This window comes from Candidatus Kuenenbacteria bacterium, assembly GCA_012797775.1.
In the GTDB taxonomy this organism is placed as follows: Bacteria; Patescibacteriota; Patescibacteriia; order UBA2196; family GWA2-42-15; genus JAAZMX01.
In genome coordinates this window covers 1-47,001 of sequence record JAAZOM010000003.1, presented here as the reverse complement: position 1 = coordinate 47,001, position 47,001 = coordinate 1, and the positions used below count along the sequence as shown (strand labels likewise).

Annotated in this window: 59 protein-coding genes, 5 tRNA genes, 1 other RNA gene and 1 pseudogene; 62 read left to right on the top strand and 4 right to left on the bottom strand. The window is 39.8% G+C overall.

The genetic code is table 11. The features are described from left to right. The 38 genes and pseudogenes from GYA54_00445 to GYA54_00260 all read left to right on the top strand — a co-directional run. A partial coding sequence (locus GYA54_00445; GenBank protein ID NMC51184.1) for a death-on-curing protein occupies window positions 1-175 on the top strand: 175 nt, incomplete at its 5' end. Window positions 176-232: 57 nt separating this feature from the next. Next, window positions 233-751, top strand: a complete 519-nt coding sequence (locus tag GYA54_00440) for a hypothetical protein (protein ID NMC51183.1) — start codon at window positions 233-235, stop codon at window positions 749-751. Window positions 752-1,204: 453 nt separating this feature from the next. Then, window positions 1,205-1,465, top strand: a complete 261-nt coding sequence (locus tag GYA54_00435) for a hypothetical protein (protein ID NMC51182.1) — start codon at window positions 1,205-1,207, stop codon at window positions 1,463-1,465. 93 nt (window positions 1,466-1,558) lie between these two features. After that, the gene (locus tag GYA54_00430) at window positions 1,559-2,677 is read left to right on the top strand and encodes a FecR domain-containing protein (protein NMC51181.1); all 1,119 of its coding nucleotides are present in this window, start codon (window positions 1,559-1,561) and stop codon (window positions 2,675-2,677) included. Window positions 2,678-2,777: 100 nt separating this feature from the next. After that, a complete protein-coding gene (locus GYA54_00425) occupies window positions 2,778-3,137 on the top strand; it encodes a hypothetical protein (protein NMC51180.1) in 360 nt (119 codons plus the stop codon). Window positions 3,138-3,461: 324 nt separating this feature from the next. Continuing rightward, window positions 3,462-3,878: a DUF2202 domain-containing protein gene (locus GYA54_00420; GenBank protein NMC51179.1), complete on the top strand. Its 417-nt coding sequence runs from the start codon at window positions 3,462-3,464 to the stop codon at window positions 3,876-3,878. 190 nt (window positions 3,879-4,068) lie between these two features. Next, window positions 4,069-5,355 (top strand): ATP-binding protein, encoded by a 1,287-nt coding sequence (locus GYA54_00415; GenBank protein ID NMC51178.1) that lies wholly within the window; start codon window positions 4,069-4,071, stop codon window positions 5,353-5,355. Window positions 5,356-5,612: 257 nt separating this feature from the next. Continuing rightward, window positions 5,613-6,527 carry a transporter gene (locus tag GYA54_00410; GenBank protein NMC51177.1) on the top strand — a complete coding sequence of 305 codons (915 nt, stop codon included), beginning with the start codon at window positions 5,613-5,615 and terminating at the stop codon, window positions 6,525-6,527. A 5-nt stretch (window positions 6,528-6,532) separates the two neighbouring features. Then, a complete protein-coding gene (gene radC / locus GYA54_00405) occupies window positions 6,533-8,341 on the top strand; it encodes a DNA repair protein RadC (GenBank protein ID NMC51176.1) in 1,809 nt (602 codons plus the stop codon). Continuing rightward, window positions 8,338-9,243: a Dam family site-specific DNA-(adenine-N6)-methyltransferase gene (locus GYA54_00400; GenBank protein NMC51175.1), complete on the top strand. Its 906-nt coding sequence runs from the start codon at window positions 8,338-8,340 to the stop codon at window positions 9,241-9,243. The genes radC and GYA54_00400 overlap by 4 nt, the downstream gene beginning before the upstream one ends. 4 nt (window positions 9,244-9,247) lie before the next feature. Continuing rightward, entirely contained in the window at window positions 9,248-10,765 is a 1,518-nt protein-coding gene (locus GYA54_00395; protein ID NMC51174.1) for an AlwI family type II restriction endonuclease, read from the top strand. A gap of 4 nt (window positions 10,766-10,769) precedes the next feature. Continuing rightward, complete coding sequence (locus GYA54_00390) at window positions 10,770-11,132, top strand: methionine-R-sulfoxide reductase (GenBank protein ID NMC51173.1); 363 nt, start codon at window positions 10,770-10,772, stop codon at window positions 11,130-11,132. Between the two features lie 55 nt (window positions 11,133-11,187). After that, on the top strand, window positions 11,188-12,138 hold the full coding sequence (locus GYA54_00385) for a virulence RhuM family protein (protein NMC51172.1): 951 nt from the start codon (window positions 11,188-11,190) through the stop codon (window positions 12,136-12,138). Window positions 12,139-12,160: 22 nt separating this feature from the next. Beyond that, complete coding sequence (locus GYA54_00380; GenBank protein NMC51171.1) at window positions 12,161-13,099, top strand: hypothetical protein; 939 nt, start codon at window positions 12,161-12,163, stop codon at window positions 13,097-13,099. 24 nt (window positions 13,100-13,123) lie between these two features. Next, window positions 13,124-13,297, top strand: coding sequence for a hypothetical protein (locus GYA54_00375; GenBank protein NMC51170.1), 174 nt, complete (start codon window positions 13,124-13,126; stop codon window positions 13,295-13,297). 4 nt (window positions 13,298-13,301) lie between these two features. Continuing rightward, complete coding sequence (locus GYA54_00370) at window positions 13,302-13,520, top strand: hypothetical protein (protein ID NMC51169.1); 219 nt, start codon at window positions 13,302-13,304, stop codon at window positions 13,518-13,520. Between the two features lie 39 nt (window positions 13,521-13,559). Next, complete coding sequence (locus GYA54_00365) at window positions 13,560-14,018, top strand: hypothetical protein (GenBank protein ID NMC51168.1); 459 nt, start codon at window positions 13,560-13,562, stop codon at window positions 14,016-14,018. A gap of 40 nt (window positions 14,019-14,058) precedes the next feature. Further along, entirely contained in the window at window positions 14,059-14,637 is a 579-nt protein-coding gene (locus GYA54_00360) for a hypothetical protein (protein NMC51167.1), read from the top strand. A 114-nt stretch (window positions 14,638-14,751) separates the two neighbouring features. Further along, on the top strand, window positions 14,752-15,231 hold the full coding sequence (locus GYA54_00355) for a DUF333 domain-containing protein (protein NMC51166.1): 480 nt from the start codon (window positions 14,752-14,754) through the stop codon (window positions 15,229-15,231). A 40-nt stretch (window positions 15,232-15,271) separates the two neighbouring features. Further along, window positions 15,272-15,937 (top strand): hypothetical protein, encoded by a 666-nt coding sequence (locus GYA54_00350; protein ID NMC51165.1) that lies wholly within the window; start codon window positions 15,272-15,274, stop codon window positions 15,935-15,937. Window positions 15,938-16,008: 71 nt separating this feature from the next. Then, on the top strand, window positions 16,009-16,494 hold the full coding sequence (locus GYA54_00345) for a hypothetical protein (GenBank protein NMC51164.1): 486 nt from the start codon (window positions 16,009-16,011) through the stop codon (window positions 16,492-16,494). A 39-nt stretch (window positions 16,495-16,533) separates the two neighbouring features. After that, window positions 16,534-17,028 carry a hypothetical protein gene (locus GYA54_00340; GenBank protein NMC51163.1) on the top strand — a complete coding sequence of 165 codons (495 nt, stop codon included), beginning with the start codon at window positions 16,534-16,536 and terminating at the stop codon, window positions 17,026-17,028. Window positions 17,029-17,055: 27 nt separating this feature from the next. Beyond that, window positions 17,056-17,952 carry a hypothetical protein gene (locus GYA54_00335; protein ID NMC51162.1) on the top strand — a complete coding sequence of 299 codons (897 nt, stop codon included), beginning with the start codon at window positions 17,056-17,058 and terminating at the stop codon, window positions 17,950-17,952. Window positions 17,953-17,955: 3 nt separating this feature from the next. After that, window positions 17,956-18,471 carry a hypothetical protein gene (locus GYA54_00330; protein ID NMC51161.1) on the top strand — a complete coding sequence of 172 codons (516 nt, stop codon included), beginning with the start codon at window positions 17,956-17,958 and terminating at the stop codon, window positions 18,469-18,471. Window positions 18,472-18,528: 57 nt separating this feature from the next. After that, a complete protein-coding gene (locus GYA54_00325; protein ID NMC51160.1) occupies window positions 18,529-18,657 on the top strand; it encodes a desulfoferrodoxin FeS4 iron-binding domain-containing protein in 129 nt (42 codons plus the stop codon). Window positions 18,658-18,788: 131 nt separating this feature from the next. After that, on the top strand, window positions 18,789-18,947 hold the full coding sequence (locus GYA54_00320) for a hypothetical protein (protein NMC51159.1): 159 nt from the start codon (window positions 18,789-18,791) through the stop codon (window positions 18,945-18,947). 9 nt (window positions 18,948-18,956) lie between these two features. Beyond that, window positions 18,957-20,360 carry a hypothetical protein gene (locus GYA54_00315; GenBank protein NMC51158.1) on the top strand — a complete coding sequence of 468 codons (1,404 nt, stop codon included), beginning with the start codon at window positions 18,957-18,959 and terminating at the stop codon, window positions 20,358-20,360. 158 nt (window positions 20,361-20,518) lie between these two features. Beyond that, window positions 20,519-21,094, top strand: a complete 576-nt coding sequence (locus tag GYA54_00310) for a hypothetical protein (GenBank protein NMC51157.1) — start codon at window positions 20,519-20,521, stop codon at window positions 21,092-21,094. A gap of 8 nt (window positions 21,095-21,102) precedes the next feature. Then, window positions 21,103-21,366 (top strand): hypothetical protein, encoded by a 264-nt coding sequence (locus GYA54_00305; protein ID NMC51156.1) that lies wholly within the window; start codon window positions 21,103-21,105, stop codon window positions 21,364-21,366. Window positions 21,367-21,468: 102 nt separating this feature from the next. After that, window positions 21,469-21,873: a tryptophan-rich sensory protein gene (locus tag GYA54_00300; protein ID NMC51155.1), complete on the top strand. Its 405-nt coding sequence runs from the start codon at window positions 21,469-21,471 to the stop codon at window positions 21,871-21,873. Window positions 21,874-21,881: 8 nt separating this feature from the next. Beyond that, window positions 21,882-22,454: pseudogene (locus GYA54_00295) on the top strand (hypothetical protein). Window positions 22,455-22,529: 75 nt separating this feature from the next. Next, a complete protein-coding gene (locus GYA54_00290) occupies window positions 22,530-23,021 on the top strand; it encodes a type II secretion system protein (GenBank protein ID NMC51154.1) in 492 nt (163 codons plus the stop codon). Between the two features lie 22 nt (window positions 23,022-23,043). Next, entirely contained in the window at window positions 23,044-24,843 is a 1,800-nt protein-coding gene (locus GYA54_00285; GenBank protein ID NMC51153.1) for a hypothetical protein, read from the top strand. Between the two features lie 5 nt (window positions 24,844-24,848). After that, window positions 24,849-25,757 carry an AmmeMemoRadiSam system protein B gene (amrB, locus tag GYA54_00280; protein NMC51152.1) on the top strand — a complete coding sequence of 303 codons (909 nt, stop codon included), beginning with the start codon at window positions 24,849-24,851 and terminating at the stop codon, window positions 25,755-25,757. Between the two features lie 65 nt (window positions 25,758-25,822). Beyond that, on the top strand, window positions 25,823-26,065 hold the full coding sequence (locus tag GYA54_00275) for a hypothetical protein (protein NMC51151.1): 243 nt from the start codon (window positions 25,823-25,825) through the stop codon (window positions 26,063-26,065). A gap of 12 nt (window positions 26,066-26,077) precedes the next feature. Then, on the top strand, window positions 26,078-27,208 hold the full coding sequence (locus GYA54_00270) for a hypothetical protein (protein NMC51150.1): 1,131 nt from the start codon (window positions 26,078-26,080) through the stop codon (window positions 27,206-27,208). Beyond that, a complete protein-coding gene (locus tag GYA54_00265) occupies window positions 27,205-28,404 on the top strand; it encodes a pyridoxal phosphate-dependent aminotransferase (protein ID NMC51149.1) in 1,200 nt (399 codons plus the stop codon). The genes GYA54_00270 and GYA54_00265 overlap by 4 nt, the downstream gene beginning before the upstream one ends. 81 nt (window positions 28,405-28,485) lie before the next feature. Beyond that, window positions 28,486-28,713 (top strand): hypothetical protein, encoded by a 228-nt coding sequence (locus GYA54_00260; GenBank protein NMC51148.1) that lies wholly within the window; start codon window positions 28,486-28,488, stop codon window positions 28,711-28,713. Window positions 28,714-28,805: 92 nt separating this feature from the next. Here the strand turns inward: GYA54_00260 and GYA54_00255 are convergent, their stop codons facing one another. Then, on the bottom strand, window positions 28,806-29,213 hold the full coding sequence (locus GYA54_00255; protein NMC51147.1) for a hypothetical protein: 408 nt from the start codon (window positions 29,211-29,213) through the stop codon (window positions 28,806-28,808). 113 nt (window positions 29,214-29,326) lie between these two features. Between GYA54_00255 and GYA54_00250 the strand changes: the two genes are divergently transcribed. Continuing rightward, window positions 29,327-29,467, top strand: coding sequence for a hypothetical protein (locus GYA54_00250; protein NMC51146.1), 141 nt, complete (start codon window positions 29,327-29,329; stop codon window positions 29,465-29,467). A 41-nt stretch (window positions 29,468-29,508) separates the two neighbouring features. Next, window positions 29,509-30,132, top strand: a complete 624-nt coding sequence (locus GYA54_00245) for an endonuclease (protein ID NMC51145.1) — start codon at window positions 29,509-29,511, stop codon at window positions 30,130-30,132. 42 nt (window positions 30,133-30,174) lie between these two features. Here the strand turns inward: GYA54_00245 and rnpB are convergent. Next, window positions 30,175-30,656: RNase P RNA component class A (rnpB, locus tag GYA54_00240), an RNA gene on the bottom strand. A gap of 112 nt (window positions 30,657-30,768) precedes the next feature. Here rnpB and GYA54_00235 point away from each other — a divergent pair. Next, the gene (locus GYA54_00235; GenBank protein ID NMC51144.1) at window positions 30,769-32,163 is read left to right on the top strand and encodes a sugar transferase; all 1,395 of its coding nucleotides are present in this window, start codon (window positions 30,769-30,771) and stop codon (window positions 32,161-32,163) included. A 301-nt stretch (window positions 32,164-32,464) separates the two neighbouring features. On the opposite strand, the gene GYA54_00230 is transcribed toward GYA54_00235, so the two are convergent. Next, the gene (locus GYA54_00230) at window positions 32,465-32,785 is read right to left on the bottom strand and encodes a hypothetical protein (GenBank protein NMC51143.1); all 321 of its coding nucleotides are present in this window, start codon (window positions 32,783-32,785) and stop codon (window positions 32,465-32,467) included. A gap of 95 nt (window positions 32,786-32,880) precedes the next feature. Here GYA54_00230 and GYA54_00225 point away from each other — a divergent pair, with 95 nt between their 5' ends. From GYA54_00225 to GYA54_00215, 3 genes are all read left to right on the top strand, one after another. After that, window positions 32,881-34,200, top strand: a complete 1,320-nt coding sequence (locus tag GYA54_00225; protein ID NMC51142.1) for a S41 family peptidase — start codon at window positions 32,881-32,883, stop codon at window positions 34,198-34,200. Between the two features lie 86 nt (window positions 34,201-34,286). Further along, entirely contained in the window at window positions 34,287-34,751 is a 465-nt protein-coding gene (gene rplI, locus GYA54_00220) for a 50S ribosomal protein L9 (protein ID NMC51141.1), read from the top strand. Between the two features lie 5 nt (window positions 34,752-34,756). Then, on the top strand, window positions 34,757-36,379 hold the full coding sequence (locus tag GYA54_00215; GenBank protein NMC51140.1) for a CTP synthase: 1,623 nt from the start codon (window positions 34,757-34,759) through the stop codon (window positions 36,377-36,379). Window positions 36,380-36,517: 138 nt separating this feature from the next. Here the strand turns inward: GYA54_00215 and GYA54_00210 are convergent, their stop codons facing one another. Further along, on the bottom strand, window positions 36,518-36,781 hold the full coding sequence (locus GYA54_00210; GenBank protein NMC51139.1) for a hypothetical protein: 264 nt from the start codon (window positions 36,779-36,781) through the stop codon (window positions 36,518-36,520). A gap of 121 nt (window positions 36,782-36,902) precedes the next feature. Here GYA54_00210 and murJ point away from each other — a divergent pair, with 121 nt between their 5' ends. The 18 genes from murJ to GYA54_00120 all read left to right on the top strand — a co-directional run bounded on the left by murJ (window position 36,903) and on the right by GYA54_00120 (window position 46,735). Further along, the gene (gene murJ, locus GYA54_00205) at window positions 36,903-38,639 is read left to right on the top strand and encodes a murein biosynthesis integral membrane protein MurJ (protein NMC51138.1); all 1,737 of its coding nucleotides are present in this window, start codon (window positions 36,903-36,905) and stop codon (window positions 38,637-38,639) included. A gap of 5 nt (window positions 38,640-38,644) precedes the next feature. Further along, window positions 38,645-40,474, top strand: coding sequence for an elongation factor 4 (lepA, locus tag GYA54_00200; protein NMC51137.1), 1,830 nt, complete (start codon window positions 38,645-38,647; stop codon window positions 40,472-40,474). 103 nt (window positions 40,475-40,577) lie between these two features. After that, window positions 40,578-40,976, top strand: a complete 399-nt coding sequence (locus GYA54_00195) for a septum formation initiator family protein (GenBank protein NMC51136.1) — start codon at window positions 40,578-40,580, stop codon at window positions 40,974-40,976. Between the two features lie 4 nt (window positions 40,977-40,980). After that, window positions 40,981-41,055 (top strand) — tRNA-Gly (locus GYA54_00190). Window positions 41,056-41,087: 32 nt separating this feature from the next. Beyond that, the gene (locus GYA54_00185) at window positions 41,088-41,402 is read left to right on the top strand and encodes a hypothetical protein (protein ID NMC51135.1); all 315 of its coding nucleotides are present in this window, start codon (window positions 41,088-41,090) and stop codon (window positions 41,400-41,402) included. 7 nt (window positions 41,403-41,409) lie between these two features. Beyond that, a tRNA-Thr gene (locus tag GYA54_00180) sits at window positions 41,410-41,485 on the top strand. A 23-nt stretch (window positions 41,486-41,508) separates the two neighbouring features. After that, window positions 41,509-41,841: a hypothetical protein gene (locus GYA54_00175; GenBank protein ID NMC51134.1), complete on the top strand. Its 333-nt coding sequence runs from the start codon at window positions 41,509-41,511 to the stop codon at window positions 41,839-41,841. 79 nt (window positions 41,842-41,920) lie between these two features. After that, window positions 41,921-42,778: a hypothetical protein gene (locus GYA54_00170; GenBank protein ID NMC51133.1), complete on the top strand. Its 858-nt coding sequence runs from the start codon at window positions 41,921-41,923 to the stop codon at window positions 42,776-42,778. Between the two features lie 14 nt (window positions 42,779-42,792). Continuing rightward, on the top strand, window positions 42,793-43,473 hold the full coding sequence (gene ftsE, locus GYA54_00165) for a cell division ATP-binding protein FtsE (GenBank protein NMC51132.1): 681 nt from the start codon (window positions 42,793-42,795) through the stop codon (window positions 43,471-43,473). Window positions 43,474-43,537: 64 nt separating this feature from the next. Continuing rightward, the gene (locus tag GYA54_00160; protein NMC51131.1) at window positions 43,538-44,455 is read left to right on the top strand and encodes an FtsX-like permease family protein; all 918 of its coding nucleotides are present in this window, start codon (window positions 43,538-43,540) and stop codon (window positions 44,453-44,455) included. 68 nt (window positions 44,456-44,523) lie between these two features. Next, window positions 44,524-44,594: transfer RNA gene (locus tag GYA54_00155), tRNA-Gln, on the top strand. A gap of 73 nt (window positions 44,595-44,667) precedes the next feature. After that, window positions 44,668-45,126, top strand: a complete 459-nt coding sequence (locus GYA54_00150; protein ID NMC51130.1) for a hypothetical protein — start codon at window positions 44,668-44,670, stop codon at window positions 45,124-45,126. 124 nt (window positions 45,127-45,250) lie between these two features. Next, window positions 45,251-45,326 (top strand) — tRNA-Thr (locus GYA54_00145). 12 nt (window positions 45,327-45,338) lie between these two features. Next, complete coding sequence (locus GYA54_00140) at window positions 45,339-45,665, top strand: hypothetical protein (protein NMC51129.1); 327 nt, start codon at window positions 45,339-45,341, stop codon at window positions 45,663-45,665. A 42-nt stretch (window positions 45,666-45,707) separates the two neighbouring features. Next, window positions 45,708-45,872: a 50S ribosomal protein L33 gene (gene rpmG / locus GYA54_00135; GenBank protein ID NMC51128.1), complete on the top strand. Its 165-nt coding sequence runs from the start codon at window positions 45,708-45,710 to the stop codon at window positions 45,870-45,872. A gap of 20 nt (window positions 45,873-45,892) precedes the next feature. Then, window positions 45,893-46,243 carry a hypothetical protein gene (locus GYA54_00130; GenBank protein ID NMC51127.1) on the top strand — a complete coding sequence of 117 codons (351 nt, stop codon included), beginning with the start codon at window positions 45,893-45,895 and terminating at the stop codon, window positions 46,241-46,243. A 30-nt stretch (window positions 46,244-46,273) separates the two neighbouring features. Continuing rightward, window positions 46,274-46,609, top strand: a complete 336-nt coding sequence (locus tag GYA54_00125) for a hypothetical protein (GenBank protein ID NMC51126.1) — start codon at window positions 46,274-46,276, stop codon at window positions 46,607-46,609. A 55-nt stretch (window positions 46,610-46,664) separates the two neighbouring features. After that, window positions 46,665-46,735 (top strand) — tRNA-Trp (locus tag GYA54_00120). Window positions 46,736-47,001: the final 266 nt, after the last annotated feature.

Genomic DNA, 47,001 nt, shown 5'->3' with positions numbered 1-47,001 from the left:
TAATAAGCGTTCTGGCGCTTTGGCTTTTGTGTGGTTTTTGAAAAAATATGGTTTATTAAATGCAGATGAATTGACGCCTTCGGCTTTGACTGCCCTGACACTTTTGATTGCTGAAAGTGACCCGCAAGATAAAGATAAAATGATCGGGGTGGTTTTGATGTTATTGAAAAAATAAAATAGAAAGAGGTTAGTAAAGGTGAAATAATTAAAACACTATTAACTAATTAATTTTATGAAAAAAATATTTTTAGTGCTTCTGGCAGTAGTGGTGGTCGCCGGAGTTTTTTATCTGACGCGCTCGAGTGGCGTTGATAATAATATCAATAACAACACTGGGCTGGTTAATAATAATAAAACAGGGGAGAAGGTGTCTGGTAAAACTCTAGATGTGAGCGGCCAAAATCTGACCCGTTTGACCGCGGAATTTTTTAATGACAATCCGGGCGTGGAAATATTGGATGTGTCCAATAATAAATTAACGGGCGCCCTGCCAGCCGAAATCCGCAAGATGACTGGCCTGAAAATTGTCCGAGCCAGCAATAATCAATTGACTGGCATCCCAGCCGAGATCGGCCAGCTCTCAAAATTGCAGGAATTGGATTTTAGTGGCAATCAGATCAATACCTATCCAAATGAAATGGCTAATTTGAAAAATAATTTAAAAGTTTTGAAACTAACTGGCAATACTTTTACGCCGGCGCAGATTGCAGAATTGCAAAAGTTTTTGCCAGAAACAGAGATAGAATTTTAAGGTAAAATAGCGTTTTTTCGGCCTTTTTATCCAGCACCAAATTTGAGTGCTGGATTTTATTTGACAAAAATTACTTTTAGGGGTATTATGAAAAGTCAAAAAAATAAAAAAAGCGTAGAAAGGAGGTGAAGAAAATTGGTAATTTCCAAGATCAAGATAAGGAAACTAAGGGTTGCTCCGCGAAGAGAGTCGTGGAGTTGCGGGGCGTGCCCTCAATGCGGTCGTGGCTGTGTGAAAATATGGTCGCACGATAATTGCGTGTGCTCTGCTGGTCACATATGGTGATATGGCTAGCGGAGCGAAGGCTGGGTTTTTCTCAGCCTTTTTTATTTTGCGGAAAATTTTAGTGCTGGATTTTTATTTGCCAAAATTAAGTAAAAGTGGGAAGATGATAAAAACCAAAAGTTAGTTTTTTATTTAAAAATACCTTGAATCCTAAAAGGAGGAAGATTTATGCAAAAAGTGTTCAGCGATTTCTTCGGGTGGCTGGCAGTTGTGACTGCTGGCCTAGGAGGTTTTTTTATGACATCGGGACAATATGTCTTTGTCGTGTTGTCAATTTACCTCTTGGCCAAGACTTCCGGCCGGATAAACTATGGCCACATGACGGAGACAGAACTCCGTCGATATTGCGTCATTAATAGCAGGGACGATACCAGTTGGCCACCAATCGCCCCGCCGACGCCGGAAAAAATGTTGAGAACCATAAGATAAAAAAGTGAGGACTCGAACGGGCCTTGGATTTTTGCCCAAGGCCTTTTTTATTTGCCAAAATAAAACAAAAGAGCCATAATTAAATTAAATAATATGTCTAAAATATTCAAATTTTTATTACTCTTTATCTTGGTATTTTCTAGCAACACCAATTTTGGTGAGGCCAAAGTAGAAGAGTTCAAAAAAGGCGTGGCCCATGGCACATTTATGATGCAAGGTTATTCTGGTTTGGAAGCGCCGGGTACTTTGCGTTTTTTTGCTGCAGGAGCCCAAGCTGCAGAATCCTCGTTGTCCTATGTGGATGATGCCTATATCTCGCTTGATGATGGCGACCGTGAAGGCAACCCTTATGAACTTAAAGGTACTTTTTCTGGCGGGCCAAATGGCGTGGCCACTTTTGTCAATTATGAAGGACTATCTTTTAGTGTGCCTTTGAAAAACGGACGAACTTTTGATTTGAGTATTCCCGGAGTGCAAGTGCACATGACGGTTAGTGATCCTTCTATTTTTGAAATAGACGAAGAAGACTTACCAGCGGAATATGATCCAGACGCGCCATTGACTGATTCTGGCGTGCGCCCTGCAGATATTTCTGGCCAAGTAGAAATTGCTTGTCCGCCAGATTTTGAAGCTTGGGATGTGCTCAAGATGGGTCGAGTTATCTATAATCACTGCAAATTAAAAACCGGCGAAGACAGCACGCTCAAAATTTCTTTGCAAAGCGGCACCAGTTTTACCATGAAACCAGAAACAGAATTGGTTATCAATGAAACAATAAAAGAAAAAAGTAAAATTAAACTTTTGTTTGGTAATATTTGGGCCAATGTCAAAAAAATGGTCAAAGGTGAAGAAATTTATTTTGAAGGCAGTCAGGCTGTGGCCGGCATCAAAGGCACGACTTTTGAAATGATAGAAACAGGCGAGACAACCACGCTCAAAGTGATTGAAGGCACGGTGGAATTTCGAGATAAAGCCGATGGAAAAACAGAAATGGTCAACACTGGTGAATCACTCGCGGTGGATCTCCGGGGTTTTGGCGAAAAAACAAAATTTGACCCGAGCACGGAAACAGAGAATAAACCAATTGCGCCAACAGAAAATAAAATAGAAGAAAATAAATCAGAAAGTAAAAGTGATGTGGCTCTGCCAGCCATTATCACTTTGGCTATTGTTATTGGTGCGGTGTGGGTGGTGAAAAAGAGAAAGAAATAAAGTTTAAAAATTAGGGGAATAAAAATATAGAGTTACAACTAAGGATACTCTTTGACCTTTAAAGTGAAATAATTCTAATATAAACTAAAAATTCAATATTATGTTAAAGAAAATTCTCAAAGTGTTTTTGATTGTTTTTATCACCATCGTAGTTTTGATTGTTGCTTTGGGTTTGTATATCTGGTTCAAAAATCCGTTGGGGCTAAGAGGGGTGATCCAATACAAAATAGCGCCCCAGAGTGTCCAGATGGACGAGACATATGATCATCCTTTGCTCAATGTCAGTCAGGAAAAACAACTGCGCGATATTGGGATTGATCCGGCTACCTTGCCGACAGAAATCACGCCGGCCCAGCAGGCTTGTTTGCAGGAAAAATTGGGGGCTACTCGGGCCGCCGAGTTATTAAAAGGCGCGGCGCCGACTACGGCTGATGCCTTGAAGGCCGCCACTTGTTTGTAATATTATTTACTGAACTTAAAAGCCCCAAAGAGCAGGGTTTTTTATCCAGCACTAAATTTTAGTGCTGGATTTATTTGCTAAAAATAAGGAAAAGTGGGATAATTTCAGTATAAATATACTAATTAAATAATAAAAAATATGAACAAAAAAATCATCTTAATCATCGTGGCAGTGTTGGTTGTCGGAATTGTTGGCGGTTATGCTTTGGCATTATCCCAAAAAAATAATCTGTCGGGCAAAGTTCAAGATCAAGAAGTAATCGCTCAAAAACAAAATATAAACAAAGCCAATTGTTTGGCTGATGAATGTCTGGCCGTGAATGACCTGGAATATCCCGCTGGTAGTTTATCAAGTGAAGCCAAAGAAGCTTTGGTAGAAGCCATAAATGATGAATACAAAGCTCACGCGCTTTATGAAAAAACCATTGCCAAGCTCGGTTTGGTCAGGCCATTCTCTATGATCATCCGCGCCGAAGAACAACATATTGCTTCTCACAAATCGCTTTTTGATAAATACGGCCTAGAAATTCCAGCTGACAATTGGGCGGGCAAAGTTTCAGCCGAAAGTACATTACAGCAAGCTTGTGGGGCAGGTGTAGAGGCCGAGATTGCCAATGCCAAGCTATATAGAGAAAAGTTATTGCCGATGGCAGAGGGTTATGAAGATATACAGGCTGTGTTTACCAACCTTATGAATGCTTCAGAACAAAAACATCTAGTAGCTTTTGAGAGGTGTAATTAGAAAGAATTTCTTTTAGATTTATGTAAAACAGCGTGAATTTGATCAAAAAAGGAGACAAATTCACGCCTTTCTTAGTAGTTTTTGTGATTTTTAAAAAGTATTTTTAAGCCCTTGCTTTTTCTTATTATATCCATTATACTACTTGTAGTGGACAAAAAAAGCTTATTTTGTCCAATATAAATAAAATAATATGCTTAAAGACATAGTTTCTAACCAAAAAATGCAGAAAGAGCAACTTTTAACCCTTTCGTACATAGGCCGAACTAAAGAGCCATTTGCCAGAAAGTGGCTGGATTCAAACTTAATAAAAGTTGTCTTAGGGCCTCGTCGGGCTGGCAAATCCGTCTTTTCTCTCATGCTCTTGAAGGATCGTCCTTTCATGTACTTTAATTTTGATGACGAAGTATTATCAAGCGCGGGCGGGATAGCTACTGATGAACTGATGAAGGAGTTACATGCCGCGTATGGTCAAGTAAAGACTATTTTATTTGACGAAATACAGAATCTGCCAAACTGGGAACTCTTTGTTAATCGACTGCATCGGGAAGGATATAATATGGTGCTCACCGGCTCTAATGCCCACCTACTTTCAAAAGAGCTGGCCACACACTTGACTGGCAGACATATGCCAATAGAAATACTGCCATTTGATTTCAACGAATTTTTACGTTCAAAGAAATTTCAGATAAGCGAGGAATATAGCGCACTACCGCAACAGCGTGGCGAGCTTTTAAATCTCATGGAAAACTATCTTGTTAATGGTGGCTTTCCAGAGGTGGTGGTCAACAACATTGACGCATCGGATTATCTTGAAGTCTTGTTTGATGCTTTGGTTTTTAAAGATGTGGTCAAAAGGCACAAGGTTAAATTTTCTACTCAAGTGGCAAACTTAGGCGGACATTTGATAAACAATTTTGCTAATCCATATACGATACGTAAAATTCTTGAAATTCTAAATTTGAAGAGCGCATCCACCATAGAAAAATATATAAAATATCTAGAAGAAGCATATCTTATATTTTCTCTACTTCGATATTCACCCAAATCCGTACAGCGGATAAAGTCTCCCCGAAAGGTGTACGCTGTCGATAATGGTTTTATAACTGCAAAAGCAATCCAGCATTCTCCGGATAAAGGCAAACTTATGGAAAATCTTGTTTTTACCGAATTAGTGAAGCATGGAGTCAAGCCAAACAGAGATATGTTTTACTACAAAACTCGGAATGACCGCGAGGTTGATTTTGTTGTCAAAAATGGAGCGGAAGTTACCGAACTCATACAGGTTTGTTATGAGTCTCTAAGTTCAGATGTGGAACAAAGGGAAACAAAGGCGTTGTTTGAAGCAAGTGGTGAACTGAAAGTGAAAAAACTCACTGTGCTCACTTGGGATGAAAAAAAGGAAGTAGAAAAAGACGGGGCAACCATACATTTTAAGCCATTGTGGGAATGGCTTACCGAAGAAACTCAAGCTTCTTAGTCACTATGAAAGTTGTGTTTACCAACCTTATAAACGCTTCAGAACAAAAACATCTAAAAGCTTTTGAGAGGTGTAGGTAAAAAGTTGGTTCAATAATAATATGCCCTTCGAGAATTGCGGGGGTAATAATGGAAAATAATAAAGTGAGATAATTTTAGTATAAATATCATTTCGTCATCGGCGGTGATAATTTAACTGCCCGTCCGCCTTTGGAGGATAGACAAAATAAAGAAAATATGAAGAATTAATAAAAAAATATGGCACTATTTAAAATCAATAATTCAACAGTTAAAAAATTAGTTGCTCGGGATTTGGATTTGGAGCGTAAACTTCAAGAATTATTTGAGGCGAACTTAGACGAAATTTTAAATATTGTTTTTCTTGCTCATGAATACTCGACAAGTTTTGGTGGAAGAATTGATACACTTGGTATAGATAAAAATGGTTCACCTTGCATAATTGAATACAAGAAAAACCAAAACGATAATGTTATCAATCAAGGACTTTCGTATCTGCGTTGGCTACTTGACCATAAGGCTGATTTTGAAATTTTATGTCAAAACAAAAAAATAGATATTGATATTGATTGGGATTCTCCTCGCGTTATCTGTATTGCTGAAAGTTATAATAAATTTGATCTTGACACAGCAGACATATTACCTATAAATATTGAACTTTTACGTTACCGTATTTATGATGAAAACATTTTATATGTTGAACCAGAAAATTATCAGAAAGTTAGAATTTCCACATCAAACATAGTCAAAAAAGCGAAACAGGGGAAAGAAAAAAATAAACAGTTGCAAAAAACATATTCTATAAATTATCATCTTGCGAGAACTCACAGACAAACCGCTCGTCTATTCCAAGCTTTGCGAGAGAAAATAATGTCATTGGACGAAAATATTACTGAAGAAGCAAAGGCAAAATATATTGCCTATAAGACGTCAACAAATTTTACAGATGTTGTATTAATGAAAAATGAATTAAAGATTTTTCTTAATGTAAGAAGTGGACAGCTTGATGATCCTCAAAATTTAGCCAGAGATTTAACTAAGCCCAAACATGTTGGCCATTGGGGTAACGGAGATTATGAAATAAAATTTGAAAGAGAAAGCGAGATTGAAGCAGTTTTTGCACTTATCAAAAAAAGTTATGATTTAAGTAAATAATATCCATGACAAAAATAAAGGATCTTCCAAAAACTGATAGACCCCGTGAAAGATTTTTACAAAAAGGGGCTGATGCACTTTCAAAAAGTGATCTTTTGGCAATTCTTTTGGGTAGTGGCATAAAAGGTAAAAATGTTAAACAACTTTCTGAGAATATTATCAAAAAATTCGGTAAAAACTTTTTGAATATAACCGTTGATGATCTTTTGGAAATTTCAGGAATCGGACAAGCAAAAGCATTGCAAATTGCTTCCGCAATTTCATTAGTAAAAAGATTTTACGACGAAAACAAAACCAACGAGATTGTTATAAAAAATTCTCAAGATGTTTTATCCCTTACTTACGACTTAAGGGATAAGAAAAAAGAACATTTAGTTTGTCTTTATTTAAACGCACGAAATGCTTTGTTAAAAAAAGAAATTGTTAGCGTCGGCCTTTTAGACAAAGCATTGCTACATCCGAGAGAAATTTTTTATCCCGCAACTGAATTACACGCCGCCAGCGTTATTTTGGTTCACAATCACCCTTCGGGCGATTCTTCACCAAGCGAAAAAGACAACCAAATTATTGAAAAAATAGTACAGGCTGGCGAAATAATGGGAATACCTGTTATTGATTTTATTGTCGTTTCCCAAAACGACCATTACAGCTTTTACGAAAAATTAAATAAACAAAAAGCAAGTGTTGATTATGTCGCAGATGGAATACAGGGCACGCTTTTTACTATGTTTGAAACTGAAAGACCATCCTATGAGATAACCGCCGAAAAAATCCAAGAAAATTATTTTTACATTCCACAAGTAAGAGAAAACCATCTCCAGCTACACAATCGCAGGTATATTGGCAATAAACACAAGTTAATTGAATGGATTTTTTCTATAATCAACAAAGAATGTAGCGGAAATTCATTTGCAGATATTTTTGCAGGAACGGGTGTTGTATCCGCTGTTGCAACCAAACACTTTGAAAAAGTTTTATTAAATGATTTTTTACATTCAAACTACGCAATATATCGTGCTTTTTTCGGAAATGAGGAATGGGATAAAAATAAAATAGATAACATCATCAAAAGCTATAATAATATTTATGGCGATGATTTAGAGGAAAACTATTTTTCCAAAAATTTTGGTGGCAAATTTTTCAGCAAAAATTCAGCAAAAATTATCGGCTTTATTCGCGAAAATATAGAAGAAAATAAAAATAATTTAACTGAACGAGAATATTACATGTTAATCGCTTCTTTGCTTTATACCGCCGATAAAATCGCCAACACGGTTGGACATTTTGACGCTTATTTCAAAAAGGAATTTATCAATGATAGTTTTTTCATGAAACCGATTGACCCAATAGACACGCAAGAAATATCAATTTTTCAAGAAGATACGAACGCTTTAGCTAAAAAAATAAATGCTGATGTCGTTTATATTGACCCGCCATACAACTCAAGACAATACAGCAGATTTTATCATGTACTTGAAACCTTGACTAAATGGGACAAACCAAAACTTTTTGGTGTTGCTCTAAAGCCAGAACCGGAAAATATGAGCGATTATTGTCGAAACAGCGCTAAAGATAAATTTGCAGAACTCGTGAGAGACCTTGACGCAAAATATTTAGTCGTTTCGTACAACAATACATACGATTCAAAAAGCAACTCCTCAAAAAATAAAATCACACTCCAAGAGATTGAACAGATTTTACAAAAAAAAGGCCCAACAAAGGTTTTTGAAAAAAATTATAGGCATTTCAACGCAGGCAATACTAATTTTAATAATCACAAAGAATATCTTTTCGTAACAAAGGCAAAAATATGACAACCAAAATAAGAAGATCCCCTTTGTTTTACGTCGGGGACAAATACAAGCTGATGAAACAATTGGTAAATTTATTTCCCAAAGAAATAAATAATTTTTATGAACCTTTTGTCGGCGGAGGCACAGTATTTTTGAATATTGAAGCGAAAAAATATTTTCTTAACGATATAGACAAACACTTAATCAATATTCATAAGCTTTTAATCGCTAGTGCAAAAAATCCAGAAGGGTTTTTTAAGGACGCTGAAAAAATAATCCATAAATATAAACTTTCGCATTCATATAAAAAGGATATTGTCCCTGATTCGCTAAAAAAAGAATTTAAAAAAACTTATTACGCAAGATTTAATAAAGACGGATACGATAAATTGAGATTGTGCGTAAATAATTATCAGAAAAATGACCCTCTGATTTTGTATATTCTGCTTATTTACGGATTCAATAGAATGTTAAGATTTAATGGCGGAGGAAAATTTAATTTACCTGTTGGTAATGTTGATTTTAATAAAAATGTGGTTAACGCCCTGAACGGATACTTTGATTTTGTGCATGATAAAAAAATATCTATAACTTCAAAAGATTTTAAAAAGTTTTTTTCGGACAAAAAATATTCAAAAAATGATTTTATATATTTAGATCCTCCATATTTAATATCCGCAAGTGAATATAATAAATTATGGAATCAAAAATCAGAGGCCGATTTATTAAAAATAATTGATGACTTAGACAAAAAGGGGGTTAAGTTTGCCTTATCAAATGTTACTCACTATAACGGAAGTAAAAACGACCTACTGCTGAAATGGATGAAAAAATATAAAGTACACAAAATTGAAAGCAACTACATTAATTATCATAACAACGGCAAAAAGATAATTAAGGAAGTTTTGATCACTAACTATTAAATTTATGAATAAACGACAATCTGAATACAAGCCATTACTGTTTACAACTACAATGAGAAATCCTGAACGATTGAAGGATTTTTTAACCGTACTTGCGGAATATGACGGCGAAATTTTAACAAATGAAATTATAGATAAAGTCGCCAAATCCTTAATTCAAAAAGGATTATATCAGCCAATGAAGGTGTCTTCGGCTATAAAAGATAAATGGAAAAACGAGGTTGAGTTAACTGAAACAGAGACCGAAAAAGTATTTTCCGATAATCCACAAAGCCACAAAGAAGCAGGATTTGAAAAAGGATGGCCATCAAGATTTGATACTTGGTTTAAAATCGCCAAAGAACTTGGCCTTGTTTGGTATTGGCAAAATGAAGAAATAAAATTTTCCGAAAGCGGAAAAATGTTATTGGACAAGGAAAAACCAGAAAACGAGTTAATGGTTTTTGCCAATGCTTTTGCAAAATATCAACGCCAAAATCCGTTTCGCCGTGTTTTAAATAAAAATGTTCCGCTTATTTTGCTCATACAAACCATAAAACTTTTGAATGATGATCCTGCGTACAAAGGAGCTGGTATATCCAGAGCAGAAATACCGTTATTGCTATGCTGGCAGGATGACAATGCCGAGGGTTTATATAAAGAGATAAAGAAACTACGCAAAAAGCACAGCTACACGCCCAGTAACGAAGTAGTTTTGGATCTTTGCTATAAATTATTAAACGAAACAAAGCGAGATGATAATTCAATTCTCGGCGATTATCCTGACGATTTTATACGAAAAATGCGCTTGACTGGCTTGTTTTCTTTGCGTGGCGGAGGTCGTTTTATAGATATAAATACAAAGGAATCTGCGACCGTAGATTATATTTTGAAAAACTATATTTCCTACAAGGAATTTAAAACGGAAAAAGAATTTTTTAAATACATCGGGCAAGTTGATCACGATTTAATTTCAACACTTTCAGTATTTAAAGCCCCAGCAAAAACCACAAAAGCGGAATTGGAAAAATGGGTTAATCATTACGCTTGGGAATCTATTAAAAACGAACTGCTTAATTTGGCACAGAAAAAATCTTCAAGTGATGATATCTTGAAAGTTATTGAACAGCCATTGCGCTTGGAATTTTTGACATCCTTGGCAATCCTTAAAAAATTACCGAATGTTATCGTAAAACCAAATTTTGTTTCAGATGACGAAGGATTGCCGACGAGCTTCGCTTCTGGCGGAAGTCCTGATATTGAATGTTTGGAAGATAAAGACACGGTTTTAGTCGAAGTAACCTTGCTAACGGGAACACAGCAACATATTAGAGAGTCGTTTTCCATACATCGCCACCTTGAGGAATATGTAAAAAGAGGTACAAAATCATATTCCGTCTTTATCTCGCCAAAATCTTTTATTGATACCGAACGTTATTTTGATTTCATCAAAAAAGATGGTTTGGAAGTGAGGATTTTGAATATTGATAAATTGGTTAATGGTCTTGAGATGAAAACCACTTTAAATGAAGTGACTATATAATTTTATGCAATTAAACAAACTAACTCCCGAAGAAAAGCGGGTGATAATTGACAAGGGAACTGAAGCACCTTTTGTGGGCGAGTATGTGAACAACACCGCCCACGGCGTGTATGTTTGTCGGCAGTGCCATGCTCCGCTTTATAATTCCCAAGACAAATTTGCAAGCACTTGTGGTTGGCCGAGTTTTGATGATGAAATAGAAGGCGCGGTCAAAAGATCTCTGGACGCTGATGGAATCAGAACCGAAATTACCTGCGCTCGCTGTGGCGGACATTTGGGACACATATTTCAAGGCGAACATTTGACTGACAAAAACATCCGTCACTGTGTCAATTCCATTTCATTAAAATTTATTGAAGGCAAATAAAAAATAATTTTAGGCTCAAGGAAAAAATAAAAAGCTGGAAATATTTTTAAAAAATATGCTTGAACAAGATAAAAATAATCAGATCATTATTTATAGCACAGCGGATGGTGAGACAAGAATTGAGGTGCAAATAAAAAATGAGACTGTTTGGCTTTCGCAAAAGCAAATGGCTGAGCTTTTTGATTGTTCTGTGGATAATATCAGTCTGCACCTAAAAAATGTTTTTAAAGAGGCTGAATTAAACGAAAATTCAGTTACCGAGGAATACTCGGTAACTGCCACTGACGGTAAAAATTACCTTGTAAAACATTATAATTTAGACGCCATAATTTCCGTTGGCTATCGTATAAATTCTCTGCGTGGCACGCAATTTCGCGTTTGGGCCACCCAAAAATTGAAAGAATACATAGTAAAAGGTTTTGTGATGGATGACGAACGACTAGCCGAGGGCAGAGTGCGCAAAACATATTTTGAAGAATGGGAAGAAAGAATTAGAAAAATCAGAACTTCAGAAGCAAATTTCTATCAAAAAGTCCGCGATGTTTTTGCCACGAGCGCCGACTACAATTTCAAAACAGATTATGCCCAAAAGTTTTTTGCCACGGTGCAGAATAAATTTCATTTTGCCATTACCGGACTCACCGCGGCGGAAATAATTTCCCACCGAGTGGACAGTCAAAAAGAAAATATGGGTTTGACCAACTGGAAAGGGGAAGTTATTACGCGCGAGCAAGCCCAAATTGCCAAAAATTATTTAGAAGAATTGGAATTAAAGAGATTGAATTTATTGGTGGAACAATTTTTATCTTTTGCTGAATTGCAAAGTGTGGAGCAGAGAGTCATGTATATGAAAGATTGGATTCAAAAACTGGATGATTTTTTAATTTTAAATGATAAGGAAATTTTAAATAACACCGGTGATATTTCACACTTGGAAATGGAGAATAAAGTCCGAGAAGAGCTGAAGAAATATAATGAGAGTGTCAAAAGATTGAAAAATTTATAAAATAATAATTAATCACAACCACATGAACACTATCCCAAAAATAATCATTGGCGCGGTGGCGGTCGTTGTTTTGGTCGCGGCTGGCTTTTTTTTGAAAAACACTTTGATTGATTCTGGTCAAAAAGAATTGGACACGCCGGAAAAAATCGTGACTGATTATAAAGATCTCTTGGCTGAAGCCGAAGAGTTGCAAAACTCGGCTGGGATGAATTGTGGCGATAAAAAAGAGACTAATAAAAAAATAGATGCTTTAGAAAAAAAGTTGGCAGATTTGGCCGAGCGTAAAAAACAATGGCTGGACAGTGTACCCAAGTTGCCAGATGTAGAGCCTGTAGTATTAAGTGGCGACAATCCACTGGGTCGGCCCGGATCAGAAGTGCCGGAATTAAGTTCCGACGTGCCACCATTGCCAGATATTAGCCCGGAAAATATAGAAGTGCCAGGGTCGCAAGTACCGGAATTGACTTCCGATGTTCCACCTTTGCCAGACATTGGCGTAGAATCAATCGAATATATCCCAGACATGCCGGAAATAAATCCAGGACGCCCCGGTTCGGAAGTGCCCGAGCTGACTTCTGATGTACCACCTTTGCCGGAAATAAATGAAATCAATATCATTGATCCCAATGAAAATATTTTTCAAATGGACGACAATGCCCAAAATATAAAAGATATTTTGCAAGCCTTGAGAGATTTGTGCCAAGAAGCAGAGCCAGTCAAAAAAATTATTTCTGATAAATGTAGCGATGCTTGTCAGAGACACAAAGACTGCGCCGCCTATACCGAGGATGTGACAGCTACTGATTTGACTGATGCCTACAATACTTGCATGGAAGAATGCCCCACTTGGCCCAAAGAGATGGTCAAGTGTATCAATGCCACGGATATTAAAACACCCAATGACTGTGTGGGTTTTGTGCAATGCCAAGTACCGCAGTTTTATGACAAATATGCCCAGTAGTTAAATTGAGCCGGAGATGATATTATGAATAAATATTTGAAAATAATTTTATATATCCTAGCCATGATGTTTGGGGTGTTTATATTTATCTATGGCGGCTACGACGACAGCCCGGGCGCGCAACTTCTGGGGGTGATATTTTTTGTTTTAGGCATGGTGGGGTTGATTAAAATTAGAAAAAATAAAATTAATAAATAAAAATATGGCACAAAACAAAATCAACTGGCCGCGTCTGGCCAAAAATTTGTCTATTATCATCGGTATAGTGTTGATCTGGCGGGGCATCTGGTATGCCTTGGATGAGGTAGATAAGTGGCTTTTTGGCGGCAGTCATATCTGGACGGCGATCGCGGGTATCGCGATTGGTCTCATTATTATCTATCTGCCGGACAAGGACTGGAAAGAGATTGAGAAATTATAAAATAATTAATAAATAATTTTATACCAAAAGGAGCAGCTGTTGTCGTCGGTCTCGGAGTCGTGGCAGGATAAAGAAATCACCTGGCAGGACAAGATTTTTGTCAAAGACCATGTGACGAGTTTTTTGCATATGCCTCTGAATATGGGGCAAAAAATTATTCGCAATATGGTCTTGATTGAAAATGCCAAGGCCAGAGTATCTTACCAGCTGATGCTGGCTGATGAAAAATCGCTGTGGGGCGCGGATATTTATATTGATGTAAATCCGCCAGCCGGCGGATTACCGGGCGCCAAGATGGCGAAAATTTCGGGTACTTTTTTAACCAAGGTTTTCGAAGGGCCATACCAAAATGCCGGTAAGTGGGCTAAAGAGATGGCGGAATATGTGAAGGCCAAAGGTAAGGAAATGAAAAAATTGTATTTTTCCTACACCACCTGCCCCAAATGCGCCAAAGCATATGGTAAAAATTACGTGGTCTTATTTGCGCAGGTGAATTAATGCGTTATAATTGAGATATTAGTAATTAACTCATAAAAATATGCGAAAAAATAGTCTAATTTTTGTAATATGCTTGGCTGTGGCACTCGCTATGGCGGCAGTGCCAGTTTTGGCCAAGATGGCTCCGGCTGGCGTGCAGGTAATGGGACAAAAGAATAATACTTCTACGCTCCAGGGACAAATAAAAAATCAAAATGGACAGACAAATGCCGAGGAACACAGAAGCGCCGTAGCCAACTTTGTGCAGACCCTGCTCAAGACTGCCAGCACCACCGAGGGCACAGTCGGCGAGCAGGTGCGCATAATCGCCAGAGAACAAAATAGAGCCATGGCGACGACGACCGAGATGATGGAAAAAATACAAAATAGAAATAAGATCAAAACATTTTTGTTTGGCTCTGATTATAAAAATCTTGGGGCACTCCGAAGCGAGATGGTGCAGACTAGAAATAGGATTGAACAGCTAAATAGGATAATGGGCAAGAAGGCCAGCACGACCGAGGTCCAGACCCAGATCCAAAATTTGGAGCAGGAACAGACTAGGATGGAAAATTTTATCAAAGCGCAGGAAGGCAAGTTTAGTCTATTTGGCTGGCTCACCAAGTGGTTTAATAAATAAAATTATTATATTAATAATTATTAAAAATATATGAACAAGCCAATGCTCGGCCTTTTTATTGTGGTACTTTTGATCGCCGTGGCCATCGTGGTTTTTGGCTCTTACGGGCTCAAGGTGGCCAGGAATGAAGGCCGGATCGCCTGTACAGAAGAGGCCAAGATTTGCCCTGATGGCACAGCGGTCGGCCGTATTGGGCCTGATTGCGAATTTGCGCCTTGTCCAGAAAACAATAATAATATCGGCCTGGCCAATCCGGCGAGCACCAATTGTACTGACAAGGGCGGAACTTTGGTGATGAAAGAAAATAAACTCGGCCAATATGGCGTGTGCCTTTTTGATGACAATCGGCAATGTGAAGAGTGGGCGATGATGCGCGGTCAGTGCCCGGTTGGTGGATTAAAGATCACCGGTTATGAAAATGAGGCGCAAGTCTATTGTGCCATCACAGGTGGGACAGTCGAGGGCGTGGGCACAGAAAGCGTTTTGTGCAAAAGAGTGGACGGCACTCGTTGCGAAGTGATTGCCAATTTTAATGGTGAATGCCCAAATCCCAATAACCCTGAACCGAACGCTGGCAATAGAGAAGTGGAATAGAATAATTAAAAAATAAATATTATTAATTATAGGAAAAAATATGTTCAAAAAACAAAGAAAATTTGTCTATTTTGTAGTGTTGGCGCTGATGATTTTGGCAACGGGCGGTTGTGGCAAGAAAACCGAAAAGCCGGTCGTCAATAATGATCAACAACCGGCCAATCAGGAGGAAACAGTCAGCCCAAGCGGCGAGTATACTATTAATCAACTCTTGGCCATGAAAAGACCAATGAAGTGTAGCTGGAGTGAAAAAGTGACTCAAGAGGGAGAGGTGACTAATGTGATTTATATTGATGGGCAAAAATTTTATCAGGATGTGGCTATGGGCGATATGGGTCATGTTTATACCATCAGCGATGGCGAGTATCTTTATATGTGGAATGATTTTAGCGCGCAGGCATCCAAGATGAATTTGCAAGAGATGCAGAAAAACGCGCCAGCTGCGACAGGAGAATCGGCAGGAGGCAACAATGCCGGGTTGGAGCAAAGACGCGATTTTGTGTGTGAAAAATGGTCAGGCGACAATTCAATTTTTACGCCGCCGGCTGATAAGAATTTTCAAGACACAACCGAAGAGGTGGGGCAGGCGGTGCAGGAGTTGCAGCAAAATACGGATAAATACAAACAACAGGCTTGTGATTTGTGTGCTCAGGCGCCAGCGGGCGAAGTGCGCGACAATTGTCTGAAAAACGCCGGGTGTAATTAGTTTTTTGAATATTAACCCAGTCAATAAGAGGGGTTATAAATATTAATTAATTCGCCGATTGGCGAAAAAATATGGATAACCAAAAAATTCAAGCGACCGGCTGCTGTGAGCCCTTTGACCCAGCGTCATGGCAGGATAAAGAAATCACTTGGCAGGATAAATTATTTGTCAAAGATCACGTGATTAGCTTTTTGCATATGCCTCTTAATTTTGGTCAGAGGGTTGTTAAGAATATGACCTTGATTGAGAAAGCCAACGCCCAAGCGCCCCACCAGTTGATGCTGACTGATGAAAAATCATTGTGGGGCGCGGATATTTATATTGATGTGGCGCGAGAAGTATCGGGCGCCGAGATGGCGAAAATTTCGGGTACTTTTTTGACCAAGGTTTTCGAAGGGCCATACAAAGATGCTGGCCAGTGGGCCAAAGAAATGGCGGAATATGTTAAAAGTAAAAACAAAGAAATGAAAAAACTTTATTTTTCCTATACCACCTGCCCCAAGTGCGCCAAAGCGTATGGTAAAAATTATGTGGTTTTGTTTGCGCGGGTGAATTAGGGTAATATTTAATTAATAAAAAATTATGCCAGAAAAAATATGACAAAAAATTTTAAATTTTTAACAGTGTTATTATTGGCTGTAGTTTTTTTGACTGGGGGTTGTACGCAAAAAGAGCCAGCAGCACCGGCCGACTCTGTCGGCCTAAACAACAATCAGCCGGCAGAGGAGATGTATCTCGGCCAAAAAACCGATCCGGCTGCGCAAAAAGAGAAATTGTGCGGCGCGATTGATAAAGCTGATATTGTGATCGAGCTCAAATTTGCTGAGGGAGTGGAAAAAGATACTTCCTATGAAACCGGTTTTTATTTCAGCGCGATTTATTCGTGGATGAAGTTGGCGCGCGATGTTTGTGATTATCGTGTTGGTTTTAGTTTTGAAGAATTTAAAAATAAAGGCGCGGCCGAGGTGGGGGTGCGTGGCTATAACGACAACAAGAGAAGAATGTTGGAGGGCGAGCCAATCAGCGTGATCTTTGATGAAAACGGCCAGCCCAATATAAAATTACCAATTCAGGTGATGGTAAAAAATTAATAAAGTATTATAAATTGAAATAATTTTATGTCCAAGACAAAAATTGTTGCCACGGTGGCAATCCTTGTGATTTTGACTGGAGCAGGCTATTTTTTGTCCCAAAAAGATGTGGTTCGGCCGGCGGTGGACAAACAAACAGAAAATATCGTGGGCGCTGACAAAGATGATCATGGTTGTATTGGCTCGGCTGGCTATCAATGGTGTGATGCCAGCAGCAAATGTTATCGGGCCTTTGAAGAGTTTTGCCCGGACAAAGTAGAGGATTTGGTTTCTCTTTTGAAGCAGTCTTCTGGGGTGATATTGGAAAATAATGGCGAGACAGAGTTCAACTGGATTGTGGGCCAAGACGACATGATGACCGATGCCAAAGTTGTCGGGGTTATTTATGAGGCCGAGGGTATCAAGATGGCTGATTATAACAATTTGGAAAATTATTTAAACAACAACTGGGGGATGGACAAATACAACGTGGCTGATGGCGTAGTGGGTGGTCTGAGGGGTTATTATAAAGACTATATGGCCTGTATCGTGAATTTTCGTCATCAGGAGATGAAGCGGGGTGTCAATGAGCCGAGTACGCCAGTCGGCGATAGTCTAAAAGTCACCCTAGAATGCGGATATTTCAACCACAATAACATTGCCGGCCTTTTGGATGCGCAGGCGATAAAAGAAATTCTGTCTAGAAAATATAAAAAAGCGATAGACGAGGTGCGAGTAAGTATAACCAGAAGGGATGAGGCGCATCTGGCCGGGAGTATAAAATTTGGGGCTGAAGAGCAGGCCGAGGGCGGGCTTTTTCTGGCAGTGAAAATTGATGATCAGTGGCAGGTGGTCTATGATGGCAATGGCAGTGTTGATTGTGAGAAAATGAAAAATGAATATGGTTTTACGGAGGGGATCCTCCGTCCGAATTTTTGTGACTAGCTTATGGGGAGAAAAAAGATCAGGGTCAATGACAAAATGCAGTCCGGGTACACTTATTTTTTGAGTGCGCCCAGGGGCAAAAATTTTGATAAGGAATTTCGGCCAGACCTGGCGCCCAAGGAGATGCTCCGGCTCGGAGTTTTTAGCGGACGATATCTGCGCGATTGTCGAAAGGAGTTTCCCAAGGATTGGTTCTTGCGAGCCAAGCTTTTGCCTGCCGGCAGGCCGGGCCATGATAAAAAGCTAAATTTTTTTCAGGTGGAGGCGAGCCAGCCATTGGAGGTCTGGCGGGCCAAGGGCTGGATACACAAAGATGATCCGCGCGGTTGGTTTCAGTGGTATTGTCGATACTATCTGGGTCGGAGGCACGAAGATGATAAAAGGCAGATAAAAAGATGGAAAGCGATGAAACGTCATATAGTGCAAGTACAGAGAAATTGCCGGTCGGGTGATATCAATTGTCGCAAAAAGCAAAGACAGGCGCTTTTGCACTGGGCCTATGACAGCAGAAATATCTGATTGGGCGATTATTGATTATTTGCTATAATTAGAATATGAACAATTAAATTTATTTTTATGATCAAAAAAGGCCAAGTTTATAAATGCGAGATTTGTGGCAATGTGGTCGAGGTAGTATCGGCCGGGGGAGGGACACTCGTCTGTTGCGGGGAGCCGATGAATTTGCAAGGAAATAAAGAAGAGTAATTTTTGACTGTAATTAATGTTAAAATTAAGGTATAATAGAATAAGCACCAAGTTCCAAATCCTAAATCCAAAATAAATTCCAAATTATAAATTTCAAAAATTATTTTAGAAATTAATTTAATCCCATGCTTATGTTCAAAGAAAAGCTATTTATATCATCTATCCTCGCCCTAGCCATGACAGGCGCGATGCTATTTCTGGCAGCTGACACAGAAGCGGCGACAACTGTAGGTAACAATACTTCTGTGGGAGGAACACTAGGCGTGACTGGAGCAACGACCTTGAGTTAGACATTGACGGTGACGGGCAATATACTCCAAGGTGCCAATAGTGCTATTTATCAAAATGACCTGCCAGTATTTGTCGCTTCATCTACCAATTATTCTTTGTCAGTAGGTACCGAAGCAGGGAAGAATCTGAATAATGCGGGTACAAATAATATTTTTCTTGGTTATCAAGCGGGGTATACTGCCACTAGTACTAAAGATGATATAGGCATTGGTTATCAAGCACTATATAATGCAAAAAGAACCGGTACTTGGGATTTTTCTGGATATAATGTGGCCATTGGCACCAGCGCGCTTTTTAATAATACTTTGGGTTTTGATAACGTAGCCATTGGCTATACTCCAATGTATGAAAATACTACTGGTTATTATAATGTAGCAATAGGGAGACAGGCTTTGGAAAAAAACACTACGGGTGACTCTAATATTAGCATTGGCTATTATGCTGGTTGGGCCAACACTACTGGGGTGCGTAATATATCTATTGGTTACCAAGCAGGATATTATGGAGAGAAGGTGAGTGGTAATGTTGCTGTCGGGTCAGACTCATTAATTTATAATGTAAACGGTTCTTGGAATACAGCCGTTGGCGAAATGGCCCTTGGTTATCTTTGGACTCAATCTTTTGCCAATACAGCTCTCGGCTATCAAGCGGGTCGTGGTCATTCAAGCGCTGTTTACTCCAATGCCAGTAGTACATGGGTAGGCTACCAGGCCGGGGTAAATATCCGTACCGGTTCCAAAAACATGGCTCTAGGCTACAAAGCAGGCGATGCCCTGACCACGGGCTCTGGCAATATCATCATTGGCTACGATATTGATGCCCCAGCTTCTACTTCAGACAACGTTTTAAGCATAGGCAACATGATCTTTGCTAATGGACTCGGTAATACTGGTACGACTGTAGCTACTGGCACTGTAGGCATAGGCATTGCCGCTCCTACAGCCAGACTACAGGTTTCCCGTTCAGCTGAAGGCCTGGAGAAGCTCTTTCAGGTAGGCACGTCTACGAGTTTGGACCTTTTTTCCGTGAATAGTAAAGGAACCGTAGGCGTCGCCACTTCTACTCCTTGGCAGGACATGGAATTTGCCGTAGCTGGGGACATCCTCCTAACAGGCTCGCTATACAAGTCAGGTACGGAATATACCAACCCAGACTATGTATTTGCCAAATACTTTGGCAATCCTAATAATGACTATATCCCGGCTGATTACCGGATGCTCTCTTTAGACGAACTAAGACTCTATATTGAGGAAAACCACCATCTGCCGGGCGTAGAAATACAAGATGATAAGATTGACATTATTGAAGCTAATCGGCTGAACCTAGAGAAGATTGAAGAGATGAGTTTGTATATATTGGAGCTGGAAGAAAGAATTGAGAATTTGGAGAATCGGCTCAACACAGGGCAGTAGTTATTGCTTTTCCCAATATTAAAAACCGTCACCAATGCTCATCGGGGCGGTTTTTTTATTTGCTTTTTTAATGGGCCAAGAGTAAGATAAAAAGAAACAAAATATAGCTCCTATTTTAAAATAAAAAATATTTTTTATCCATATAAAGGGAGGGCAAAATGAATATTTTTGTCTTTGGTGATACGCACAATTGCAGCGAGGAAGATTTGTACCTAGCGAGCAAAAAAGCCAGAGATTTTGAGTGCCAAACAATAATTCATACAGGTGATCTGGCTGACCAACATTGGGGGCATCCGGCTTTTGACGATTTCCAGATGTATGTTTTTGTGACCAAACAAAATGAAAAAATTCCGGAAAAATTGCCTAATAATTGGCATCTGCTTCGGGAAAAGGTGGCATGTATCATAACGATTGGAGGAATGCGGATTTATGTCAATCATTATCTGGGGCTGAGGGCGCTGAAATTTAAAGACCGAGAGCTCTTGGAGCATGTAGATGAGGCGGAGATTTGGAAAGTAAATGAAGAGATAATGGCTGAATATGGCTATGTTAACTATGTGCTATTTGGCCATAGTCACCATACATTTCATCATTGTGACCGTGGTATGGCAATGCTAAATCCTGGCGAGTGGGAAACAAAGAAAACATTCATAATCATCCATGTAGGAGACCACTTTGCTATGGATTTTCGGGTTGTTTCTCTGACGATCAACCAAGTACTGGTTGATAAATAAAAAATCTAATGCGTCCATTGTATAGGAGGAAGATCATGGAGAAGGGTAGGAAAATTCAGTTTACTTTTTCCCAGAAAACTATAGAAATTATAGGTTGGTTGAAAAAAGTGACTGACGCTGCCAGCTTGGCAGAAGTTATAAGGAACGCCCTGTACGTTTACCATTGGCTGGCAAAATTTATTATTAACGGAGGAGAGGTGTTTTGCGTTGATGCGGAAGGGAAACCAGTTAAATTAATTTTCCCGAACATACAAAAGCAGGGAGGGGAATAAATATACAAAGATCGTGGCCGTTTTGGGGGAAACGGCTTTTTTGTTTGCTTAAAATTGACCAAGGTGAGAAAATTATAATATAAGAACTAAATAAAATTTATTATGGATAATACATATAATTGGTATCAGAATTTGATCAAACCGTCTTTCGCACCGCCAAGCTGGCTTTTTGGGTCGGTTTGGAGCGTACTTTATACGATCATTATCATTTCTTTCGGCTATACGGCTTTTTTGTTTTTTAAGGGCAAAATACCATTTATTGTTTTTTTGCCTTTTATTTTAAATATTATTTTCAATTTGATTTTTACACCCTTGCAGTTTGGGTTGAGAAATAATTTTTTGGCCGCTATTGATATCGTATTGGTTTTGGGCACTCTAGCTTGGGCGCTGTTCGTAGTTTTTCCTTATGCGAGGTGGGTGAGCTATGCCAATATACCGTATTTGCTTTGGGTGATGTTTGCTGCGATTTTGCAGATTACCATCACAGCGATGAATTGGGGTAAATAAATATTTTTATGAGATTTAATTTACCGGAAAGAGAGTATAGACTTCTGAAAAAATTAAATACACCAGTCAAAATCCAGAGTTTTTTGGATGAAATGAGTATTAATTTTGAATATGACGGAGATACCTATCTGTCGCCGTTAAGAGTATTGCGGCAGGGAATATGCCACTGCGGTGAGGGAGCGATTCTCGCGGCTTTGGCTTTGCGCCTGCAGGGCGAGCCGCCACTTTTGGTAGACTTGAAGGTCAAAAATAAAGATGACTTTGACCACGTGATCGCAGTTTACAAGAGGTATGGTTGTTGGGGGGCGATCTCCAAAACAAATCACGCCGTACTGCGTTATCGCGAACCGATTTACAAAACAATTAGAGAATTGGTGATGAGCTATTTCCATGAGTATTTTGACGATTTTGGCCGGAAAAATTTGCGGAGTTTTTCCATGCCGGTTAATCTAAAAAGATTTGATAAGCTTGGCTGGATGACCAGCGAAGAGGAGGTTGATTATATACCGGAATATCTGGATGAGGTAAAACATTATAATATTTTGGACAAAAGACAGATCAGTGGTTTGCGTCGGGCAGATAAGATAGAGATTGCAGTGGGCAAGGTGGTCGAGTGGAAAAAAGAATTTGTAAGAAATAAATTTTAAAAATATGATATGATTAAGAATAAGAGGGGATTTACGTTAATAGAGCTTTTGGTGGTGATAGGCATTATTTCGGTTTTGGCGACTTTGGGCGTAGTGGCTTTTGGCGGGGCTCGGGGTAAAGCCAGAGATGCCAAGAGATTAAATGATTTAAACCAAATTGGTAGATTTTTGGCTTTTGGATGTTTGGTGCCAGCTGGGGGGCCGGGGGAATATGATCTTAGCCAGTTGATTGAGGAGTATAGGGTAAAATATCCTCAATACGCTAGTCAGATCCCCAGTAATTTGAAAGATCCGAAAACCGGCACAGAGAGTAATTCTAATTATAAATATATAATCAACGAAAATAATCAGTGCGTGTTGTATGCCAATTTGGAAAATGAAAATCAGGCAGTAACCTTGCCAAGCTTAAATGCGCCGACACCGGGCGGGGGTAAAGGAATTTTGGAGGCCGCGACAGCAGGACCCAATGGCACAAAGAAATATTTTCAAATTTCAAATTAAAGTATTAATTAATTTAATTTATATGGAAGACGAAATAGAAACAAAGATAGGGCCAGAGAAAAAGTTTTTCCCGAAAAATATCATCATATTGATAGTGATTATTTTTTTGGTGTTGACCAATGTGGTGACGGCGACTTATTTTTTGATTAAACAAAAAGATGAGCAAGCGCCCAATAACAACGCCAATATTGCCGTTAACACTCAGCCGATAATTAATGATGATAATAATACGCCGAGCGACGAGACGGTTCCTACGACCGATGAGGTTTTGCCTGAAGATAAAACCGGTGGCACAATCACGGTGGAATGGAATGAGTGGCCAGTAAAGGTGGATGTTTGGAGACTTTTTGATTATGGGGTCGTTGACCGGGAGAAGGCTCTTGACTTGGTGAATAAACTAGAGATATACAAAGCTGGAGTGATAAAGGGTGGGGTATACAATAGTAAGGAATTATTTTTAGTAGTTAATTGGCCTGAGGGCCCGGCTTTTCAGCCGGATTTATATAGAGTTGTGAAAAATGATGGGGAGGCGATTTTGTTGGTTAATCATTCTTCTGAGTATATGGAAGAAGCGATGAAGAGGATATTCAAAGAGAACCACGAAATCAAAATAGCTAATTTGGAGCCACCCTCAGAAATAACTATTCCCAATTCTAATATTAAACTCAAAAGAAGTGAAGGCGAATCCACAAAATTTTTAACAAGTTATGACAGTCCGAAAAAAATATTTTTATATAATGGGGTTGATTATGTATACAAGGATAAAACCGACAATTGTTTTATAGTAAAAGCTGGTGATGGAACAATAAGAGAATATATTTTAGAACTCCCTTTTTTGGATGCGGTTGGTGATGATAATCTATATTCCAATTATAACAGGCCTTATAAGCTCAATATAAGCTGGATATCTGGGGGGAGTAATAATAATGAGTATATGATAAAGCGTATTGGGACCTGTGCCCTTGGTTGCTATAACTATCCTGATTATGCCAAAAATATTGACCAATTTGTAATTGTTGGTGAATCGTCCGAAGAAGAAGTCTTTTATGAGGCCAAGGATAAAAATTTGTTTTTGGCTGAGGGCGACAAGGCAGGCAGGAGTATTTACCGGGCAATGTATGATGAACATTATCAATTTTTTGATCAGGCACAGAGCAAGGAGGCAAAGGTCAGCTATGAAGAATTTTTGGCTGGCCGCCCGATTATTTATTGGCAAGATCCGTTTGGTGATTTCATGGAATTTCGAGATGCCAAATTTCAGCCCATGGCCGAGTGCGGCAAGCCAGTAATTTATCTTTATCCGGAACGTGAAATGGATGTATCGGTCAAGGTCACGCCAACGGGCGGACTATCAATCAGCGACCCGTATTATGGTGAGGGCTGGAAAGTCAAAGCCAAACCAAATGGCGAGATTTATAATTATGGTGATGGAAAGATTTATCCGTATCTTTTTTGGGAGGGTTTTGGTGTTAATTATCAGACACCAGCTAGTGGCTTTGTAGTGCCAAGAGAAAAAGTGGCGCAATTTTTGGAATCTAAATTACCACAGTTGGGACTGAAAGAGAATGAATACAAGGAATTTATGGCTTATTGGTTGCCCAAGATGCAGGAGAAAAAATATTATTTTATTTCCTTTATGCCTCAGGTAGAATTTGATAAGTTGGCGCCCTTGGAAATTCATCCGAAGCCAGATACGGTGATCCGGGTGTTTATGGATTATTTTGGATTGGACGAATATCAAAGCGTCCGACCACAAATTATCAAAACACCGGAGCGAAAAGGTTTTACCGTAGTAGAGTGGGGTGGGACTTTGGGGCGCTAATTTTTATGAAGAGAAATAGGGATTATTCGGTTTTTATTATTACTGCCCTAGTGGTTTTACAACTGGGGCAGTTTTATTATTTTTTTAATAATTCAGTTAAAGAACAAAAGACGCCAGTAGTAGAGGAGCAAGAAATTATTGCGCACCGGGCTTATTTCATGAATCAAGAATTTTATGATGAAGCGTACGAACAAGGCAGTAGCCAAGCCAAGGAGCCTGGAACAAGAGTGCATGGCGCGATTTTGCCGCACCATCTGATAGTTAAAGATAAGATCGCCGCTTTTTTGTCGGGAATAGAAAAAAATAATTATGAAACAGTGGTGATGATCGGGCCAAATCATTTTGAACGCGGAGCGAGTAATATTATTTTTTCTCGGGCTAAATGGCAGACGCCATATGGAGAATTGCTGCCCAATGGAAAATTGGCTTATAACCTAATCGAGGCCGGTTTTATTCCAGACGAAGATCCTTTTGCCGGTGAACACGCAATTTCCGGTTTAGTTGGATTTGTTAAAAAAAGTTTTCCTCAGGCTAAATTTTTATCTATAATTATCAGACCGACGGCCAAGACAGAAGAGTTGGATAGGTTGATCGAAGTGATAGCCAAGAGCGTTGATCCGGAGAAGGCTTTGTTGTTGGCGAGCGTGGATTTTTCACATTATCTCAATGTGGCAGAATCTGATAAAAATGATGAAATCTCAAAGATGGCGATTGAGTCAGGTGAGGTGGAGAAAATTTTGGCCATACCAGTTGATTCGCCCAAAGCAATTTATGTTTTGATGAGTTATCTGAAACAGATCGGCGCTGAGAAAAGCAACTTGATTTTTCATACCAATTCTGGCCGATTAATTGGACAAATGGAGGCGGAGACGACCAGCCATATGTTTTTTTACTTCAGTCGGGAAAAATTTTAGTCTTTTTTGGTTTTATGGTATTATTAATATAATGAGTATTTTATTTATAAATTAAAATAATAAATATGTTTAGTGAGGGTATGGGCAATGTAAGAAAAATGTTCAGCCGGCAGGGTAGGGAATCGGTTGCAAAAGAAAAGCTAGCCGAGCAACAGTTTACAGAAGAAAGAAGGAGAGATATTGCGGCGGCAATCGCAGCGGATAGAAAGACAATAGAAGACTTGAGAAAAAATGCGAGCAAGTACCATGAACTCAGCGTGACTAGAGCACATTTAGCACAGTTGGAAGGAAGATTAAAGAATTTATAGTTTATAATTTTTATGAGTTTATTCAGAAAAGCTAAAAGTTTTTTGTACGCTTACGCGATGCTGACCGGCACGATCATCGGAGTCGGTATTTTTTCTTTGCCTTATATCACCAGCCAGGCCGGACTTTTGACGGTAGGTGCCTATTTTATTTTTTTAGGGGCGGTGGCGATGATCATTCATATTTTTTGGGGCGAGATAACAGCCAAAACACCAGGCCGTCATCGCTTGCCTGGTATGGCTAGGATTCATCTGGGGTCATTTTGGGGTCGAGTGGCGACCGTGACAGCCATTGGCAGTCTCATGGGAGCGATTTTGGCTTATGTGATTTTGGGTGCTGATTTTTCTCATTCTTTATTTAATAGCTATTTGGGAGCTGGTGAGTGGCTGCACGTGATTTTGTATTGTCTCGTTGGCGCACTTTTGGTCTGGAAAGGCGACAAACTGATAGCCAAACTGGAAGTCTGGGGCATCGTGGCTCTGGCGCTGGTGTTTGTTGTTTTGGTGTGGCGGGTCAATAGCCATTGGCAGATAGAAAATATATTGGCGATTAAAGGCCAAGCAAAAAATTTTTTCTTGCCTTATGGTGTAGTCTTGTTTTCCTTGTGGGGGGCTTCGGCTATACCAGATGTGGCTGGGGTGATGGGTAAGGACAAAAAGAGATTGAATCAAGTGATCTTTTGGTCAGGATTGACCGCGATGATTGTATATATTGTGTTTATCGCGATTATTTTGGGCGTGAGTGGCACAGCAGTGGATCCGACAGCCTTGGGTGGCCTGAGTGGAGTGGTGGGCGCCGAAATGGCAAAAATTTTACTAGCGCTCGGCATTTTGACCACTTTTACTTCCTATATCACTTTGGCTCTGGCCCTAAACAAGCTTTTGATCTATGATTTAAAAATAAGCCCATTGACTGCTCTGACTACGGTGGCGGCGGTGCCGACGATTTTGTATTTTTTGGGGATTAATAACTTTATCACCATTATTTCTTTTGTCGGATCGGTGATGCTCGCGATCGACGGGGTATTTATCGCTTTTATTTATAAGAAGGTGAGTCGGGCCAACGGCAGAAGAGCGCCAATAGTTTGGTTCATCGCTGGGTGTTTCGCCTTGGGACTATTTTACGAAATTTACAAAATATTATGAGCAATAAATTGAAATTATCAAATAGGGTCAATGATCTGATGTCATCACCGATCAGAAAATTTTGGCCTTTGGTCATGGCGGCAGAAAAGCGGGGGGTGGAGGTTTTGAAATTAAATATCGGCGATCCGGATATTCCGCCACCAGCGGAAATAGTCCGGGGCATTAAAAACATAAAAGCGCAAAATCTCGGCTATGCACCATCTGGTGGAATGGTAGAAAATGTGGATGCTTGGAGAGATTATTATAAAAAATTTGGCATAAAGCTGGAAAGAGAAAATATCATTCCGACAGTGGGGGCGTCAGAGGCAATACTTTTGGCTTTTTTGGCGGTGGCTGATAGTGAAGAGGAGATTCTGGTGTTTGAGCCGCTTTATGCGAGCTACAAGGGCCTAGCCAAGATGGCTGGGGTGAATTTGAAACCAGTGACTTTGAGATTGGAGAATAATTTCCAGCTGCTAGAGACAAAAGAAATAGAAAAGAAAATAAGTAAGAAAACCCGGGCGATAGTGATCATCAACCCGGACAACCCGACAGGTAAGGTGTGGAGCGCTAGAGAGCTAGAGACAATCAGCCAGTTGGCAGAGAAGTATAATTTGTATTTGATTGTGGACGAGACTTATCGGGAGATTGTTTTCCGGGGCAAGCTGAAAAATATTTTGACTTTTGCAAAAACAAGAGAAAGGACGATTTTGATTGATAGCGTGTCCAAGAGATTTTCTGTGCCAGGGATCAGACTCGGCGCAGTGGTTTCTTTCAATAAAGAAATCATGGGGGCGATTTTGAAGATAGCAATGGTCAGACTTTCAGCGCCGTCAGTGGGGCAATTGGCAACAATAGAAATTTTGAAGCAGGCAAAAAAATATACAGATAAAATTAGAAAGGAATACCAAAAGAGGAGCCAGGTGGCTTTAAAAGAGCTCCAAAAGATGTCAGGTGTAGTTTTTCGTGAGTCAGCTGGGGCATTTTATCAGGTGGTGAAATTGCCAATCAAAGATAGCGAGGATTTTATCCGTTTTATGCTGGAAAAATTTAGCTATAAAAATAAGACTGTTTTGGTGTCGCCGATGGCAGATTTTTATATTACGCCGGGGCTGGGGCAAAATGAAATCAGATTGGCTTATGTGCTGGAGAGCAAAAAACTGAAAGAGGGGGTGGAGATTTTGGGGCGAGGACTGAAGGAGTATTTAAATAAATAGTTGACAGAATGTGGTTGGCGCGGTAAGTTATATTAATCTTTAAAAAATTGAAATATAAAAACAAAATATACAAACCATTAAATGGAGGAAATCGTGATGTCAAAAGGAAAAAGACCAACAGCGCAGGAAGTGAAGGCGTGGATTGAAAGTTTACCAGCAGTGTCACCGGAACCCAATGTCATGGTGGGCGGTAGAGAAGGTGTCCCAGTGCCGCCCAAGAAGATCCGAACCGATGAAAAGCCTGCTCGATTTGACGGGGTGTCCAATGCCGACAATCCTCATGAAGCTGAGTTAAGTTTTTTCGGCTAAGATTTAATGCACGATCTCAAGCCCTGCCGGTCAAAGGCGGGGCTTTTTTATTTGAATAAAAAAACGAGAGCAGGTTTTACCGCTTCTCGTTTTTATTGTACTAGTTTTTCAAAAAGAATTTTTTTTCCTTTGCCAAGCTGCAAATAGGAAATGACGTTGGTGAACTCCACGGTGATATCTTTGCCGAAACTCCAGATGGTTCTTTCTATCTTTTCGAACAGGGCAATGATTTCCCCAGTGTCTCCTTCTGTGTGATAGCTGTCAAAACGGCCGTCAACAGACAGGATATAGTTGCGCATTTTCCAAGAGATATGGCCATTTAAAAAAAAGACCCTGGTTTTCGCTATGAGTTCGTGGCAGAGATCTTCTATGGCAGTTTGTTGTCTTTGCGACAGCAACTCTAGTTTTTTGCGATCAATAAAAAGGTGGCTTTTGAAGTGCGTCACTGCGTCAGGGCGAAAAAATATAAGCGGAAGAAGTTTATATTGAATGATCAGCATTTTACCCCCCGTTTTTTGGTTTTTTGATTATTGTTTTATTTTAGGTTATTTTAGGGAAAATATAGGCTGAAGTCAAATTTGAATATTTGTATTTGGCGTAGTATGCTAAAAATATGAAACAACATCACAAAGTGGGTAATCGGCAGGGACGGCCGGCGTATCGGACGCCGAGCTGGCTTAAGAACAACATTAAAATATTAAAAAATAAAAATATCACGACAGACAAAAGTTTTGAGTGGCAAAAAAAGGAATAGATCCTCGGGTCAAGCCCGAGGATGACAGACAATCAGGTAATATGAATAAGTTTTTATATTTATACAGAGAGTTGTTGAAAAAACATGGCTCGCCAAAAGACCAGTGGAGTTTGTGGTGCCGGCGGCCGAAAACCAAAAGGCAAAGAGAAGAGGTGATCATCGGGGCGATTTTGACCCAGAATACTAATTGGCAAAATGTGAAAAAAGCAATTGCCAATTTGAAGCAGGCAAAAAAGTGCTCACTAAAATTAATTTTGGAATTAAAAACAGAAAAGCTGGAACAACTAATTCGGCCAAGTGGATTTTATAAGACCAAGGCCAAATATTTGCAGGGCGTGGCAAGATTTATTATTGAGAGTGGGGGAGTGGGTAAATTGATGAAACGCGAAGGTCAAGAATTGAGAAGAGGGATTTTAAAATTGAAAGGTGTGGGGCCGGAAACGGCGGATAGTATTTTATTGTATGCTTTGGATAGGCCGGTGTTTGTGGTCGATGAATATACCAGAAGAATCGCGAGAGCAAAAAATTTGGTTAAAAATATGGATTATGAATATTTGAGAAAATTGTTTGAAGATAATCTGCCCAAAAAATTTGAAGTTTATCAAGATTTTCATGCTTTGATTGTGGTGGAGGGGAAACATGCTGGTAGGAAAGCAGGCAAGTAGTGTTTAGATAAAAAATATCCATCAAATTGATGGATATTTTTATGTCCCAGCCAGTCATAAGCCGGATTCTGTTCCCCCACTTTATAATTGATAAGAGCCAAGGGCTCTTAATTTTTCGGCATAACAATCTCTGTTTTTTAATGGCATATATTGGTTATACCACGATTATCCCAAAAACAATCAATTATAAAGTGGGGGATGATGATTATCTATCTAAACGTCCGTCAATGGACTTGCACCAGGCAGGGCTTGCTGCAATTCTATGTTGCCATAGAAAAGTGTGTGCTCTTACCACACAGTTTCACCATTGCCTTTCCAAATAAATTTGGAAGTGGGCTGTTTGCTTTCTGTTGCGCTTTCCCTGGGTTTGGCGATTGACCAGTCACAAATTACGATCGAAAATTTGTGACCGTTTTGCGTATACCCGGTCATTTTCACGACTGCCACTTTATCCCGCTTGCGCGGGACAGGTGTCCGGACTTTCCTCCCCGATATTCATCGGGGCAATCATCTGGGCTAACTGGGACTTTTTTAGAATACTATAAAAATTGTTTTTTGTCAATCATTTACAGAGTGAGAAAGAGGGTATAAAATATCAAATGAAGGGTAAACAATTAAACTATCCTTTTATTTTTTATGAAAAAAACAGAAATATTGTTTTCTTCGATACTTCTGCCAATTGATTATTTGCTTTTAGTTTTGGCTGGCTGGTCAGCCTATCTGGTCCGTTTTTCCAAAACTTATACGGAAAATGTGCGCGAGGTGGTCTTTGCTCTCAATCAGTCTACCTATATGCACTGGGTTTATTTGATTGCTTTTTTGTGGCTCGTCATTTTTGCTTTGGCTGGATTGTTTTCTATGCGGCCGAGCAAGAAGGTTTTTGATTTATTGAATAAGATATTTTTGGCTTGTTCGACTGGTACCCTGGTAGTGATTTTGATTTTTTTCTTTTCACGGGAATTATTCACTTCCCGTTTTATTATTTTGGCGGCTTGGATTTTGTCTATTATCTATATCAGCTTGGCACACCTTATCGTCAGAGGCATACAACATCTGCTTTATCGCAAAGAGATCGGCGTACATCGGGTGATACTCGTCGGGACAGATAATACCAGTGAAATTTTGGCGGCCGAATTTTATCGCAATCCCGGGCTGGGATACAAGATAATTTATCGTTCCAAAAGTACCAATGGCGAACTAGCCAAAAAAGTAGATGAATTGGCGAGCGAGGAAAAAGTAGATGAGATCATCCAGGCGGATCCAAATTTGAGCCGTGAAGAAGTTATTGGGCTTATTAATTTAGCCAATAAATATCATCTAGATTTTAAATACGCAGCTGATTTGCTTGGCGCCAGAAGAACCAATATTGATATCAAGACGATCAATGGCATCCCTCTGATTGAGATAAAGAAAACCCCTCTAGACGGCTGGGGGCGGGTAGCCAAGAGAATTTTTGATATTATCGGAGCAATATTCTTTTTGATCATTTTTTCGCCCTTGTTTTTGATTATTACTGTTTTGATAAAATTGGATTCTCTGGGGCCGGTTTTTTACAAGGCAGAGCGAATCGGAGCCAAGGGCAAAAAATTTACTCTTTATAAATTTCGGTCAATGGTGGTCGGCGCAGACAAGATGAAAGAGAAATTGGTCACGGAAAACGAGAGGGCTGACGGGCCGCTTTTCAAAATGAAATATGATCCGAGGATCACCCGGGTGGGCAAGTTTTTGCGCAAAACCAGCCTCGATGAGTTGCCAAATTTTTGGAATGTTTTGACCGGAAAAATGAGTCTGGTGGGCCCGCGCCCTCATGAGCCAAATGAGGTGGCTAGATATGAAGAGCACCACAAAAAGCTTTTGAATATCAAGCCGGGGATCACTGGCATGGCGCAGGTGTCTGGCCGGTCGACTCTCGATTTTGAGACAGAGGTAAAGCTGGATACTCTATATATTGAGACTTGGAGTTTGAAGCAAGATGTGATTATTTTATTCAAAACCCCTATAGTGGTGCTCCGAGGGAAAGATGCGGCGTAGGAAATTAATTAGGCAAGTTAAGCGAGATAAGCAGTAAGCAAGAAAAGAAAAAAGTACTTGATATTTTAAAGCCCGTAGTCACGCAATTGAGTGGGATTTTATTTCCCCTCCTCTTCGAGGAGGGGGTAGGGGGTGGTGGGAGACTTACAGTGACTTGAGTATAGAAAAAACTTATTAGTGCAACTGCCCCACCACCCTGGCTCGTGAGCTCGCCACCCCTCCTCAGGGAGGAGGGGAAAAGATTGAATTTTGGATATTAAAAAACCGCCCTAGCAAATTAAGGCGGTTTTTTGTATGGTAATTATTCTTCGGTTTTGTTTTTGGTGGATTTTTTGGTGAAAGGCTTTTCGCCGCCAGGTCTTTTTTGCTGGAAGTAATCAACTATTTTTTCGACACTATTGAAGATCAGACCGACATAGCTGGCTGTGCTGTTGATTTTTTCTTTGATAGTTTTCAGGATGTCGTCCAGGAGGTCTATCTTTTTCTTTATACCCTTGGTAACGCTGTAGACATCTTTGATAATGGCAATAAAATAGTACAAAAGCCAACAAGCAAAGATAGTAAAAGCGAGTGCGCAAGCGGCTAGAACAATAAAAAGCAAATCTTTTGAGGTGTCGAGCATAGGGTTGTTTTTAGTTGTTGATAAGATTATTATACACTATTTGGCTTTGAGAGTGAATATGTTATAATGGAGCTAATAGAATTATTTTTTTATTTATGATAACACCAGAAAATACGGCCGATAGTGGCGCGATCAAAAAAAGTGGTAAATTTTTTAGTAAAAGTCTTAATTTTTATATTCTAGCTGCAGTTTTGATAGTAGTTTTTGCCGGTGGTTTTGCTTTGGGTAAAAAAGAAAGCAAAGTACAAATCACCAATAGCGGCGGGGTTGAGGATTTTAATTATGGTGAGGTCAAAGGCAAGGATGCCGAAACCCCACCATTTCTCGGCAAGGACGTAAATTTTAAATTATTTTGGGACGTGTGGAATAAAATCCAGGAAAAATATGTTGACCGACCGGTAGGAGAAACAAAATTGATGTATGGGGCGATGGCTGGCTTGGTAGCTAGCTTGGACGATCCATTTTCTGGTTTTATGGAGCCCAAAACAGCCACAGATTTTGAGGAAAGCCTGGCCGGTAGATTTGAGGGCATTGGAGCGGAGATTGCTATTCGTCATGATGTCTTGACAGTGGTGTCGCCCTTGCCAGAGTCACCGGCAGAAAAGGCCGGTGTGTTGGCCGGTGATGTGATAATGGAGATTGACGGGTATAAAACAGAGAAAATTGATATCAATGATGCAGTCAATAGAATCCGTGGCGAAAAAGGAACAACGGTCAACCTGAAGATATATCGCCAAAAGGAAAACAAAATCCTTGATATTCCAGTGGTCAGAGACGTAATTAAGATTGTCAGTGTTAGTTTACAGCGGTTTAGCTCAGAACAATATCCGGAACTGGGTGACAAAAAAATAGATTTAGTAAAGGTGACAAATTTTAATGCTGATACCGAAGAGAGATTCCGGCAAATCATGGTAGAGGTGGGAAAAGATAATCCTGATGGGCTTATTTTGGATCTGAGGAGCAACCCGGGGGGCTACTTGGACACGGCCATCATGATGGCCAATGCTTGGGTCGATCAGGGCAAGGTGGTGGTGACCGAGAAATTCGTCGATGACAAGAAGATGCATCTGGCTTCTGAGGCGCCAGTTTTGAATAAATTTAGAACAGTAGTTTTGGTAAACGGCGGTTCAGCTTCGGGCTCGGAAATAGTGGCCGGAGCACTTCAGGATCACGGATTGGCGACCCTCGTTGGAGAAAAAACTTTTGGCAAGGGCTCGGTCCAGGAGCTGGAAAATCTAGACGATGGTTCAGCGATAAAAATAACAATTGCCCGTTGGCTGACACCCAAGGGAAGAACGATAGACAAGGAGGGCATAGAACCGGATATCAAAGTAGAATTAACCTCGCAAGATTTTAATGATGGCAAGGACCCACAGCTTGATCGGGCAATCAAATTTTTGCTGGAAGGGAAGTAGGATTATAGGTAGGTAGGGTGGTAGGAGATAATTAAATTATTCTAATTAACCTAATTATTCCAATATTGAGTTTCGTTGATTGATTTTTGATTTTTGTTAAAATGCAGGTAATTTTATTGAAAGACATAAAGACTTTGGGCAAGGCTGGCGAGGTGCGCAATGTTTCTGATGGCTATGCCGTAAATTTTTTGGTACCGCAAAAATTGGCCGTAATGGCAACTGCCGACAAACTGGCAGAATTAAAAACCAAATTAGCCAAGATGGAGAAAGAAAAGAAAGATAAATTGAGCCAAGATCAAAATTTGGCTGTGCGGTTGCAGGGGTTGAAATTAGAAATCAAGGCTAAGGCGGCCCAAGGGGGCAAACTTTTTGCAGGAATTTCGGAAAAAGATATTGCTGGCGAGTTAAAGCACCAAAGAAATATAATAGTGCCAGAAAAAAGTATAAAAATCCAAAAACATATAAAAGAAATTGGTGAACAAGCCGTGACGATAGACTTGGCTCACGGCTCGAGCGCTAATATTGTTATAAAAATAATACCATTAGAATAATTTTTATGAATACGAAGTTTATTTTTGTGACTGGCGGGGTTTGTTCTGGTTTGGGCAAGGGGATAGCCTCGGCCTCAATCGGGGCTATTTTGAAAGCCTGTGGTTACAAGGTTTCGACTATCAAGATGGATCCATATCTCAATCCTGACCCGGGCACAATGAGCCCTTTTCAGCACGGGGAGGTTTTTGTGACCGATGATGGCTATGAAGCAGACTTAGACCTTGGTCATTATGAGAGATTTATCGATGTGCCCCTGTCTAGACATTCAAATTTGACTTCCGGGCAAATATATCAGGAGATACTAGAAAAGGAGAGGAAGGGAGAATATTTGGGAAAAACAGTGCAGGTGGTACCCCATATCACCAATAAAATAAAAGATTTTATCAAAGCAGCGGCCAAGAGTTCAAAGGCTGATTTTTTGATGATAGAGATAGGCGGAACAGTCGGAGATATCGAGGGGGAGCCCTATTTAGAGGCGGCGAGGCAATTTCATCATGAGATGGGTGATCAGAATGTGATGTTTATCCATCTGACACTTTTGCCATTTTTGGCCACATCAAAAGAGCTCAAAACAAAACCCACTCAAATGTCTGTGAAAGAGTTGGAAAAAAGAGGCATACATCCGGATATGATTTTGGCCAGATCTGATTATCCGATCCCCAAGGATTTACTCGATAAGATCGCTATGTTTTGTGATATTGACGAAAAGGCGGTGATCCCAGCACCGACGATTTCCAGTATTTATGAGGTACCTTTGAATTTTGCCAAATCAAATGTTTCCGGCATTATCTTCAAGAAGTTTGGGGCAAAAGAAAGAAAGCCCAATCTGCGCCAGTGGCAAAACCTAATAAAGAAAATCAAAGCGAGTAACGGCAAGGCAGTGGTGATCGCCAAGGTGGGCAAATATACGGCTCATGGAGATGCTTATATCTCGGTCGACGAAGCTCTGAAGGCGGCGGCTTATGCCAACAATACAAGTATAAAGATAGTAGCGGTGGATTCTGAAAAGCTGGAAGAAAATAATAAAAAAGAATGGGGGATACTAAAAAAAGCTGATGGTATTTTGGTGCCTGGCGGTTTTGGCCAGCGGGGGATAGAAGGAAAAATTTTGGCTGCAAAATATGCCAGAGAGAGGGGGATACCATATTTTGGGCTGTGTCTTGGTATGCAGATCATGACGATTGATTTTGCCAGATATGTTTTGAGCACCAAAGAGGTAAACAGTGAGGAGTTCGACCAAAAAGTCAAGCACCCGGTGATTCATATTATGGATGAGCAAAAAAAGAATATGGAAGCTAGTGATTATGGGGCGAGCATGAGACTCGGCGCCTGGCCCTGTAAGATAAAGAAGGGTACTTTGGCCTATCGGGCTTATGGTAAAAATTTGATATCCGAAAGGCACCGCCACCGTTATGAATTTAATAATAAATACAGAAAGTTGCTTGAAGAAAAAGGTTTTGAGATTTCTGGGACATCCCCAAACAACAAATTGGTAGAAATAGCAGAGATAAAAAATCATCTTTGGATGCTCGGTGTGCAATTCCATCCGGAGTTTAAGTCGCGACCACTAAATGCCCACCCATTGTTTCGAGATTTTATAAAGGCGGCGATAAAGCAGAAAAAATAAGAGATAAGATATTTAAAATAAATAGCTGGCAAAAGCCAGCTATTTATCATTAATAAAATTTTATTAATTTTTAAAATAAAAAAAGATCCGTCGGGCAAGACCGGATCTTTTGAGGCGGCGTGGGGAGGTTGGTGTTTATTAGTAGCCGCCCCATCTTCTGCGCCATTTTTCCATTTCCCGCAAGGCTCTTTGCTCGGCCAGTAACGTGGCTCGGCGGGTTTCTTCGAGGATTTCTTGCACCTCCATCCATTTTTTGAACTGAAGGGTTTGCAGAGTGATGCCCAGAGCGGCGGCTTCAATTTTCCAGCGAGCGAGACGAGCTTTGCGATTGGCGCGTTTACGCGCTTTGGCGTGCAGCACGGCCAGGCTTTTGTGCTTTTGTTTTCGATCTCTACCCCTCATAAAAGCCTCCTTTGGTTGGAGAGGTACATTTTTTATTTTGAATTCTATTTGAAAATTACTCTTTCAGTTATGTTTTGTCAATTTTTTTGTTCAGCCCTTAAAAGCTGATTTTTGGCAATTTTTGCCAAAAATCAAGAAAAATGATAAATTACTATCAATGGAATTCATAAAAAAATTATTCAAAAAGCTGAATGGCACAACCACTGGCAGCGCTATTGTGATAGCGATTTTTTCTATTTTGAGCAAGATTTTGGGGCTTTTACGGGACAGGATTTTGGCAAGCAGATTTGGGGCGGGCGATACTTTGGATGCTTATTATGCGGCCTTTAAACTGCCGGATTTGATTTTTAATACTTTGGTTTTGGGGGCATTATCAGCGGCCTTTATCCCTGTTTTCATAGAACTAAAAGCCAAAAAAGAAAAGGCTGCCAGAGATGATGGTCAAGCTGAGCCAATAATAGAGCAGCTGGATGATGAGATAGCCCTACCGACTGGCACGCCAGCGCATAAGGTTGCTTTGGAAAATGGCAATGGTTTTAGCCATTGGGATTTGTCTGCCTCGATTATCAATATTATTACTTTAGTATTAACAATTTTTGGGACAATAGTCTGGGTTTTGGCACCCCAATTTGTTGAGCTGATCACGCCCGGTTTTAATAATGAGAAAGCCCAGCTCACTATAGAGCTGACTAGAATAATGTTAATTAGTATTTTATTTTTTGGAATAAGTAATGTTTTCGGGGGGATTTTGCAGGCCTCAAAAAGATTTTTAACATTTGCCATGGCTCCGGTTGTTTATAATTTGGGAATTATTTTGGGGGCGATATTTTTGGTGGACATTTGGGGCGAGCGCGGTTTGGCTTGGGGTGTGGTTTTCGGGGCATTATTGCATTTACTAGTACAATACCCGACAGCTAGGCAAATCGGTTTTCATTGGCGGGCAATAATCGCTTGGAAAAATAAAGCAGTACGTCAGGTCGGAGAGTTGATGCTACCAAGGACGATCGGCCTCGCCGCCAATCAGATAAATCAGCTGATTATTACGGTGATCGCCTCCGGTCTGATTTCCGGCTCATTGGCAGTTTTTAATTTGGCTTTCAATCTGGGTAGCGTACCAATCAGTATTTTTGCTGTGTCTTTGGCAATTGCCACCTTCCCAGTATTGAGTGAGAGTTTCGCACTGAAGAACAAAAAACAATTTGTGGAGCAGTTGTCCTTGACGGCCAGAAGGATTATTTATCTCATGGTGCCGATTTCTGTTTTTATGATAGCCCTAAGGGCGCAATTGGTGAGATTAATTTTGGGCTCAGGCTCTTTTGATTGGGAGGATACAATACTAACTGCCGAGTCTCTCGGCTATTTTTCTGTTTCGCTTTTTGCCCAAGGGCTGGTGCCTCTTTTGGCCAGAGCTTTTTATGCTTTTCAAAATACCAAGATCCCAGTTTTGGTTGGTTTATTGTCAATGGGATTGAATATTATTATTTCTATTATCTTGGCACCGATAATGGGCGTAGCTGGTCTGGCCTTGGCGCTTTCTCTTTCTAGTATTTTTAATTTTGTCTTTTTGGCGGTGATACTGCGCCACAAGGTCGGAAATTTACAGGAGAAGAAAATAATGATTTCCACCATAAAAATTTGCATTTCTGCTTTGGGGGCTTTAATATTTATACAGTTGATAAAATATGGGGTAGCCAGCATGGTGGATATGCGTACTTTTTGGGGGATAATGACCCAATTTTTGGCGGCTTGCGCCGGCGGTATTGTTGTTTATTTGGGAGTTAGCGCGGCTATAGGAAGCGAGGAAGTAAGGGACATTAAAAATTATTTATTTATAAAAATAAACAAAGATAGGCATTAGTTTTTATGAAACACATTAGAAATTTTTGTATCATTGCACACATCGATCACGGTAAGTCTACTTTGGCTGATCGCCTTTTGGAGTTGACCCATACGGTGGAAAAAAGAAAAATGAAAGAGCAAATTTTGGACCAAATGGAATTGGAAAGAGAAAGAGGAATTACTATAAAATTGACCCCGGTCAGAATGTTTTATCGGCATAATAATCAGGAATACCTTTTGAATTTAATAGATACGCCCGGTCACGTGGATTTTACTTATGAAGTTTCTAGGTCTTTGGCGGCGGTCGAAGGAGCGCTATTGGTGATAGACGCAACGCAGGGTATACAGGCACAAACTTTGGCCAATCTGTACTTGGCGCTCGATCAGGGGCTGGAGATAATTCCAATCCTTAATAAAATTGATTTGCCCGCGGCAGATATAGAGAGGAGAACCAAAGAGATAGTAGAACTCTTGGGCTGCCCGAAAGAAGAAATTTTATTGGTCTCGGCCAAGACCGGGCAGGGGGTGGAGAAAATATTGGAGGCGGTAGTGGAAAGAATACCCGAGCCAAAAGGTGACGGCAATAAAAAGTTGCAAGCCTTGATTTTTGATTCAAAATTTGATGACTATAAAGGGGTGTTGGCTTATGTGAGATTGGTTAACGGAGAAATGAAGACTGGAGATCAGGTTTATTTTATAGGGAGCTCCTCAAAGAGTGAGGTGGTGGAAGTTGGTTTTTTCTATCCGGAAATGAAAAAGAGCGACAAATTAAAAGCAGGGGAAATCGGCTATGTAGCCACTGGTTTGAAGAAAATAGAGGACTGCAAGGTGGGTGATACAATTACTTATTTTGAAGAAGAAATGCGAGATTATAAGAAATTATCATTGCCCGGTTACAGAGAAGTAAAGCCGATGGTTTTCGCTGGTATTTTCTGCAAAGAAGGTAGTGACTACCAACATCTGCGCGAATCTTTAAATAAATTGAAATTAACCGATGCCTCTTTATCTTTTGAGCCAGAATCTAGCCCGGCTCTGGGTTTTGGTTTTCGGTGCGGGTTTTTGGGGTTGTTGCACTTGGAAATTATTCAGGAGAGATTAAAAAGAGAATATGATTTGGACTTAATAGTGACGGTGCCGTCGGTTGCTTATAAAATTTTTAATGCCAGAGAGCCGGAGAAATTTAAAATGATACACTCTCCGCAAGAGCTAAAGAACGAAGAACAAATTGACCATATTGAGGAACCATGGGTCAAAGCCGACATTGTGGCGCCAAAAGAATATTTGGGATCTATTATGAATTTGGTGGAAGAGAAAAGGGGTGAATATAAAAATACCGAATATTTTTCAGCAGATTCTATTATCTTGCACTATGAATTGCCGCTAAGTTCTATTTTAGTTGATTTTTATGATAAACTTAAAAGTGTTAGCCGGGGCTATGCCACTTTGAATTATGAATTAATCGGTTACAAGCGAGCTGAGGTGGAAAAATTAGATATTTTGGTAGCCGACGAGCCAGTAGAGGCCTTGGCGACCATAGTTTATAAAGACCAGGCCTATCAGGCTGGCAAAAGGGTGGTTGAGAGCCTGAAAGATATTCTGCCGAGACAGATGTTTGAAGTGAAAATTCAGGCTTGTCTAGGTTATCAGGGCCTAGGCAAGAATGCCGGGGGTAAAATTATTGCCTCGGCCAGAATACCGGCCATGAGAAAGGATGTGACAGCCAAGCTTTATGGGGGCGATGTGACACGCAAGAGAAAACTTTTGGAAAAGCAGAAGAAGGGCAAAAAGAAAATGAAAACCATTGGACGGGTGGATATACCCCCAGAGGCCTATCTGGCTGTTTTAAAAAGATAATTATGCCAAGAAAAAAAGTACAAACATGGTGGAAAATTATGTCAGCTCTGATTATTTTGAGCATGCTGATTTTCACATTTAGCTTTGCTTTTTAGCTATATCTATGGTTTATAATTACAACGAACAAATGTCTAGGACTCGAAAGATAATTGGGTCAAAAATTTTTATTTTGGCATTATTGGTTTTATTCATTTTGATTGGCTATGCTGTTTATAGGGAGAAAAATAAACAAGTTCGGATAGTCCAGAATATCAGCGTCCTAGAAGAGGAGATCGGAAAATTGGAGAAAAAAAATACTGAGTTGGTCCAATTGATAGAATATTTAAAAAGTGATGATTTTATAGATAGAGAAGCGCGAGAGAAATTAAACATGCAGCAACCGGGAGAGAGGGTTGTTTTGATGCCAGTGAGGGACAGTGGTGGGGTTTTGGTCAACGGGGTTAATAGTGAAGAGAAAAAGGGGAATTGGTATTTGTGGCTGGAACATTTTTTTGGTGAATAATTTTGCGGGTGTCGTATAGTGGCTATTATGCAAGCTTCCCAAGCTTGAGAGGGGAGTTCGATTCTCCTCACCCGCTCCATAGTGTAACAATAATCTAAATCAATAAAAAATATGGAAAACAAAAAAATGGTTCGTTTCAGTCTAATTCATTCTTTTGGAGTCTTGGCTTATATTGCTTTAGTGGTCACTTTTATGCAGAATGCAGAAAAAATATTTGGCCAAGAGGATAAACCTATTGGCGCGATCGTTTTTTTGCTGTTATTTGTGATGTCCGCAACGATAGTTGGTGGTTTGGTCCTAGCCAAACCAGTGATGCTATATATTGACGGTGATAAGAAAAGTGCAGTCAAAATGTTTATATATACGGTAGGTTGGTTGTTTTTATGGTTCCTGATCACGATATTTGGGGTTTTAATGTGGAGATAATTTATTTGCCGAAGTAGCTCAGCTGGTAGAGCAATGCTTTCGTAAAGCAGAGGTCGTGAGTTCGATCCTCACCTTCGGCTCCATTTTAGTAATTAAGCGTTACTTTATGTTTGAAGGGTCAACTCCTGAAGAAATAGCAAAAGAGGGATTAAAAATGATGAGTCGGGGGCGACATAATGACACCAGAAAAATAGAAATTAGTATGGGCCAAAGCGCCACCGTAGAGGTAAATGGTGATATCTTGGATGGTTGTAAAATTATACCTTTATTGGGTAAGAAAATAGACGGGAGACCGGTAGTGATGGTGCATAAAAGCAGAGCTGATGGCACTACTTTTAGGGGTTATTTTTTTGCGGATAAATATAGGGAGGCCGAAAATGGGTCATTAATTTTTACAGAGGAGTGCACGGATTCCAAGCTAAGCGGAAGAGCAGCCTAAGAACTGTTGATAAATCTTGGCCTAATGACAATATTTTTGCTATAATAAAATTACTAGCGTTGAACTAGTAATTTTATTTATGACGAGAAGGAAAAGATTAGTAATTTTTGGCAAATTGTTAACTATTTTTGTTTTGTTTTTGGGGATAAAAAATTTTGTTTTAGCGGGGGAAGCGACGACGACGGCAGAATTGATGCCAATGCTTGCTGAGGAACCGGCAATCTATACCCTGAGACTAGATGAAGCTACTATTACCAAGGGTTATACTTTCATTGCTCCAGATAATGATTTTAAAGTTGGGGTGATTGACAGGGCGGTGATTGAGCCGATTACCGTGCGATTTAAAAAGATCCCAGATTATCACATGGCTTACCCCTTGACCAAAGCGCCGGGAGAAAAGGCTAGCGCTATTTGGGAGTTTGATTTGCTGGCGGATGACGGTAGTGTTGGAAAGTTGGTAAAGCCCATTTATCTGGCGGCAGGAATCACCAATACTAAAATGAACCGTAAGCTGATGTATTATTGGGACAAGAGCGGGGGGCAGTGGCGGGTTTTACCATCATCTGTTGACCTCAAAGAAAAATTGATTCGTTCAAAAATTTATTTACCTTATGCACGAGTAGCTTTGTTCGACGAACCAGATGACACTACTTATGAGGCTTGGGCGTCATGGTACCCGACAGAGTTAACCAAAAGAAATATCTTGGGTTGCGCCTCTAATGCCTATCCCCTGAATACACCTTTGTGGGTGTGCCGTTTGGATGATTTGACTAGATGCACGATTACCAGAGTAATCTCCAGGGGGCCATATGTTGATGACAGGATAGTTGATCTAACTTATGATGCTTTTGAGAATATCGGTAATCCGCGCGGCGGGGTGGTGGGGGTGAGGGTTTTTTTGAGAAAAGAAAGCGAGACTAAATTTCCCAGTAAGTAATATAAAGAAATTATATGATTGAGCTTCGTAACGTTTCTAAAACTTATAACAATGGCACTGAAGCGGTAAAAAACGTGACCCTGCACATCAAACCGGGTGAGTTTGTATCTTTGGTGGGCAGATCTGGTACTGGCAAAACTACGATCGTGAAAATGCTGGTAGCGGAGGAAAGACCAACGGCTGGTAAAATCATACTGGGAGGCTGGGATATTACCAGGATAAAAGCATCGGATATACCACTTTTGCGTCGGCAAATAGGGGTAGTCTTTCAGGATTTCAAGCTTTTGCCAAGGAAAACAGTATTTGAAAACGTGGCTTTTGCTCTAGAGGTCGCTGGTTATAGTAAAAAGCATATCCAGGAGGCGGTGCCACAAATATTGGCGCTGGTGGGGTTAGAACAAAAAGCCAATGAGTTCCCCGATGAGCTTTCTGGCGGGCAGCAGCAGCGGGTGTCAATTGCCAGATCGCTAGCCCATCGACCAAAAATTTTGATTGCTGATGAACCGACGGGAAACTTGGATTCTATTAATACCAGAGAGATTATTGACTTACTCCAAAAAATAAATAGCTTTAAAACAACAGTGATGCTCGTGACACACAATAGAGAGGTAGTAAATTCGCTCAGAAAAAGAGTGATCGCCATGGAAGACGGACAAATAGTTTATGATCAGGATAAGGGTAGGTATGTTTTATAGCCTAAAAGGCAAAATTTAAAAGTCAAAACTAAAAATTATTTTTTAAATTTAAATTTGGTTAATTATGTTTTTATTATCAACCAAAAGAATAATAAAATTTTCTTGGCAGCATTTTTGGAGGAACATCTGGCTTTCTGTCGTGACTATGACAATTATTGTTTTGACTTTATTTTCTTTGACGACTTTGATATTGGTCAACGCTATCGCCGACTATGCGGTTGGCTCGGTCAAGGATACGGTCGATGTTTCTTTGTATTTTGACAATGCGATTAAAGAAGAATCTATAAAGACGCTTCAGGGCGAACTCGATAAAATAGAGGAAATAAAAGAAGTGAGCTATATTTCTCCGACTGAAGCACTGGAAAAATTTAAAGAGACCCACAAAAACGATGTTGACATACAATCAGCTTTGGCTGAGCTGGAAAAAAATCCCTTGGGCGGGACCCTGATCATAACGGCAAACAAGATGGAGCAGTACCCAATAATAATGGAAAAATTGACAGAGATAAAAGCTGATCAGCTGGCAGAAAAAATAGATTATAATGACCATAAATTGTTAATAGAGAGAATAAATAATTTTACCGACAAGGTCAAGAGCTTTGTTTTGGGGTTAAGTATTATTTTTATATTTGTAGCAATTCTGACCGTTTTTAATACTATCCGGATGGGCATATATATACACCGAACAGAAATTGCCATTATGCGCTTAGTTGGAGCGAGCAATTGGTTTATTCGAGCACCATTTATTATTGAGGGTCTACTCTATGCTGTATTCGGCTGTATACTTTTCTGGGGAGTTTTGGCAATAGTTTTGAAATTTACCAGCGGCTGGATCAACGGGTTTCTTACAGGTATAAATTTTGATATTGTGGCTTATTTGAATATTAATATATTAAATATTTTGGGTTTTGAGTTTATAATAATAGCGATAATTAACATGATTTCTGCCACTTTTGCCATGGGCAAGCACCTAAAGGTTTAGAAAATTAAAATAAAAAGGTTTTGACAAAAGTCTTGTTTTTTATTAAGCTTTGAAAGTTGAAATAATGTTCGGGGATCGTCTAATGGTAGGACTACAGGTTCTGGTCCTGTCAATCGGGGTTCGAATCCCTGTCCCCGAGAAAATTATTTGGTAAATTTTTAATAAAGGTCATTTGGCTTTTGATTTTAAAAAATTATTAATATAGAAACATTATGAAAAAAATAGTATTTTTAATATTAACAATCACCTTGATGTCGGTTTTGGTTTTGCCAGTTTTGGCTGGTGAACATGCCACTACTTCAACGAGCACTCCGCCGGCTTGGGGTCTGAAAAAGAAAACAGCAGAGACAACGGATTGGGCTTGTGTCAAAACAGCAGTGGCTAAAAGAGAGAGCGCTGTTTTTAGTGCTTATAGTATTAAATCTGATGCGATAAAGGTGGCCTTGAATAATAAAAAAGCGGCTTTAAACGAAGCTTATGGTAAAACTGATTCCAAGGAACGCATAAAGGCTAGAATCAAGGCCTGGGCTGATTACAAGCTGGCAGTAAAGAATACCAATAAGGTTTATCGCGATGCCGTGAATGCTGCCTGGAAGCAATATAAGACGGATAGGAAAGCTTGCAAGCTTAATGTGGAAATGGAGCCAGTAGGTTTGGAACTGAGTTTATAAGGATAAGACGAGAAAACCCCGGCCATTTGGGACCGGGGTTTTAATCTTGATAAAATTTAATAAAAGTGATATCGTATATTCAGAAACTAAGGAGACAACTTAGATTTATTTTTAGATATATTGTGCCGACTTAGCTCAGTTGGTAGAGCAACAGTTTTGTAAACTGTGGGTCGTCGGTTCAAGTCCGACAGTCGGCTCCAGCTCTTAATACTATGAGGGAATCAAAATATTATAAAATAAAAATAGCGGTGCCAGTTAAGTATGCGGACAAGATAAGGAAGGCGATAAATGATGCCGGCGGGTCAAGGCAAGGAAGCTATGATTTTAGTAGCGGTTCTTATCTGGCTATGGGCAGATTTAGGCCACTAAAGGGAGCAAGACCATTTATTGGCAAGAAAGGGCGGATTGAGAGGGTGCGCGAGGAAGTAATTGAGGTCTTGTGCCACAAGGATAAGCTCAAAGGCGTAATCGCGGCTATTAAAAAAGTCCACCCCTATGAAGAGCCGGCGATAGATATTATAAAGAGATATGAGATATAAAGCCTTAAAGATATAAAATATAATTATTAATTAAATAAAAATATGGCAACAAAGTATAAAGAAAAGTTGATAAAATTTGAATGTACTGCATGTAAAAGAATCAACTATTTTTCGCAGAAGAATAAGAAGGTGGTCAAGGATCGCCTAGAATTGAAAAAATATTGCAAGTGGTGCAAAAAGCACACTCCACACAAAGAAACAAAATAATTAAATAACTTTTGTGTTTTATGCAAAAGATTTTTAATAACGATGGTGTTTCCTATTGGGCGATTATCATCGTCTTGGCTTTCACGATGATCGCGATGATCGTGGCGTTTTGGCCGCAAGATATCACGACCGATACCAGCGCTCCTATTTATGTGAGGCTCATGAATCAGGCAAAAACAGAGGTGCTGGAGATATCAGAGAAGGCTAAGATAGAAAAATGGATAGTGGATAATAATTTGAATGAATACGGTGAGCCGGCCGATACGCTTTATGCTGGCGGGACGCCGCTCTTTAATGAGGCTACTGGGCAAAAGATGGAACGCTACGAGTATATTATCAAAAACCATCCGGATAGACCGTGGAATAAATAAGTATTAGGTATTTAGTATAAAGTATTAAGTATGATTATTTTGGCTTTAGTTGTTGGCCAATTGATATTTACAGCAAGTGATTTAATGGGGCGGTATTATATTGTTAAGTATGGTTTTAACTTGGCTAATTTTTTATCCCTTTGGTTTGTTGTTTATTGGCTTTTGAAAATATTGGGTATTTTTTGTCAGTTGTATGTGTTTACTGCTACGAAGCTCGGTAAGGCAATGGCTCTTTTTGCGGCGGTTTCTATAATTCTATCAAATGTTTTGGGGTATTTGTTTTTACATGAAATTTTGACAGCTAAAGAATATGCCGGCGTGATGTTGGCTATAATAACATTTTTAATTTTAGCTTTCTGGCGGTAGGTTATTATTGTTAAATTGTTTAGAAATTGAGAATTGTAAATTGAAAATTAATTTTGCGGGTGTCGTATAATGGTAGTACAGGGGTCTCCAAAACCTCTAGCGGGGGTCCGATTCCCTCCACCCGTGGATTCGTGTAATAACAGCCGTCAAAGCGGCTGTTTTTGCTTTACTTACGGGGGTTTTTATTGGTTCCAACCTTTTATATTCGGCCTCTAGCTGAGAATAGCTATCGGCGATTGGTTTTAGCCATTTATTGGGGGTTATCGTGAGTTTCCCGTCTTTTATGGTCGGGTTCTGACCAAGAGCGTGTAATATCATTTTTTTGGTCTCCAAATCGCCATTTATAAAGTTCTGGCGAGCGTAGGCGGCGAAGTAAAAAGTTTTTTCAGTTA

Excerpts from the sequence above, each read along its gene's own strand:
- GYA54_00335 (NMC51162.1), top strand. The coding sequence starts at position 17,056 with ATGTCCAAGACAAAAATTGTTGCCACGGTGGCAATCCTTGTGATTTTG.
- GYA54_00440 (NMC51183.1), top strand. The coding sequence starts at position 233 with ATGAAAAAAATATTTTTAGTGCTTCTGGCAGTAGTGGTGGTCGCCGGA.
- GYA54_00330 (NMC51161.1), top strand. The coding sequence starts at position 17,956 with ATGGGGAGAAAAAAGATCAGGGTCAATGACAAAATGCAGTCCGGGTAC.
- GYA54_00390 (NMC51173.1), top strand. The coding sequence starts at position 10,770 with ATGCAATTAAACAAACTAACTCCCGAAGAAAAGCGGGTGATAATTGAC.
- GYA54_00290 (NMC51154.1), top strand. The coding sequence starts at position 22,530 with ATGATTAAGAATAAGAGGGGATTTACGTTAATAGAGCTTTTGGTGGTG.
- GYA54_00230 (NMC51143.1), bottom strand. The coding sequence starts at position 32,785 with ATGCTCGACACCTCAAAAGATTTGCTTTTTATTGTTCTAGCCGCTTGC.
- GYA54_00370 (NMC51169.1), top strand. The coding sequence starts at position 13,302 with ATGGCACAAAACAAAATCAACTGGCCGCGTCTGGCCAAAAATTTGTCT.
- GYA54_00375 (NMC51170.1), top strand. The coding sequence starts at position 13,124 with ATGAATAAATATTTGAAAATAATTTTATATATCCTAGCCATGATGTTT.
- GYA54_00210 (NMC51139.1), bottom strand. The coding sequence starts at position 36,781 with ATGAGGGGTAGAGATCGAAAACAAAAGCACAAAAGCCTGGCCGTGCTG.
- GYA54_00350 (NMC51165.1), top strand. The coding sequence starts at position 15,272 with ATGTTCAAAAAACAAAGAAAATTTGTCTATTTTGTAGTGTTGGCGCTG.
- lepA (NMC51137.1), top strand. The coding sequence starts at position 38,645 with ATGAAACACATTAGAAATTTTTGTATCATTGCACACATCGATCACGGT.
- GYA54_00300 (NMC51155.1), top strand. The coding sequence starts at position 21,469 with ATGGATAATACATATAATTGGTATCAGAATTTGATCAAACCGTCTTTC.
- GYA54_00275 (NMC51151.1), top strand. The coding sequence starts at position 25,823 with ATGTTTAGTGAGGGTATGGGCAATGTAAGAAAAATGTTCAGCCGGCAG.
- GYA54_00385 (NMC51172.1), top strand. The coding sequence starts at position 11,188 with ATGCTTGAACAAGATAAAAATAATCAGATCATTATTTATAGCACAGCG.
- GYA54_00215 (NMC51140.1), top strand. The coding sequence starts at position 34,757 with ATGAATACGAAGTTTATTTTTGTGACTGGCGGGGTTTGTTCTGGTTTG.
- GYA54_00260 (NMC51148.1), top strand. The coding sequence starts at position 28,486 with ATGGAGGAAATCGTGATGTCAAAAGGAAAAAGACCAACAGCGCAGGAA.
- GYA54_00175 (NMC51134.1), top strand. The coding sequence starts at position 41,509 with ATGTTTGAAGGGTCAACTCCTGAAGAAATAGCAAAAGAGGGATTAAAA.
- GYA54_00340 (NMC51163.1), top strand. The coding sequence starts at position 16,534 with ATGACAAAAAATTTTAAATTTTTAACAGTGTTATTATTGGCTGTAGTT.
- GYA54_00285 (NMC51153.1), top strand. The coding sequence starts at position 23,044 with ATGGAAGACGAAATAGAAACAAAGATAGGGCCAGAGAAAAAGTTTTTC.
- GYA54_00185 (NMC51135.1), top strand. The coding sequence starts at position 41,088 with ATGGAAAACAAAAAAATGGTTCGTTTCAGTCTAATTCATTCTTTTGGA.
- GYA54_00400 (NMC51175.1), top strand. The coding sequence starts at position 8,338 with ATGACAACCAAAATAAGAAGATCCCCTTTGTTTTACGTCGGGGACAAA.
- amrB (NMC51152.1), top strand. The coding sequence starts at position 24,849 with ATGAAGAGAAATAGGGATTATTCGGTTTTTATTATTACTGCCCTAGTG.
- GYA54_00125 (NMC51126.1), top strand. The coding sequence starts at position 46,274 with ATGATTATTTTGGCTTTAGTTGTTGGCCAATTGATATTTACAGCAAGT.
- GYA54_00140 (NMC51129.1), top strand. The coding sequence starts at position 45,339 with ATGAGGGAATCAAAATATTATAAAATAAAAATAGCGGTGCCAGTTAAG.
- GYA54_00325 (NMC51160.1), top strand. The coding sequence starts at position 18,529 with ATGATCAAAAAAGGCCAAGTTTATAAATGCGAGATTTGTGGCAATGTG.
- GYA54_00225 (NMC51142.1), top strand. The coding sequence starts at position 32,881 with ATGATAACACCAGAAAATACGGCCGATAGTGGCGCGATCAAAAAAAGT.
- GYA54_00380 (NMC51171.1), top strand. The coding sequence starts at position 12,161 with ATGAACACTATCCCAAAAATAATCATTGGCGCGGTGGCGGTCGTTGTT.
- GYA54_00360 (NMC51167.1), top strand. The coding sequence starts at position 14,059 with ATGCGAAAAAATAGTCTAATTTTTGTAATATGCTTGGCTGTGGCACTC.
- GYA54_00265 (NMC51149.1), top strand. The coding sequence starts at position 27,205 with ATGAGCAATAAATTGAAATTATCAAATAGGGTCAATGATCTGATGTCA.
- rpmG (NMC51128.1), top strand. The coding sequence starts at position 45,708 with ATGGCAACAAAGTATAAAGAAAAGTTGATAAAATTTGAATGTACTGCA.
- ftsE (NMC51132.1), top strand. The coding sequence starts at position 42,793 with ATGATTGAGCTTCGTAACGTTTCTAAAACTTATAACAATGGCACTGAA.
- GYA54_00245 (NMC51145.1), top strand. The coding sequence starts at position 29,509 with ATGAATAAGTTTTTATATTTATACAGAGAGTTGTTGAAAAAACATGGC.
- GYA54_00425 (NMC51180.1), top strand. The coding sequence starts at position 2,778 with ATGTTAAAGAAAATTCTCAAAGTGTTTTTGATTGTTTTTATCACCATC.
- GYA54_00195 (NMC51136.1), top strand. The coding sequence starts at position 40,578 with ATGGTTTATAATTACAACGAACAAATGTCTAGGACTCGAAAGATAATT.
- GYA54_00345 (NMC51164.1), top strand. The coding sequence starts at position 16,009 with ATGGATAACCAAAAAATTCAAGCGACCGGCTGCTGTGAGCCCTTTGAC.
- GYA54_00270 (NMC51150.1), top strand. The coding sequence starts at position 26,078 with ATGAGTTTATTCAGAAAAGCTAAAAGTTTTTTGTACGCTTACGCGATG.
- GYA54_00305 (NMC51156.1), top strand. The coding sequence starts at position 21,103 with ATGCGTCCATTGTATAGGAGGAAGATCATGGAGAAGGGTAGGAAAATT.
- GYA54_00150 (NMC51130.1), top strand. The coding sequence starts at position 44,668 with ATGAAAAAAATAGTATTTTTAATATTAACAATCACCTTGATGTCGGTT.
- GYA54_00320 (NMC51159.1), top strand. The coding sequence starts at position 18,789 with ATGTTCAAAGAAAAGCTATTTATATCATCTATCCTCGCCCTAGCCATG.
- GYA54_00255 (NMC51147.1), bottom strand. The coding sequence starts at position 29,213 with ATGCTGATCATTCAATATAAACTTCTTCCGCTTATATTTTTTCGCCCT.
- GYA54_00430 (NMC51181.1), top strand. The coding sequence starts at position 1,559 with ATGTCTAAAATATTCAAATTTTTATTACTCTTTATCTTGGTATTTTCT.
- GYA54_00130 (NMC51127.1), top strand. The coding sequence starts at position 45,893 with ATGCAAAAGATTTTTAATAACGATGGTGTTTCCTATTGGGCGATTATC.
- GYA54_00410 (NMC51177.1), top strand. The coding sequence starts at position 5,613 with ATGGCACTATTTAAAATCAATAATTCAACAGTTAAAAAATTAGTTGCT.
- GYA54_00395 (NMC51174.1), top strand. The coding sequence starts at position 9,248 with ATGAATAAACGACAATCTGAATACAAGCCATTACTGTTTACAACTACA.
- GYA54_00310 (NMC51157.1), top strand. The coding sequence starts at position 20,519 with ATGAATATTTTTGTCTTTGGTGATACGCACAATTGCAGCGAGGAAGAT.
- GYA54_00250 (NMC51146.1), top strand. The coding sequence starts at position 29,327 with ATGAAACAACATCACAAAGTGGGTAATCGGCAGGGACGGCCGGCGTAT.
- GYA54_00160 (NMC51131.1), top strand. The coding sequence starts at position 43,538 with ATGTTTTTATTATCAACCAAAAGAATAATAAAATTTTCTTGGCAGCAT.
- GYA54_00170 (NMC51133.1), top strand. The coding sequence starts at position 41,921 with ATGACGAGAAGGAAAAGATTAGTAATTTTTGGCAAATTGTTAACTATT.
- GYA54_00235 (NMC51144.1), top strand. The coding sequence starts at position 30,769 with ATGAAAAAAACAGAAATATTGTTTTCTTCGATACTTCTGCCAATTGAT.
- GYA54_00415 (NMC51178.1), top strand. The coding sequence starts at position 4,069 with ATGCTTAAAGACATAGTTTCTAACCAAAAAATGCAGAAAGAGCAACTT.
- radC (NMC51176.1), top strand. The coding sequence starts at position 6,533 with ATGACAAAAATAAAGGATCTTCCAAAAACTGATAGACCCCGTGAAAGA.
- GYA54_00435 (NMC51182.1), top strand. The coding sequence starts at position 1,205 with ATGCAAAAAGTGTTCAGCGATTTCTTCGGGTGGCTGGCAGTTGTGACT.